General features: G+C 58.6%; 51 protein-coding genes, 1 tRNA gene and 1 pseudogene (1 of these 53 running past the window's edge). 29 read left to right on the top strand and 24 right to left on the bottom strand.

Annotated features, from left to right (window positions below):
• Positions 1-389, top strand: the 3' portion of a protein-coding gene (locus QKB66_RS00265) for a hypothetical protein (RefSeq protein ID WP_070455974.1). 403 nt of this gene lie to the left of the window's left edge; 389 of the gene's 792 nt are visible here — the last part of the coding sequence; its start codon lies beyond the left edge, outside the window; the stop codon is at positions 387-389.
• Positions 390-472: 83 nt separating this feature from the next.
• Positions 473-1192: a TetR/AcrR family transcriptional regulator gene (locus tag QKB66_RS00260; RefSeq protein WP_248091114.1), complete on the top strand. Its 720-nt coding sequence runs from the start codon at positions 473-475 to the stop codon at positions 1190-1192.
• A 35-nt stretch (positions 1193-1227) separates the two neighbouring features.
• Here QKB66_RS00260 and QKB66_RS00255 read toward each other — a convergent pair whose 3' ends face one another.
• From QKB66_RS00255 to QKB66_RS00245, 3 genes are all read right to left on the bottom strand, one after another.
• Positions 1228-1842 (bottom strand): hypothetical protein, encoded by a 615-nt coding sequence (locus tag QKB66_RS00255; RefSeq protein ID WP_248091117.1) that lies wholly within the window; start codon positions 1840-1842, stop codon positions 1228-1230.
• 72 nt (positions 1843-1914) lie between these two features.
• Positions 1915-2586: a DNA-binding response regulator gene (locus QKB66_RS00250; RefSeq protein ID WP_248091120.1), complete on the bottom strand. Its 672-nt coding sequence runs from the start codon at positions 2584-2586 to the stop codon at positions 1915-1917.
• A 79-nt stretch (positions 2587-2665) separates the two neighbouring features.
• A complete protein-coding gene (locus QKB66_RS00245) occupies positions 2666-3946 on the bottom strand; it encodes a serine/threonine-protein kinase (RefSeq protein WP_414252437.1) in 1281 nt (426 codons plus the stop codon).
• A 176-nt stretch (positions 3947-4122) separates the two neighbouring features.
• On the opposite strand from QKB66_RS00245, the gene QKB66_RS00240 reads away from it, so the two are divergent.
• Entirely contained in the window at positions 4123-4914 is a 792-nt protein-coding gene (locus QKB66_RS00240) for a hypothetical protein (protein ID WP_414252436.1), read from the top strand.
• Here QKB66_RS00240 and QKB66_RS00235 read toward each other — a convergent pair.
• Both QKB66_RS00235 and QKB66_RS00230 read right to left on the bottom strand, forming a co-directional pair.
• Complete coding sequence (locus QKB66_RS00235) at positions 4911-5741, bottom strand: hypothetical protein (RefSeq protein WP_414252435.1); 831 nt, start codon at positions 5739-5741, stop codon at positions 4911-4913. The two genes, QKB66_RS00240 and QKB66_RS00235, sit on opposite strands and share 4 nt — an antisense overlap.
• Before the next feature lie 131 nt (positions 5742-5872).
• Positions 5873-6652, bottom strand: coding sequence for a hypothetical protein (locus QKB66_RS00230; RefSeq protein ID WP_248091133.1), 780 nt, complete (start codon positions 6650-6652; stop codon positions 5873-5875).
• Positions 6653-6887: 235 nt separating this feature from the next.
• Here QKB66_RS00230 and QKB66_RS00225 point away from each other — a divergent pair, with 235 nt between their 5' ends.
• Positions 6888-7289, top strand: a complete 402-nt coding sequence (locus tag QKB66_RS00225; protein ID WP_248091136.1) for a hypothetical protein — start codon at positions 6888-6890, stop codon at positions 7287-7289.
• A 42-nt stretch (positions 7290-7331) separates the two neighbouring features.
• Here QKB66_RS00225 and purH read toward each other — a convergent pair whose 3' ends face one another.
• The 3 genes from purH to QKB66_RS00210 are packed head-to-tail and all read right to left on the bottom strand — an operon-like array spanning position 7332 to position 11239.
• Entirely contained in the window at positions 7332-8867 is a 1536-nt protein-coding gene (purH, locus tag QKB66_RS00220) for a bifunctional phosphoribosylaminoimidazolecarboxamide formyltransferase/IMP cyclohydrolase (protein WP_248091137.1), read from the bottom strand.
• Positions 8868-8894: 27 nt separating this feature from the next.
• A complete protein-coding gene (purN, locus tag QKB66_RS00215; RefSeq protein ID WP_096336340.1) occupies positions 8895-9524 on the bottom strand; it encodes a phosphoribosylglycinamide formyltransferase in 630 nt (209 codons plus the stop codon).
• An 11-nt stretch (positions 9525-9535) separates the two neighbouring features.
• On the bottom strand, positions 9536-11239 hold the full coding sequence (locus tag QKB66_RS00210; RefSeq protein ID WP_248091139.1) for a DUF6350 family protein: 1704 nt from the start codon (positions 11237-11239) through the stop codon (positions 9536-9538).
• Positions 11240-11695: 456 nt separating this feature from the next.
• Here QKB66_RS00210 and QKB66_RS00205 point away from each other — a divergent pair, with 456 nt between their 5' ends.
• From QKB66_RS00205 to QKB66_RS00185, 5 genes are all read left to right on the top strand, one after another.
• Positions 11696-12466 (top strand): M23 family metallopeptidase, encoded by a 771-nt coding sequence (locus QKB66_RS00205; RefSeq protein WP_414252434.1) that lies wholly within the window; start codon positions 11696-11698, stop codon positions 12464-12466.
• Between the two features lie 244 nt (positions 12467-12710).
• Entirely contained in the window at positions 12711-13241 is a 531-nt protein-coding gene (locus QKB66_RS00200) for a PadR family transcriptional regulator (protein ID WP_345791622.1), read from the top strand.
• 3 nt (positions 13242-13244) lie between these two features.
• A complete protein-coding gene (locus tag QKB66_RS00195; RefSeq protein WP_061921232.1) occupies positions 13245-13949 on the top strand; it encodes an ABC transporter ATP-binding protein in 705 nt (234 codons plus the stop codon).
• Positions 13950-13952: 3 nt separating this feature from the next.
• The gene (locus tag QKB66_RS00190) at positions 13953-16631 is read left to right on the top strand and encodes an ABC transporter permease (RefSeq protein WP_414252433.1); all 2679 of its coding nucleotides are present in this window, start codon (positions 13953-13955) and stop codon (positions 16629-16631) included.
• 415 nt (positions 16632-17046) lie between these two features.
• Positions 17047-17811: a M23 family metallopeptidase gene (locus QKB66_RS00185; protein ID WP_414252432.1), complete on the top strand. Its 765-nt coding sequence runs from the start codon at positions 17047-17049 to the stop codon at positions 17809-17811.
• 19 nt (positions 17812-17830) lie between these two features.
• Here QKB66_RS00185 and pcrA read toward each other — a convergent pair whose 3' ends face one another.
• Positions 17831-20446 carry a DNA helicase PcrA gene (gene pcrA, locus QKB66_RS00180; RefSeq protein ID WP_414252431.1) on the bottom strand — a complete coding sequence of 872 codons (2616 nt, stop codon included), beginning with the start codon at positions 20444-20446 and terminating at the stop codon, positions 17831-17833.
• 119 nt (positions 20447-20565) lie between these two features.
• Here pcrA and QKB66_RS00175 point away from each other — a divergent pair, with 119 nt between their 5' ends.
• The 3 genes from QKB66_RS00175 (at position 20566) to pgi (ending at position 24036) form a co-directional block, all read left to right on the top strand.
• Complete coding sequence (locus QKB66_RS00175; RefSeq protein ID WP_061921220.1) at positions 20566-20925, top strand: chorismate mutase; 360 nt, start codon at positions 20566-20568, stop codon at positions 20923-20925.
• Between the two features lie 51 nt (positions 20926-20976).
• A complete protein-coding gene (locus QKB66_RS00170; RefSeq protein WP_248091151.1) occupies positions 20977-22323 on the top strand; it encodes a Na+/H+ antiporter family protein in 1347 nt (448 codons plus the stop codon).
• 81 nt (positions 22324-22404) lie between these two features.
• Complete coding sequence (pgi, locus tag QKB66_RS00165; protein WP_284841887.1) at positions 22405-24036, top strand: glucose-6-phosphate isomerase; 1632 nt, start codon at positions 22405-22407, stop codon at positions 24034-24036.
• Between the two features lie 33 nt (positions 24037-24069).
• Here the strand turns inward: pgi and QKB66_RS00160 are convergent, their stop codons facing one another.
• Positions 24070-24915: a DNA-formamidopyrimidine glycosylase family protein gene (locus QKB66_RS00160; protein WP_061921212.1), complete on the bottom strand. Its 846-nt coding sequence runs from the start codon at positions 24913-24915 to the stop codon at positions 24070-24072.
• Between the two features lie 115 nt (positions 24916-25030).
• A complete protein-coding gene (locus QKB66_RS00155) occupies positions 25031-29923 on the bottom strand; it encodes an ATP-dependent helicase (protein ID WP_414252430.1) in 4893 nt (1630 codons plus the stop codon).
• Between the two features lie 34 nt (positions 29924-29957).
• On the opposite strand from QKB66_RS00155, the gene QKB66_RS00150 reads away from it, so the two are divergent.
• The 6 genes from QKB66_RS00150 to QKB66_RS00125 all read left to right on the top strand — a co-directional run bounded on the left by QKB66_RS00150 (position 29958) and on the right by QKB66_RS00125 (position 33158).
• Entirely contained in the window at positions 29958-30716 is a 759-nt protein-coding gene (locus QKB66_RS00150; protein ID WP_414252429.1) for a 3'(2'),5'-bisphosphate nucleotidase CysQ, read from the top strand.
• Positions 30717-30760: 44 nt separating this feature from the next.
• Complete coding sequence (locus QKB66_RS00145) at positions 30761-31567, top strand: thymidylate synthase (RefSeq protein ID WP_414252428.1); 807 nt, start codon at positions 30761-30763, stop codon at positions 31565-31567.
• Positions 31567-32109: a dihydrofolate reductase gene (locus QKB66_RS00140; protein WP_414252427.1), complete on the top strand. Its 543-nt coding sequence runs from the start codon at positions 31567-31569 to the stop codon at positions 32107-32109. The genes QKB66_RS00145 and QKB66_RS00140 overlap by 1 nt, the downstream gene beginning before the upstream one ends.
• Positions 32110-32397, top strand: coding sequence for a glutaredoxin domain-containing protein (locus QKB66_RS00135; protein ID WP_339019201.1), 288 nt, complete (start codon positions 32110-32112; stop codon positions 32395-32397). It abuts the gene before it with no gap.
• 117 nt (positions 32398-32514) lie between these two features.
• Positions 32515-32587, top strand: a tRNA-Arg gene (locus tag QKB66_RS00130).
• 364 nt (positions 32588-32951) lie between these two features.
• On the top strand, positions 32952-33158 hold the full coding sequence (locus QKB66_RS00125; protein ID WP_414252426.1) for a hypothetical protein: 207 nt from the start codon (positions 32952-32954) through the stop codon (positions 33156-33158).
• A gap of 315 nt (positions 33159-33473) precedes the next feature.
• On the opposite strand, the gene QKB66_RS00120 is transcribed toward QKB66_RS00125, so the two are convergent.
• Positions 33474-33689 (bottom strand): hypothetical protein, encoded by a 216-nt coding sequence (locus QKB66_RS00120; protein WP_414252425.1) that lies wholly within the window; start codon positions 33687-33689, stop codon positions 33474-33476.
• Between the two features lie 322 nt (positions 33690-34011).
• On the opposite strand from QKB66_RS00120, the gene QKB66_RS00115 reads away from it, so the two are divergent.
• Positions 34012-35019, top strand: coding sequence for a DUF1906 domain-containing protein (locus tag QKB66_RS00115; RefSeq protein ID WP_414252424.1), 1008 nt, complete (start codon positions 34012-34014; stop codon positions 35017-35019).
• On the opposite strand, the gene QKB66_RS00110 is transcribed toward QKB66_RS00115, so the two are convergent.
• The 6 genes and pseudogenes from QKB66_RS00110 to QKB66_RS00085 form a co-directional block, all read right to left on the bottom strand.
• The gene (locus QKB66_RS00110; protein ID WP_414252423.1) at positions 34997-36115 is read right to left on the bottom strand and encodes a hypothetical protein; all 1119 of its coding nucleotides are present in this window, start codon (positions 36113-36115) and stop codon (positions 34997-34999) included. The two genes, QKB66_RS00115 and QKB66_RS00110, sit on opposite strands and share 23 nt — an antisense overlap.
• Before the next feature lie 31 nt (positions 36116-36146).
• A pseudogene (locus QKB66_RS00105) lies at positions 36147-37798 on the bottom strand (cation acetate symporter).
• 3 nt (positions 37799-37801) lie between these two features.
• Positions 37802-38146 (bottom strand): DUF485 domain-containing protein, encoded by a 345-nt coding sequence (locus QKB66_RS00100; RefSeq protein WP_070432591.1) that lies wholly within the window; start codon positions 38144-38146, stop codon positions 37802-37804.
• Between the two features lie 334 nt (positions 38147-38480).
• A complete protein-coding gene (locus QKB66_RS00095) occupies positions 38481-39323 on the bottom strand; it encodes an aldo/keto reductase (protein ID WP_070432592.1) in 843 nt (280 codons plus the stop codon).
• Positions 39324-39449: 126 nt separating this feature from the next.
• On the bottom strand, positions 39450-39806 hold the full coding sequence (locus tag QKB66_RS00090) for an FKBP-type peptidyl-prolyl cis-trans isomerase (RefSeq protein WP_061921152.1): 357 nt from the start codon (positions 39804-39806) through the stop codon (positions 39450-39452).
• A gap of 213 nt (positions 39807-40019) precedes the next feature.
• Positions 40020-41315, bottom strand: a complete 1296-nt coding sequence (locus tag QKB66_RS00085) for a citrate synthase (RefSeq protein WP_082778565.1) — start codon at positions 41313-41315, stop codon at positions 40020-40022.
• Between the two features lie 154 nt (positions 41316-41469).
• On the opposite strand from QKB66_RS00085, the gene serC reads away from it, so the two are divergent.
• The 3 genes from serC (at position 41470) to QKB66_RS00070 (ending at position 44955) form a co-directional block, all read left to right on the top strand.
• On the top strand, positions 41470-42600 hold the full coding sequence (serC, locus tag QKB66_RS00080) for a phosphoserine transaminase (protein ID WP_414252422.1): 1131 nt from the start codon (positions 41470-41472) through the stop codon (positions 42598-42600).
• Positions 42601-42810: 210 nt separating this feature from the next.
• Entirely contained in the window at positions 42811-44079 is a 1269-nt protein-coding gene (gene sepH, locus QKB66_RS00075) for a septation protein SepH (protein ID WP_414252421.1), read from the top strand.
• A gap of 48 nt (positions 44080-44127) precedes the next feature.
• Positions 44128-44955 carry a DUF6928 family protein gene (locus QKB66_RS00070; protein ID WP_239240718.1) on the top strand — a complete coding sequence of 276 codons (828 nt, stop codon included), beginning with the start codon at positions 44128-44130 and terminating at the stop codon, positions 44953-44955.
• On the opposite strand, the gene QKB66_RS00065 is transcribed toward QKB66_RS00070, so the two are convergent.
• From QKB66_RS00065 to QKB66_RS00055, 3 genes are all read right to left on the bottom strand, one after another.
• The gene (locus QKB66_RS00065; RefSeq protein ID WP_414252420.1) at positions 44916-45728 is read right to left on the bottom strand and encodes a TrmH family RNA methyltransferase; all 813 of its coding nucleotides are present in this window, start codon (positions 45726-45728) and stop codon (positions 44916-44918) included. The genes QKB66_RS00070 and QKB66_RS00065 overlap by 40 nt on opposite strands.
• A gap of 5 nt (positions 45729-45733) precedes the next feature.
• Positions 45734-47137, bottom strand: coding sequence for an NCS2 family permease (locus tag QKB66_RS00060; protein WP_061921141.1), 1404 nt, complete (start codon positions 47135-47137; stop codon positions 45734-45736).
• 96 nt (positions 47138-47233) lie between these two features.
• The gene (locus QKB66_RS00055; RefSeq protein WP_061921139.1) at positions 47234-47884 is read right to left on the bottom strand and encodes a DUF3027 domain-containing protein; all 651 of its coding nucleotides are present in this window, start codon (positions 47882-47884) and stop codon (positions 47234-47236) included.
• Positions 47885-47922: 38 nt separating this feature from the next.
• On the opposite strand from QKB66_RS00055, the gene QKB66_RS00050 reads away from it, so the two are divergent.
• Positions 47923-48762 carry a glutaminyl-peptide cyclotransferase gene (locus QKB66_RS00050; RefSeq protein WP_311518817.1) on the top strand — a complete coding sequence of 280 codons (840 nt, stop codon included), beginning with the start codon at positions 47923-47925 and terminating at the stop codon, positions 48760-48762.
• Between the two features lie 11 nt (positions 48763-48773).
• Positions 48774-49379, top strand: a complete 606-nt coding sequence (locus tag QKB66_RS00045) for a DUF2771 domain-containing protein (RefSeq protein WP_414252419.1) — start codon at positions 48774-48776, stop codon at positions 49377-49379.
• 82 nt (positions 49380-49461) lie between these two features.
• On the opposite strand, the gene QKB66_RS00040 is transcribed toward QKB66_RS00045, so the two are convergent.
• The gene (locus QKB66_RS00040) at positions 49462-49842 is read right to left on the bottom strand and encodes a cold-shock protein (RefSeq protein ID WP_061921135.1); all 381 of its coding nucleotides are present in this window, start codon (positions 49840-49842) and stop codon (positions 49462-49464) included.
• 373 nt (positions 49843-50215) lie between these two features.
• Between QKB66_RS00040 and QKB66_RS00035 the strand changes: the two genes are divergently transcribed.
• Positions 50216-50842: a resuscitation-promoting factor Rpf1 domain-containing protein gene (locus QKB66_RS00035; protein WP_248091202.1), complete on the top strand. Its 627-nt coding sequence runs from the start codon at positions 50216-50218 to the stop codon at positions 50840-50842.
• A 197-nt stretch (positions 50843-51039) separates the two neighbouring features.
• On the opposite strand, the gene QKB66_RS00030 is transcribed toward QKB66_RS00035, so the two are convergent.
• A complete protein-coding gene (locus QKB66_RS00030; protein ID WP_061921131.1) occupies positions 51040-51225 on the bottom strand; it encodes a hypothetical protein in 186 nt (61 codons plus the stop codon).
• Between the two features lie 66 nt (positions 51226-51291).
• On the opposite strand from QKB66_RS00030, the gene QKB66_RS00025 reads away from it, so the two are divergent.
• The 4 genes from QKB66_RS00025 (at position 51292) to QKB66_RS00010 (ending at position 56846) form a co-directional block, all read left to right on the top strand.
• Positions 51292-53376, top strand: coding sequence for a helicase-associated domain-containing protein (locus QKB66_RS00025; RefSeq protein WP_414252418.1), 2085 nt, complete (start codon positions 51292-51294; stop codon positions 53374-53376).
• A gap of 71 nt (positions 53377-53447) precedes the next feature.
• Positions 53448-55079: a DNA repair helicase XPB gene (locus tag QKB66_RS00020; RefSeq protein WP_248091209.1), complete on the top strand. Its 1632-nt coding sequence runs from the start codon at positions 53448-53450 to the stop codon at positions 55077-55079.
• A gap of 4 nt (positions 55080-55083) precedes the next feature.
• Positions 55084-55722 (top strand): DUF3239 domain-containing protein, encoded by a 639-nt coding sequence (locus tag QKB66_RS00015; RefSeq protein ID WP_061921125.1) that lies wholly within the window; start codon positions 55084-55086, stop codon positions 55720-55722.
• The gene (locus tag QKB66_RS00010; RefSeq protein ID WP_414252417.1) at positions 55722-56846 is read left to right on the top strand and encodes an aminotransferase class I/II-fold pyridoxal phosphate-dependent enzyme; all 1125 of its coding nucleotides are present in this window, start codon (positions 55722-55724) and stop codon (positions 56844-56846) included. The genes QKB66_RS00015 and QKB66_RS00010 overlap by 1 nt, the downstream gene beginning before the upstream one ends.
• On the opposite strand, the gene QKB66_RS00005 is transcribed toward QKB66_RS00010, so the two are convergent.
• Positions 56827-57186 carry a DUF2200 domain-containing protein gene (locus tag QKB66_RS00005; protein ID WP_414252416.1) on the bottom strand — a complete coding sequence of 120 codons (360 nt, stop codon included), beginning with the start codon at positions 57184-57186 and terminating at the stop codon, positions 56827-56829. The genes QKB66_RS00010 and QKB66_RS00005 overlap by 20 nt on opposite strands.
• Positions 57187-57671 lie beyond the last annotated feature (485 nt).

Genomic DNA, 57671 nt, shown 5'->3' with positions numbered 1-57671 from the left:
TGGATTTGCGCCCGCCAGCGCTCAAGGTGGTCGACGGCTTGCCGGATCGCAATGCGCCCGTGGATATCCAGGGTGTCCTGCTCGCCCCCATCGCCGCCATTGCCCGTTGGGCCGCGCCGGCGCCACGTCCTACTCCGGATCGCCTCGCGATCGGCGTTGAGCGTGAGCTTCTCGACGCCGCCGAAGCCGAAGCCTTATCCCTTGCCTGGGGCACCGGCATCGCGTTGGAGTTGCGCCAGTGGCACGCCGGCGTCAACGGACGCGATGGTGTCCTTGCTACTCTCCCACCCCTCGACCGCACCGCTTATGGCTCCGCCTGCCGCACGGTATCCGCAAACTTTGAGTCCATTGATAAACGTCAGAAAGACTGCTCCACGCAGGACAATTAATTAGTTGCTGCGAATATAAACGAGTACACTTAACTGGCTTAATGAATTAAAATTCATTCACACGAAAGGAGGCGTCCTGCCCCATGGCTGGAACTGTTGGTAGGCCGCGCAAGAACAGCCCGCGCCGCCGTGGAACTACCGCCCGTGAAGAGATCCTCGACGCTTCATCAGAGCTTTTCACCACGCAGGGTTTTGCCACCACTTCGACGCACCAGATTGCGGATGCCGTGGGCATTCGCCAGGCGTCTCTGTATTATCATTTCCCCTCCAAGACGGAGATCTTCTTAACCCTCCTTAACTCCACCATCGAGCCTTCCCTCGAGCTCGCCGAGGAACTTGCTGCCTCCGAAGCCACCGCTGAGCAGCGCCTATGGTCCCTCGTCGCGGCGGAATCCCGCCTGTTGCTCACCAGCGGCTGGAACGTTGGCCGCCTCTACCAGTTGCCGGTGGCTAACTCCCCCGAGTTCTCCGAGTACCACGAACAGCGCACTGCTTTGCAGTCTCGTTTCCGCGAAATTGCCGCCTCAATCGTCGGCGAGGATGACCCCCGCATCGAGCTTCCGTTCCACATCGCGCTTTCGGTCATTGAGATGCGCCCGAACGATGGCACCCCGCCTTTCGACGCTTCCCAGTGCGTTCCGGAGACCGCCGCCATGCTTGCCGACGCCGCGCTAGCCGTTCTCGGCGCAAAGGTTCCGGACAACGCGGAAGAGACCACTCTTGAGCTGCTCAAGAACCGCCACGACTCCATCTCCTCTGCCGCCGCTGCTGCCGCGGATCGTAAGAAGAAGTCCAGCAATTAATTAGTGTGTGCAGCGCGGTGCTGCCAAGCAAACACCTATCGCTGCCAATAGTCGTTCCAGGTGACGCTTTCTACGGTCGCGTTGTCTTGGTAGACGCGCAGACCATCGGCATTGACCACGATGGACGAAGGATCGGCATCAACCTGGTAGGTGCCTTCGTGACCTTCGGCGGGCAGCTCCAAGGTGCCGCCGAACATATCGGAGCGGTAGGTAGCACCGCCGGCGTTGCCGCAGACGACAACCTTGCCGTCATCGCTGGTGCCAGCGAGGATGAGGTCCTCGCCCGCGGTGCACGATGCATAGCTGCCGGACCAACCGCGGTCGCTCAAAATACCACCGCTGACGGTGGACTTATCGCGCCCGTGGTCGTAATGCTCTTCCGGGTTAGACGCTGTTTCCGTCACGGTTACTACGGACGGGCTTGGGCTTTCTTTTGTGCTAGGCGCTGCGGAAGTGGTGCTGGCTGTCGAGGTGGTGGTCGATTCCACCGGCTTGAATTCCTGCTGCGCAGTCTGCTCAGTTTTCTCACCGCCCCGCCCAAGCAAGAAGAATGCAGCGGCGGCTGCCACGATTGCGACGAGAATGACGATTCCGACGACGATAGGCACCACGCCGGACTTATCTTTTTGTTGTGGATACGGATAAGTCATAGTGTGCGCCTTCTTTTCTGTGTCGATACGAGAAATGCTCTATGTGCTAGGTGCGCTAGGTCTTCCTAGACCTTAACGATAGCGCTGAACGGCAAAGTGAGCCAAGCAGTTTTTATGAGGCTTATACACCGCTTCGCCGTCTTCCTTAAGGCTTTCAATCAGGCGATCGATCTTCTGGTTGGTCTTCTTCTCGGTCCAGCCAAGCGCCTGCGCCAGCTCGCGAATCGCCGGGATATTAGCATCCGTGGCACCCGGCGCACGGAGGTAGCTAGCCAGTTGGCGCAGCAGTAGCTCCTGCTCGTCATTCGGGACGTGGCGAGTGCGCGTGCGGTCCCCCTCCTCATCCAGCGGGCGCGGGGTGCGGCGAATCATGTCGTTGTTTTGAACGTCGATGTGAATCTCGTACACGCAATCAGGCGTGGTGAAAGTGATGGCGGTCGGCCCCGGTGGGATGGGTGCCAAGCCGCGCGGCCCTATCTCGATGCGCGAATGGGAGCGCACATTGCGCTGGCTGATATAAAGCGGAATATGGCGGCCCACGTTGGCGAGCATCCAGCCTTGGCCAGAGTACCACAGCTGGAATAGCTGACGGTGCAGGTCCAAGTCCTCTGCGCCTACTACAAAGTCACCAGCACGGCCTACTATGAGCTCGTCGCCCGGGCCCATCCGGTGTACCTGCCCGACCAAGTCATTGATCTGAAGCCATGGTCCAGAGTTTGCCGGCGAGCTGGCGTTAGACTGCATAGATAAGATGCTTTCCATGTCGAGGATAGATGGACAGGTTTATTCCGAAAGTCCATACTAATACCTAAAAGCGTGAAAGTTAGCCGGTTACTAGCGCAATTGTGGTGATCGCAATCGTGATGATGATGAGAATCGTCGCCGCAATCATCAAAGCGTTGTTGTTATCCTTCTGCGGCCGCGCAGGCTGCGCCGGCCGAGCAGACCGTACCTGCTGCGGCGATTGCTGCATTGACCTTGCTGAAGGCATGGACGCCCCCGGATTGATTCCTGGGTTGAAGGGCGCATTGATAGGCCCGCCATAAGAAGGCACCGAGCCCATCGCGGGGTTGCCCCAATTCTGCGCACCTCCGGTGAGGTTATGGGCGCTGCCCATACTAAAGCCCATGGCGGGAAGCTGACCGCTTGCCGGATAGTTCGTGGCTTGGTTCTCCGGGATTGCGGATCGCGCATTAAGATCGGCTCCACCGTTTCCGCATGCCTCCAGTGCATCGATGAACTTGCTGGCTTCTGGAAAACGCTTATAAGGAGTGTTATCCAGTGCTCGTTCCATCACTGCGTCAATCTGCTGAGTGGCCATTGCCGCCTGTGGATCAAGCCGTGCCACGATAGCCGGGGTGCCCATCGCCGGGACTATACGCTTGGTGCGCCAGGCAGACTCCGGCATCATCTCTTTGAGGTGATACATGGTCAGCATCTCAAACGCGATGAGTGCTAGCGCATAGTTATCACCTGAAAAGGATGCTTCCTGGCCGCTGTAATCACGCGAATTGCTCTCTGGTGAAGAGTAGTTTTCAGTTCCGATTACGTTGCCTACGGCGGTCAAACGCGACTGTCCCTCCGAGATAGCGATTCCGAAGTCGCTCAGAACGCTATAACCTCTATCGGTGGGCCGGCGGCGTAGCAAGATATTGGCCGGTTTTACATCCCGGTGAATCCACCCATCGGGGCGCATCGAATGCATTTGGTCCAGTGCTTTGGCCACGGGGCGCAAGTACTTGACGACGTCGCTGATGCTAAAACCCGGCTCATTACTCTGGCGACGTTCACGGATGAGCTCTTCCAACGTGCCGCCTTCGAAAAGCTCCATCTCGAAGCCGAGATTGCCCTCGTTATCGGCCAGCTTCTTATTTATGTGCGTGACATAGGAGCTATGGATGGCCGCCAGCGCCTTCATTTCATTGTGGAAGCGCTTGAGCCCTTCTTCGTTGTGCAGCTCCGGCAACACCGTCTTGATTGCAACGTTGCGCCCTAAATCGACATCGGTGCCCGCGAAGACGGTTCCCATGCCGCCGCCACCGATGCGCCGGACGTTTGCATATCCTTGGCGCTCCAGCCACATAACTACACGGGAATCATTCACGCGTATATTTCACCACACCCGATGTAAATGCAGATCTTCAGAATCGCCCTATCTACCCCGCTTATGGGGTAGCATAACCGCTCGTAGAAGGCAGCTACTATTTGTAACTACTCGGCAACTTTTAGGTTGCTTCCTGTTTTTATTTCCTATCGCCGATTTCTTTGCCGAAGGATGCAATGACCAACCCTAACCAAGGCCCAAATCACTACCCTTCGCTGCCCACGAATATGTACTCGAGCACGCAGTCGCAATCCCCATTTGGCGAGCAGAATCCCTATACCGACCCAAATGGCCGCTACCAGTCGACGCAGCCGATGGGATTTACAGCGCCCGCCGCGCAGCCCTCGCGAAACTGGGTTCCGATCCTGTGCATCTTGGCAGTCATCCTGGCCATGCTGATTGGCGGCGGCGTGGTCTGGGCGGACAAGAAGAGCGACGAGGCTCAGCAGCCACCTGTCGCTCCGGCACCGCCGTCGACGGAGGTTACGGAAGAACCCGCCACGACCACGGAAGAAACCGAGTCTGATCCAACGCCTACCCAGGATTCTTCTTCCCCGGCGCAGAATAATTCGCCGCGCTATCAGCAAAGGCAGCAGCCGCGCCAGCAAACCCACACCACTACGCAGCGCACGGATTATCCAGCAGGGCTTAGCGCCAATGGCTGGGACGGAATCTCCGGCGCGCAGTGCAACGGCGGCGAAGCCGTGTACGCGGCCAAGAAGTCCGCGCCACAGGCGCACATCGTCATCTGTGACGAAAGCTCCGGCTTGGTCTACCGCGGCAATTGGTCCAGCGGCCCGGCCGTTGGCACTGCCTCAGGTAGCGGCACTTCGTACACCGCTACCTTCAACGATGTCAGCCAGCTGCTGATTAATGGCGGCGAGTTCACAATCATCCCAGACAGCACCTCTTCTGACTACAGCGAGCGAGACACCGGCCAGTTCAACACCGTCTGGAGCGCCAACTAGCAAGCAGCCTTGGGCCACTGGACCTTCGCACCTGCGAGTTCGGTGGCCAAGGCGCTGAGCATTTGTTGTGCCGAGCCATAGGCACCGCTTGGCGACGTCGCGTAAATAGCCACCGCAACCTTCTTACCGTTGAGCTCTACCGTGCCCATCTGCCGTGCTTCATAGGCGCCGTTTGTATCTGGGCCCCAACCGCCCTTAAAAGATGAATTATCGAGGCTGCCTAAGCCATAGCTTTGGGCAGGATCAGAGGCAGCCATAGCAGTGAGCACTCCGCTACCCTGTGCGATACAACCCAGCTGCCCTATAAAGCGCGCTTGATCAGCGACTGTCCATTGGGTCTGCCCGAAGGCGGAAAAGCCCGGACGGGTAACCGTGGGCTGCACTTGCACGTCTAAGCCTGCTTCCGCTAGAACTGCGCTGGCGGCGCTAGCTGCAGACTGCCCGTCGCCTAAGGATTGCCAGAGATTTTCTGCGGCCGCATTATCTGAAAAAGTAATGGCCTGCGAGACCATCGCCGGATCTGCAGAACCAGCGCGTTCCGCGGCAATTGCCACCGGCACCTTCGCGGTAGACCATGCGGCTCGCGGCTCAGAAATACCGGCACGATATACCTCATCCTGACCTGCAACGGCGATTCCGGCTTTCCCGCCGTACTTGCTCTCCACGTCTTCGACGATCTTCTGCAGTGCTTCCTGGACGTTCCCCCTCGCTGCAGCAGGAGCCGGATCCTTGTCAGACTTTCCTTCATCGCCTTTAGCATCCGCATCGGGCACCATCGTCTGCCCGCTCAAAGTGGGGCGCGGGTCCACATCCGTGCTGGTGGTCATGCTAACTTCCGCCCTTTCCTCCACATCACCGATCGTGCAAGCACTTGCGGCCAAAGCCACGCATAGTAGGCCCAGGCCGCACAGGTTCTTTTTCTTCATCTAGTTGGGTCCTCTCTCGCTGCCGGAGCCGATTAAACGATGTAAACAATGGCGTTGTTGCCGCCGGTGCAGGTGACATATTCGCCGTTGTCACGGCAATCCATCGTGTAGTTGATGCCAGTAACCGGGCTATATGCGGTTATGACCGCGTTATATTCCTTGGTGTCTAGGAAATGCTCTACGTATGCGTCGCGGACGGCGCGGGCGAACTCAGGAGAGGTCATCGTGGAATCACGGTAGACGTTGTTCAGGTCTCCGCCCGCAGCACCAGACATAGCTGCGTCGTTTGCGGCCACCGCACCAGCCGGAAGCGAGGGATACGCTGGGCGTTCCGGAGCCTTGGTCGATTCTTCGGTTGTTGGCGCCTCGGTGGTTGCTTCTGCAGAGGTTGTCAGCATCGGGCTGGTGTTCTTCTCATCGCTGCCGCCCTTAAGAAGGAAAAAAGCCAAAGCAGCGCAGAGCGCGATGACGGCAAGCACAATAAGAGCAATGATTGCCCACTTCGTACCGCTCGAGCGCTCTTCTTGGTACACCGGCGCCGCCTGGCTGTAATCCGCAGGACCATACTGCTGACCGTATCCGCCTTGCGCATGGTACGGCGCGGAGTCACCAGCAAATGGTGAACCCATGTTGGACTGCTCGTATTGCCCATAGTCCTGCGGCGGGTACCCCTGCTGTGAGTAGCCTTGCGGGAATTGCTGTTGTGGTTGATCCGCCGCGTCCTGTCCGCCTGACTGTTTTGCCCAAGGGTTGGTATTGGGTGCTTCGTTTGCGCCTTGGTAGGGGCCAAAGCCGTTGTTTTCGCCAGACAAAACGGTCTCCTATATGCAGGGATATGGTTATTACTTAGATTTCTGATTATGGCACACGCATGCCCTTCGACCAGCTAATTTTTGTGCAGAACTCACCCGAAGTAGGCGGATCTGGGGAAATTTCCTTGGTAGTGGGCGAAGTAGCCAAAACTTCGGTTACATTGTCACTATTGCTATCCCTGCTTATGTGATTCGCCACTGTCTTTGTTGAGGAAAGGCCGTTTTAGAAATCCCTATGACGAACTATCCAGGTTTTGGCTCGCAGCCTAATAACTCGCGGCCTAATTCATCGCCCCAGTTTGGCTCCCCGCAGTTTTCTGCGCCACAATCATCGCCGCAATTTGGTTCCGGATCTTTTGCCCCCGGTACGAACCCCGCGCACCCGGCATCGGCTACGCAACCTAATAACTTCGGCGCGCAAATGCCAGCGCACAACGGCAAAGGATTGATTAGCGGCGCAATCATCGGTCTGATTGCCGCCTTCCTCTTCCTCGCCATTGTCTTAGGCGCCGCGGCATATTTCCTGCTGCCAAAAGACATTCCAGACGCCCCAGCAGACACGGTGTCAACGCCAACCTCGACGCCAGCCTCAACTGCGCCAACGACCATGAGCGACGTTCCATCCGAAAACGTCTAAAGGGGCCCAGCAACCATAAGTTGCCAGGCCCCCTTAAGCGAATTAGTGGAAGAAGTGGCGGGTGCCGGTGAAGTACATGGTCACGCCGGCCTGCTTGGCGGCCTCGATGACCTCTTCGTCACGAATGGAGCCGCCCGGCTGGACGACGGCCTTGACGCCAGCGTCGAGGAGAACCTCCAGGCCATCAGCAAACGGGAAGAAGGCATCCGAAGCAGCGAAAGCACCCGCGGTGCGGTTCGCGCCGTCGGCAAGCGTGTTAGCGCGCTCGACCGCCAGCTTCGCGGAGTCAACGCGGTTGACCTGGCCCATGCCCACGCCCACAGCGGCGTTGTCCTTGGTCAGCAGGATGGCGTTGGACTTAACTGAGCGCACTGCGCGCCATGCGAACTCGAGCTCAGCTAGGTCGGCGTCGGACAGCGCCTCGCCCGACACCAGCTGCCAGTTCTCCGGCTTATCACCCTCGGCCTGGTAAGTATCCGGCTCCTGGCGCAGAACGCCACCGGAGATGTGCTTAATTTCCTCTGCCGGAGCCTCGTGCTCGGCAACGAGGATGCGGAGGTTCTTCTTGGTCTTAAGGATCTCAACCGCGCCTTCTTCGTAAGAAGGAGCAACGATGACCTCGGTGAAGATGTCCTTGACCTGCTCGGCCATCTCGACGGAGACCTCGCGGTTGACGGCGATGACGCCGCCGAATGCGGAGAGCGGATCGCACGCATGCGCGGCGCGGTGTGCCGCAGCGATGGACTCATCAGACACGGCGATACCGCACGGGTTGGCGTGCTTGATGATGGCAACGCACGGACGCTCGTGATCCCATGCGGCGCGCCACGCGGCGTCAGCGTCCTGGTAGTTGTTGTAGGACATCTCCTTGCCGTTCAGCTGCTGCGCGTTAGCCAGGCCCTTGCCGGAGCCATCGCGGGTAACGGTCGCGGACTGGTGGGAGTTCTCGCCGTAGCGCAAGGCGGTGGTAGCGCCTTCGCCGCCGAGCTGATCGACGAACCACTGGGAAACAGCGGCATCGTAATCAGCGGTGTGCAGGAATGCATCGCGTGCCAGGCCACGGCGCTCCTCCAAGGTGAAGCCGCCCTTCTTTGCAGCCTCTGCGACGTCGCCGTAACGCGCCGGATCGACGACGATGGCAACGGATGGGTGATTCTTCGCTGCCGCACGAACCATGGATGGGCCTCCGATGTCGATCTGCTCAACGCAGCCATCGAAGTCCGCGCCGGAAGCAACGGTCTCACGGAATGGGTACAGGTTCACTACGACCAGCTGGAATGCCTCCACACCGAGCTCTTCTAGCTGAGAGATGTGATCCGACTTGCGGGTATCCGCCAAGATGCCAGCGTGAACCTTCGGGTGCAGGGTCTTCACGCGGCCTTCGAGGCACTCCGGGAAGCCAGTGAGCTTTTCCACTGGGGTGACGTTGATGCCAAGGTCTGCAATCTTGGCGGCGGTGGAACCGGTGGACACAATCTCAACGCCGGCAGCGTCGAGGGAGCGGGCGAGATCCTCGAGCCCAGTCTTGTCATAGACGCTAATCAGCGCGCGCTTGATCTGCTTACGGTCATCGCTCATGGTGCGGAGAAAGCCTTCCTAAAAGTCTTAGAGCTGAATCGAAATGGTTGCGTTGGCATCCTGCGCTACCTGAACCGCGCGCAAGACTTTAACGATGAGTTGGCGCTCGACCACCTTGATGCGCTCGTGCAGCGACGCCTCATCATCATCCTGCCGAACCAAGACTGGCTCCTGGGCAATGATGCGACCGGTATCTACACCGGCATCAACAAAGTGGACGGTTGAACCTGTGACCTTCACTCCGTACTCGAGCGCGTCACGTACACCGTGTGCGCCCTTGAAGGACGGAAGCAAAGCCGGGTGAGTATTGATGGTGCGGCCTTCGAAGCGGGCGAGGAAATCTGCGCCCAGAATCTTCATGAAACCAGCCGAAACAACAACGTCTGGTTGCGCAGCTTCTACTGCGGCAACCAGACGTTTATTCCATTCGGCGCGGTCTGCACCCATCTTTACTACTTCTGCTTCAATACCAGCGGCTTTCGCGCGCTCTACCCCCTGACAAGGAACGTCAGCGACGACCTTGACCACACGATAGTTCTCATCCTGCGCATCGATGATGGCTTGCAGGAGTGAGCCGGTTCCGGAGACCAGAACGACGATTTCAATCGGACGGGAGGTGCGGACGGTTTCGCCTTGTGGCTGATGCTGTGAAGTCACGGGACATAAGCCTAGTCCTTGTGAGGCTCCTGCGGGAATTCTTCGACAATTTCGCCGTCGATGACTTCCGCTTCTACCCCAGAATCGGCGGGCTTTGCCGTTTCTTCCGCTGCTTCTTCGGCTGCTTCTTCGGCCGATTCGTTTGCCTTTTCTACAGCTGTTTCATCAGCCTCATCATCTTCTGGAGCGTCTGCGACCGACTCCTCTTCAGGGGCACCCATTGATTCTTCCGGCACAGACTCCTCTTCGGCCGATTCCTCACCCGTGGCATTTTCACTTGCAGCATCCGGTTTAATCGATTCCGCCACGGCACCTTCGGAAGTGTTTGGCGCAGTTTCTTCAGCTTCAGCGTCTTCCACTTCAGCTTCTTCTGCTTCGGCGTCTGCAAATGCAGCGTCCGCCGCAGCTTCCTCAGCCTTGTCGGATTCTGCGGCGGCTGCTGCCGAGGCGTTGCGGGATGCATGCCAGGCACCGATTGCGAAGGCACAGGCAAAGCCCAATGCGATTGCCGCAAACCATAACGCCACGAGACCCGTTGCGGTCCACACGTTTAGGCCCGTTGTGCCATAGATGCCAAGCACGCCGGAAACGAAGTAGCTCAAAAGCAGGGTAAAGAAAGCAACAAAGGCACTCGCAGCGACCGCAAAGAAAAAGTTCACGTGGCGGCGTGCGCGCCAGACCACATAGATGGCCGAGGCGATCGGAACAACGAGAAGGCCTACCGCCCAAGGCGCAATGGAAGAAGGAACTACGCCCACGATTGGCAGCGGCGGCAAGGAAACCATGTGGATGCTAAACAGGCTGATGCTGCTTTCCGGGCCGAACTGGAATTCAGAACCAGACAGAATGCCGCCTGTACCGATAACTGCGTTTGGGATATACAGAGCGCTAATCAGGTAGAGCAGGAATCCACCCAAGCCATCGATGCTCGGGTACGCATTCATCATCTCGCTCTGACGGGACCAGCCCACAATGGCAACGATGAGGCACACTACTGCCGAGGCTGCAAAAAGCACACCGAGGTAACGCAGCGCTACTTGCGCGGCGTCGACAAGCATGCGCGGCATACCGAAACGTTTGACCAATGCCTTCCACAAGCGCGAACCCATGCCACCGGCCAGCGCCGACAGATGTAGCAGAAGCATGCGCGGCAAGACCACGAAGAAATTAGGCGGCGAGACATCAAATACCTTGCCGGCGTCCCACAACATCAGCCACGCGATGATCGAGAGAAGCAGCGGTACACCGACAACACAGCCTAAGAGGACCAAAAGATCTTTGATACTGACCTTATGCTTGATCGCCTGACGGATCCGGCGCCCGACAATAAAGGCTAAGACACCTGCCGGCAGCAACGGCAAAACGGAAAGCTCAATTCCGCCTGCCGAAATCGGCGCGAGGTTAAATACCATCCACGCTTCGGCAACGATCGTGGGCAGCCATGCCAAAGGCGAGCTTGTTAAAAGCAGCGCCGCCAATGCCACTGCAAGCACCACCAACACCACAACGGCGTTAGGGATTGCCACCGTCCACAGCATTCGGCGGATGCGCCCGGCCAAAGTGGTAGGCGCGGTAGCTCGACGGGCGCGCGCCTGGGAGCCGACCTTGTTGGCCACGCGTGCAGCTGGTTTGGATGAGCCGGCGCCACCTCGCCCGCGCACTTGCGCGCGCGAACGGGAAGCCGACCGCGTTTGAGGGCTGGTGTTTTTGTTCATCGCGTCCACTTTGCCATGGCCCATCGTCCATTTTGGGTTGGCGCGACGATAACAAGCTGAATTGGCGGCACTTCGCACTAACCTTAAGGTACTAGCTCAGGCGCACAACAGCGCTATATTTACTGTATGAAACAGAAAGCGACTATTAACGCTACCGTGATGACCGTGCACTCTGAGCAAACATGCACCGCCTATACTGGCCAATTACGCTTATCGCTAGCTCTACCTAAAGTGTGACACAAACCCTTTCAGGCCCTGTCCAGCTAATTTCACCGAAAAGGTCGAAAAATTTCCATAACGGCTTGCTGTTATTATTTCGAGACGCTACTGTTACATCTCGTTGGTAACAGGAAGGTCACAATCCAGTAACCAACCGCCCAAAGACGTAACGCTTACTTTTTTGGTTTCTAGTGCAGGTGCGGTTGGCGGATTGTGAAGACAATGGAAGAAGAAATCATGCGAAGCAAGACTCAGCGGAACGCCGGCCGTCACCGCCAGATCGCCACCTCGCAGACTGCGAAAGGTCGTCTAGCACTGGTGACCGTCGCTGCAGGAGCTGTCTCCACCGCAGGTGTCGGTGGCGCAGCAGCTGCCAACCTTCAGGCAGACAATGCCGGCATGAAGGCGCAGACCGTCGACTACAACCTTGCTACCGAGTCTGACGCCCTGCAGGACGTTCAGAATGGCGCCCAGGCTGCCGCTGAGGAAGCTGCCGCCGCTACCCCACAGATCCTGAACGTTGCCGAGGCAAAGCCGGTAGCAGATCTTTCCGCTCAGCTGGATAAGGCAATTCAGGCATCTGAGGCACGTGCTGCTGCCGATGAAGCATCCCGCGCACCATCCGTCGTCCGCCCAGCCGAGGGCACTTTCACCTCCGGATTCGGACCACGATGGGGTTCCTTCCACTCTGGCATCGACATCGCTAACGCTGTCGGTACCCCAATCCTCGCCGCTATGGACGGCACCGTCATCGATTCCGGCCCAGCTTCCGGTTTCGGCCAGTGGATCCGCATCAAGCACGATGACGGCTCCATGACCGTCTACGGCCACATGCAGACCTTGGACGTTGCAGTTGGCGAGCGCGTGCACGCCGGCCAGAAGATTGCCGGCATGGGTTCAATGGGCTTTTCCACCGGTTCCCACCTGCACTTCGAGATTCACCCAGCAGGCCAAGGCGCAGTTGACCCAATCTCTTGGTTCGCAGCCCGCGGAATCAACATCTCCTAAAGCACTAGCCTTTAAAATTCCTTCTTCCCACCCTCCTTCTCACCTGGTTTAAGCGGTAACAGGACTTCGCTTCCTGTTGCCGCTTTCGTGGTTTTGGCCACCCACCCTTGCCGCCGCATTACTTACCCAGTAAGCTACGCTATAGGTTACCCGGTAATCAATGATTACTATCGGCTTGACCGGCAACTTTCCAAAATCTATATCCATCCCCCTGGCAGGAAATATGTCCATTAAACATTCTCTCTTGTCGCTCCTTAGCGCTGAGCCAGCTACCGCCAGCATGCTGCAAAGCCACTTCGCGGAAGCGCTGGATGGACTATGGCCACTCAACATCGGCCAAGTTGCACAAACGCTAAAACGACTCGAAAGAGACAACTTCATCGAGGAGCACGGCACAGCCGTAGGCCCCACGGGCAGGCATGCCACGACCTATCGCATCACTACACAAGGCCGTGCGGAGCTTGCGGACTGGTGGACGCGGGGCGTCGCCAAGCATGCGCTCGAAAGAGATGAACTCGTCCTCAAGGTAGCGCTCGCTGCCCAACGCAGCGACGTCGATGCCATTGAAATTCTGGATGCCCAGCGCTTTGCCACCCTGAAGCAGCTTCGGCTTCTAAACCAGCAGGCCGCCGAATTACCTGAAACCCGCAGCGCCACGCGGCTGGCCCTCGAACGCGAAATCTTTGACCTTGAAGCACTGCTGCGGTGGCTCGACCGGGCTGAGGCTCTAAATCCCCACACCTCCGCTTCTACTTCCAATCAACCAAAGGAATAGACCATGCATAACAGCGAAGAAACCACCCACCCATTACCACTTGAGCTTCATAATGTCTCCCGCGAGTTCGGCTCTGGCGCGCGCCAAGTTATCGCACTTAAGGAGGCAAACCTGCAGCTTCATCCCGGCAAGCTCATCGCCATCATGGGCCCTTCTGGTTCCGGCAAGTCCACGTTGCTCAACGTCGCTGGGCTCCTGCTGCCACCGACCTCTGGACGCGTGCTTGTCAACGGCGAGGATGCTGCGGGGCTGTCCAAATCTGCTGCCGCTCAGTTGCGCCGCCGGAACCTAGGTTTCGTCTTCCAGGACTTCAGCTTGGTGCCCACCCTCAGCATCGGTGAGAACGTCACCCTACCCCTTGAATTAGATGGCGTTAGCCCTAAGAAGTGCCGCGAGGCCGCTGAAATTGCGCTTGCGGAAGTAGGCCTGGAAAATGTCGCTGACCGCTTCCCTGAGGAAATCTCAGGCGGTCAGGCGCAAAGGGCCGCAATCGCCCGTGCACTCATTGGCCCGCGCCAGGTATTGCTCGCGGATGAGCCGACCGGCGCGCTCGATACCGCCACCAGCGAAGAAGTCATGAAGGTGCTGCGCTCTCGCATCGACGCTGGCGCCGCCGGGCTTCTCGTTACCCATGAGCCACGTTTCGCCGCATGGGCCGACTCCGTTGTAATGATGCGCGATGGCGTCCTCAGCGGAAAGGAGCATTAGTCAATGTCTGCTCTTTTAGCCGCCGCCCGCCCCACCTATCGCGACATGTTGGCCCATCGCTGGCGCAGCCTAGCCGGGGTGGCATTGGTTGCACTTCCCGTCGCCGTTTTGGTGTGCCTGGGCATACTGGGCGTCAATGGCGATAGGTTCCACAACGTATTTTCAAGCAATCCGCGCACGATTGGCGTGGCGGCTTCAGAAGATACAAAAGCGGTGCACCTGGAACCTGCAGCGGGTTTTGCTTCCCACGCAGAAGAAATCTTGCCTGGTGACCTGCGCCCCTCCCCGATTTTTGGGCCCGTCACCGTGGGAGTTCAGCACGATTCAAAACACTCCAATATCCAGATCACCCAATTCGACAGTGCTCTACCGCCCACTAAAGCACAACCCCTCATCGATTCCGCGCACCCCGACGAGGGAACGCTCATCTTGTCCTATGCAGATGCGCGTTCATTAGGAGTACACAAAGGTGATGTTGTCAGCATAAGTTCCCCTACCCCTGGCGGCTTATCGGAGGCAAAGGTCGCGGGCATCATCCCCGGCGGTAGGAGCTATGCCACGGCACCAGTCCTTACGAACACGGAGTTCTTGGCCCAGCACCCGGAGCAAGCTACGTGGGCCATCGTGGGCGATACCGTGCTCAACCAAAATGACATCGCACGGGTGCAGTCGGCAGGCTTTAGCATTTACGACAAATCTTTATCTGAAGCAACGATAATCGATAGCGGCGTCCACCTAAATTTTGAAGCCTTCTTAAGCTTCATCGCCATCGCCAGTTCTTTTGCTTTTGCGGTTACGCTGCTCCTTGCACTTATCGCGCCAGTGTTTAGCTTCGCTTTGCGCCGGAATACACGCATGTACGCACTCATGGCAGCACAGGGCGCACAACCAAAGCACATCGCTACAGCCGTATTAGCCTATGGCTTCTTCACAGGCCTGCTCGGCGCCACGAGCGGCGCAGTGCTCGGACTCGCAGGCAGCTATGCCATCGGGGCACTGCGTTTTCCTGGAGTAAAGCTCGATGTTCCACTGCTTTATCCACTTGCGCTCTGGGCTATCGCAATTGTTGCTTCCACGGCCGCCGCTCTGGTGCCCGCTTGGCTCGCCGCCCGCCAGGCGCTTGCACCCTCCCTCCACGGCGGCATGCCGGATCGAAGCCTCAACTGGCGCAAGGAAATGGCATACGGCCCTGTCGCATTGCCCGTTATCCTCATCGCGCTGCTTACCCCATTCGGTAAGTCAATCTATTCACTGCTCATCCTGCTGGCTTTCCTCGCCACAGCCGCAAGCGTTCCCGCGCTGGTATATGCCACCGCACGCGTATGCAGTCACCACGGCCTCGCTTTGCGGATTGCCAGCCGCGATCTCATGCGACGTGGATTCCATACGGTCCCAACCGCTATCGCGCTCATCGCCGTAACCTTAGCTGCGGCCGCGGGTTCCGTAGGCGTTCGCAGTGACGAAGCATGGTGGGACAAGGTGGACACGGTAGTAAATCCCTCCACCTCAGCAATAGTCAGAAACACGGATTATCAAAAGAACTTGGGCGCACCGGCCAACAAAGTGGAACAGCGAGCCATCGATAGTGCGCTTGCACTGCAGCCTGGCAAGCCCCTTGAGACTTTTGGATATACCGATTGGAATTCCACCTCTATTCCTGGTTCTTCCATTCCAAATATTGCTCTCGAGATGGAATATGACTACACCTGCGAGCAGACTTCCTACAACGACTCTGTCGAGCAGGCTACCTTCATTGACAAAGATGGCCGCAGGACCGATGAGTCTGGAGAAGCACGGCAGAATTGTCTGCATGACATGATGACGTGGTTCCCGTCTAGCGCCTTCACTCGCTATGGCCGCACGCTAGAAGCAACGCCCGAAACGCTCGACCTCTGGAACTTCGACAGCGATGCTGACCGCCAAGCGGCGGCAGATACACTCCGTAAGGGCGGAGTCGTCTTGACTCATAACAGTCACCTCGATGGGCGCGACCATGCCGAGTTCACCGCTGTTCGGACCCCACAGGGCCAAACCGAACCGCGCGAAGAGGTTAGCGCTACGCTGCCTGCGGTCGAGGCGCTTCCCGCGTTGGGCCGCGATCTCAGGTTGGTTAGCCCTGCGGCGGCAAAGAAGCTAAAGATCTCCTCCTCCCGAATCGGCACGGCGATTGTCTTCGATAAGACTTTGGAGCGCAGCCAACAGAAGGAAATTGAAGAAGCCGTAGAAAACGCTACCGGCGGCGAATACGAGATTTCCTTCACAAAGACCACGAGCAAGGCAAAGGAATACGCCCCTGCCATTGCCCTATGGAGCATCGGCTTCATCTTGTTAGTGCTCATCATCGCCAACTCCGCGGCAGCGCTACGCCGCAGCGGAAAGCTCTTTGAGTCTTTGGGTGCAGAACCTTCCCTCATGCCGAAGGTCGCCGCTTGGCGCACGTGGTTGGTTGGCATCCTTGGAATGGTGCTCGGTTTCATCGTCGGCGAGATTATTGGAATCATCATGATTCGTGTGCCGCGTCCAGGCAGGCCCGAAGCAAACGAGCTGTTCTATCAGGGAGATCTCTACAGCATGGACTGGTGGCAACTTGCGGGCGTGTTCATAGTGCCTTTGCTTGGTGCGGGCGCTTCCTGGCTAGTACACCAGCGCTTAAGTGCAGTCGAGGCTGAACAAAACGATTAGCCCAAGAGCCACATCAGCAAATCGTCCCGAATGCAAGGCCTGTACCGAGTCTAGGCACAGGCCTTGTCGCAGCTCAGGAGGGGCTTTTACTGAATGAATCCTGGCAGCCCCATAACGTCACCCCCAATATCCACCCCCACAACCTAAACCCATACTTCACAGTCGTAACTATTTTCACATTAGTAACATGTGTAACATGCTGGCATGTTCGAATAATTTTCGAACATTTCCTGTCTTTACCTGCAATTTTCACAATTGCAACAGTACGAAAAGCTCGATAACTTTATCTCGTTGCCATAAACGGCCTCGATATTCCGGATTGAACTTTTTCGGCGTGTCGAAACGCGTCCGTTTGGCACTACAGGCTTAACCGAGCCACCCCGAACATGCTCCGTCATGAAAAGGACTTGAAGTTATGAAGCGCAATTCCCGCGCACGCAAGATTGTGGCGCTCACGGCCCTATCCTTGAGCACTGCACTTGCCACCACCATGGGCGCTACCGCCTCTGCCGCGCAGCCGGCAGCTAGCGTAGACGTCTCTGATGGCTCGTCACAGCCAGAAGTATCTACTAATGCAGATAACGCAACGCTTATCGACGCCTTCGTCGGGCTGACCAAGTCCACGGCCGGCGTACTCGCGGGCGCTGCTACCCCAGAGGTATCGAATGAGGGCGGGGCGCTGAACATCGTTCTCGACCCTTCGAGTGTTCCAGGGCTTGCCGAGGCTTTCGCGCCTTCCGGCAATCACTCCGGACTGAAGCCAACGAAGAGCCAGGACTCCGCGGGCAACACCGTGGTGTTCCCTACTTCCGGCACTCTTACTTCCGGCTTCGGCCCGCGCTGGGGCGCCTTCCACAGCGGAATCGACATTGCTAATCCGATTGGCACGCCGATTTACTCCATCATGGACGGTGAAGTTATCTCCTCTGGTCCGGCTCAAGGCTTTGGCCACTGGATCCGCATCCAGCACGATGATGGAACCATCTCCGTCTATGGCCATATGCCGGGCGACCAACTGCTTGTCAACGTCGGAGACCGCGTGAGCGCAGGTCAGCAGATCTCCGTCATCGGCAACGAGGGTCAGTCCACCGGCCCGCACCTCCACTTCGAGGTGCACCCGGGCGGCGGCGCAGCCGTGGACCCGGTCGATTGGTTCGCTCAGCGTGGCATCAACATCTAAGCGAATCGCCTAAAAGCGCTTAAAGCTTTTCCATCGGCACACCGCCGATGAGCATCAAGCGCACTTTGCCGGCGCTTCCGAAGTCCACCGTCACCGTGGCGCGTGGACCGGAGCCGGAGGCATCGATGACCGTTCCCAGGCCGTACTTGGCGTGGTTGACGCGGTCTCCCACAACTAAATTCAGCTGGTTGTTCTTAGGCATCGAGCTGGCAGGAGCAGGCTTACGCGTGCGTTGCGAAGGGGAAGACGTAGCGCGCGGGGAGGTCCTGCCCCAGCCGGACCAATCGGAGCCATAGGAGCGGCCATATTGGTAGGAATCATCTCCGCCCCATGCGCTAGACAGCGAGCTGTCTGGTTCTTCACGGCGCCAGTCGATGAGGTCTTCGGGGACCTCGGCGAGGAAGCGACTGGCCGGATTCGTCATCGGGTTACCCCAGGACGAGCGAAGAATTGCGCGGGTAAGATAGAGCTGCTCGCGAGCGCGTGTGATGCCCACATAAGCCAAGCGGCGTTCCTCACTGAGCTCTTTTGGATCCCCTAAAGAGCGCATGTGCGGGAATTGGCCATCTTCCCAGCCTGTGAGGAAGACGACTGGGAATTCCAAGCCCTTGGCAGTGTGCAAGGTCATCAGCGTGACCACGCCAGTTTCGTTGTCAGGGATTTGGTCTGCGTCAGCTACCAAAGACACCTTCTCTAGGAAAGCCTGGAGCGAGCCGGGTAGGGCCTCCCCCTCGGCGAGCTCCGGGCTTAAATCTTCTACAGCGTCGGCTCCGGTAAACGCCATCTGATTAGCCGCCTCGGAGCTAAATTCTCGGGCAACGGAAACCAACTCGTTGAGGTTATCCAGCCGCGCGCCATCCTGCGGATCATTCGAGTTCTCCAACTCCGCACGGTATCCAGTTGCATCGAGCACGGCACTGAGCAGATCACCAAGATCCGGCTGATGAGTAACCTCGTTAATCATGCTCGGAATCTGAGCGCGGATGCCTTCCATCATCTCGTTGAACTTCGACACTGCATTAACGGCTCGTGTGCCCATGCCCGCAATGTTGCCCGCGGCGGCATCGTACAGGGCCTTTCCAAAGCTCACTCCCAGGTTCTCTGCATGCAGCGCGATCTGGGATTGTGCTTTATCACCGATGGCGCGCTTTGGAACGTTGATAATGCGGCGCAGGCTCACTGTGTCATCCGGATTATCAATGATGCGCAGATAAGCCACCATGTCACGGATTTCGCGGCGTTCATAGAAGCGAGTGCCGCCCACAACCTTGTACGGGATTCCGGAGCGAACAAAGATATCTTCCAACGCACGCGAGGCATTGTTCGTGCGGTACATGATCGCCATATCGGAATAGGCGCGGCCCTTATCTGCCAGAGAGTCGATCTCAGAAGCAATAAAACGGGCCTCATCATGCTCGTTATCGGCGACATAGCCGACGATCTTCGCGCCTTCGCCGTGCGCAGTCCACAGGTTCTTCTCACGGCGGCCCTCGTTCTTCGCGATGAGAGCGTTCGCCGCGTTCAGAATGGTCTGAGTGGAGCGATAGTTCTGCTCCAACAAAATGGTGTGCGCCTGCGGATAGTCACGCTCGAATTCCTGAATGTTGCGGATCGTAGCGCCACGGAAGGCATAAATGGACTGATCTGAGTCACCCACCACGCACAATTCTGGTGCATCGGGGCCTAGCTCTCCCCTACCCACCAATGCAGAAACCAGCGCATACTGCGCATGGTTGGTGTCCTGATACTCATCAATAAGAACGTGCTTGAAGCGGCGACGATAGAAATCCACCACCTGTGGGTGCTGATGGAAAATACGCACTACCTCACCGATGAGGTCATCGAAGTCCACGGAGTTAGCTGCACGCAGGCGGCGCTGATATTCATCGAAGACGCGTGCAACCGTAATCTCGAAAGGATTCTTGGTCTTTTCTGCTTCTGCCAAAGCGTCAGCCGGCGAGACCAGCTCATTTTTGTGATTCGAAATCTGATTGGCCAGCACGCGGGCGGTGTACTTCTTTAGATCCAACTGCATGTCTTTGGCGATCATGGTCAAAAGGCGGCGTGCATCATCACCGTCATAAATAGTGAAGCTGGTGTTCAGTCCTGGCACCAGCTGCGCGTTTTGGCGCAGGATACGCACGCAGATGGAGTGGAAGGTAGAAACCCACATGCGCTCGGCCACTGGCCCCACCAGCTGGCCCACGCGCTCTTTCATCTCCGTGGCGGCCTTGTTGGTAAAGGTAATAGCCAAAACCTCCCACGGAGCCACCCCACGATTGCGCATGAGATAAGCAATGCGGCGGGTAAGCACAGCAGTCTTACCAGAGCCCGCACCCGCCACAATCAGCAGCGGCGAACCAGCGTGCGTTACCGCCTCAAGCTGCTGCGGGTTCAGGCCCTCAGTAAGCGGATCGGGGTCCACAGCGCCAGGCGCGCCAGCTGGGTTCGATGCAGCACCAGCAGCAGGCCCCCTCGAAGTAGGAGCCCCAAAGCCACCCGACTGTGGCTGCGGCGCGGCAGGCCGAGCGGGCCCACCGAAACCGCCGAAGCCGCCAAAAAGATCCGGCTGGCTGTTGGCAGAATTTTTTCCATCTGGGCGTGGAGCTGGGGAGAATTCAGACGCATTACTCATAGTGCCTACCAACCTACTAGCACCACCGGACATCCCCTCATAACACGCCTTATGCAGGGGAATTCGAATTTATCTGCTGCAGTTTCCTTTTTGGTTTCTAAGTGGCAGAATCTTGGGCTATGTCCTCTGCGAACAACCCGACTGAAAACTCCGCACACGCCAATAGCCTCGATACCAACGTTGTGGACAACGGCATGGAGATCCGCATGCCCTCCGGCACCGATGATCCCTTGAGCGATGCGGAGATTCAGAACTATCGCAAGGAAATCAACCGCTTGGATCGCGTTATCCTCGACGCTGCGAAGCGCCGCACGGAAATCTCCCAGACCATCGGGCGCACGCGCATGAACGCCGGCGGCACCAAGCTGGTGCACACCCGCGAGATTGCCATTCTCAACCAATTTCGCGACGAGCTCGGTGAGGAAGGCCCAGCCATCGCCTCTGCACTGCTGCGCATGGGCCGCGGAAAACTCGGCTAAACCTTTCAATAAATTTCATTTTTCTGGATAAAATACAGTAATCTCTTCGCCATGAATGCAGTTCTTGTCGCGGTCATCGTCATGCTCGTCCTCGCGCTTTTGCGTGTGCATGTTGTTGTCGCACTATTCCTTGGCGCGCTGACGGGCGGCCTGCTTTCCGGCATGGGACTCGACGCCACCATGGTCGCTTTCCAGGAGGGCCTCGGTGGCGGTGCCAAAATTGCCTTGAGCTATGCATTGCTGGGTGCCTTTGCCATGGCGGTCGCCGCGGCGGGCGTGCCGCAGCTGCTCGCCAACGCCTTGATTCGGCGGATCGGCGGGGACGGGGCGTCGCCAAGCGCAGCACAAGCCACCAAGTGGATCTTGGTCGCCGGCCTCATCGCTATGGCTGTGATGAGCCAGAACGTCATCCCCGTGCACATCGCGTTCATCCCGCTTATCGTGCCGCCACTGCTCAAGGTCATGAATGCCCTGCGCATCGACCGACGTCTGATTACCTGCTGCCTTACTTTCGGCCTGGTCACCACCTACATGTTCCTACCGGTAGGTTTCGGCTCCATCTTTTTGAATGACATTTTGTTATTCAACATCGGCCAAGCAGGCCTTAATACCGAAAGCATTTCCATCATGCATGTCATGGGAATTCCTGCCCTTGGTATGCTCTCTGGCCTGCTGATTGCCATGTTCTTCAGCTACCGCAAACCCCGCGATTACGCCGATACCCCGCTCAGCAATGAAGAGCCAACCGAAGAAGCCCCGTCGCGTTACAAGATTTGGGTCTGCGTTGTCGCCATCATCGCCACCTTCGGCGTGCAGATTGCGATGCAGGCGATGGATTTCGAATCCGATGGTCTTATGGTCGGCGCCCTGACAGGACTTGGCATCATGTTGGTCACCGGCGCCATCGATTGGCGCAAAGCAGACGATGTTTTCTCCGATGGCATGCGCATGATGGCGCTCATCGGTTTCATCATGATTACTGCCCAGGGCTTTGCCTCTGTCATGACAGCCACAGGTCAGGTCGAGGAGCTGGTGAATGCAACCAGCGATATCTTCGGCAGCAACAAGATGATGGCCGCCGCGGTCATGCTCATCGTGGGACTTGTCGTGACGATGGGCATCGGTTCTTCCTTCTCCACGCTTCCCATCATCTCCGTCATCTATGTTCCGCTGTGCATGTCACTGGGCTTTAGCCCCGCCGCGACGGTGGCCATCGTCGGCACCGCAGGCGCGCTTGGCGACGCCGGCTCCCCCGCCTCCGATTCCACCCTCGGCCCCACAGCGGGCCTAGGCGCAGACGGCCAGCACGATCACATCCGCGATTCGGTCATCCCGACCTTCCTGCACTTTAATATCCCGCTTCTCATCGCCGGCTGGATTGCAGCAATGGTCCTGTAGCTAACGGCAAAATGCTCCCGCGTGGACTACGGTGGTATCCGTAATTTTTAGTGTCTGACTAAAGCCAGAAAGGCCCTTGTAATGGACATCACCACCCAGCCCCAGTGGGACGCACTTGAGCAGCTCTTTGCGGAGAAGAAAGACCTCAATCTACGTGAGCTCTTCGCCGCTGACCCGCAGCGTGCAGCTCGCTTAGCTTTCGACGCTGCGGGGCTGCATGTCGATCTTTCCAAGAACCTGGTCGATGACGATGTCCTCACGGCATTGGTAGAACTTGCACGGGCTGCAGACGTAGAAGCCCGCCGCGATGCCATGTTCGACGGCGAACACATCAACAACACTGAGGACCGCGCCGTATTGCACACCGCCCTGCGTCAGCCGGCAGATGCGCAGCTTAGCGTGGATGGACAAGACGCAGTAGCTGACGTTCACGAAGTTTTGGGCCGTATGCGTGCCTTTTCTGATTCCCTGCGCGATGGCAGCTGGCTGGGGCATACGGGTAAGAAGATCCGTACCGTGGTCAACATCGGTATCGGCGGCTCCGACTTGGGCCCAGCCATGGCTTCGAAGGCGCTGCGCAGCTACGAAGACGCCGGCATCAAGGCACTTTTTGTCTCCAACGTTGACCCGGCTGACATGGCTGCGGCGCTGGACCAGGTAGAAGCTGAGGAGACTCTGTTCATCATTGCTTCTAAGACCTTTACCACCCAGGAGACCCTGACCAATGCGCACGCGGCGCGCGCGTGGCTCATCAATAAGTTGGGTGATGAGGCGGCAGTGGCCAAGCACTTCGTTGCTGTATCGACCAACGCCGAGAAGGTCTCCGAGTTCGGCATCGACACTGCGAACATGTTCGGCTTCTGGAACTGGGTGGGCGGCCGCTACTCCATGGATTCCGCCATCGGCCTGTCCCTGATGTGCACCATCGGCGCGGAAAACTTCATGGACATGCTTGCCGGTTTCCATGCGATGGACGAGCACTTCCGCACCGCGGAGCTTGCGCAGAACCTACCGGTCCTGATGGGCATGCTCGGCGTGTGGTACTCCGACTTCCACGGCGCACAGACCCATGCGGTCCTGCCTTATTCTGAGGATCTAGGCCGCTTCCCTGCTTATCTACAGCAGCTGACCATGGAGTCCAACGGCAAGTCCGTTCGCCACGACGGCACCGCGGTTTCCACCGGCACTGGGGAAATCTACTGGGGCGAGCCGGGCACCAACGGCCAACACGCTTTCTTCCAGCTCATCCACCAGGGCACTCGCCTTATCCCGGCGGACTTCATCGGTTTTGCTCGCCCGCAGCAGGACTTCCCTACTGCCGACGGCACCGGCTCCATGCACGATCTGCTGATGGGTAACTTCTTTGCTCAGACCAAGGTTCTGGCATTCGGCAAGACTGCCGAGGAAATCACGGCGGAAGGCGTTGCCCCTGAGCTGGTTCCTCACAAGGTCATGCCGGGCAACCGTCCGACCACTACCATCATGGCGGAGCAGCTGACCCCGGCTGTGTTGGGCGCGCTCATCGCACTCTACGAGCACATCGTGTTCACTCAGGGCGTTATCTGGGATATCAACTCTTTCGACCAGTGGGGCGTGGAGCTGGGCAAGCAGCAGGCTAATGACTTGGCGCCGGCAGTCTCCGGCAAGGAGGAAGCAAACTCTGGCGATGCTTCCACCGATGAGCTCATTGGTTGGTACCGCTCCAACCGTTAAGCGCCTAGCGCTTAACGGTTGGAGCGAAGCCAATTAAGCCCCGGCCCGGGAATAGGGCTGGCAATGCGGGCACCACCAGATGATGCGCTCCAGCTCGCCTTCTTCCCCGCCGGCGTCAACGCCGCCGAGCGTCGACTTGGCAATTGGCGTGCCACACCGCCTGCACTTGGCGTTATTTCTGCCGAAGACGTAGGTGGTCTCCCCGGCGCGCCGCACACCCGTGGTCACGCGCACTGGGGAGTTGCGGTTGGCCCACATGATGCGCCGCGATATCTCCAGAATCCGCGGCACATCCACTTGGGCCACGCGAAGGGCCGGGTGCACGCCCGCGATGAAGCAGGCCTCCGCCCTGTATTCGTTGCCGATTCCGGCCACGTTTTTCTGATCCAGCAGCGCCGCCCCAATGGTACGGGTGGGCTGGCTTAAGATTCGCCGCGCGGCTTCGTCCGCGCCCTCAGACTCCCACTGCTCGCTCAAGATATCTGGGCCCAAATGCGAAATCCGCTCGTTGTACAAGGAGGCAGGATAGGCCTCGACCATGCCCAGCCAGTGACCCACCAGCTCAATATCGCGCGGGCTACTAGCGAGCTGCAGCACCACCCGTGCGCTATGGCCCGGCTTGCGCCATCTATCGCCCTTGTAGTGAATGGCCCACTGGCCTTCCATCTTCAGATGGGTGTGCAGCACCAAGCTTTCTGCATCGGGCCGCGCGAACTGCATGAAAAGATGCTTTCCATAAGGCCACACACGAGAAACTGTGCTGCCCTCCAAATGCACGGTGGCATACCGAGGCACCCTAAGCGACGCCCCGGTGACCTCACGGCCGGTCATAAACTGCAGCTTATTGGACAACTGCAGGACGGAATCACCTTCTGGCATGCGACCAGTCTAACTAGATGACAAAACCAGCTCGTTAAAGATGAGGTACCCGGTAGCCGCTGAGGCCCGTGGCACATGGATTTACCATCCTGGTTTTAGCGTTTGAGTTCGGTTTCTAGCGGCGGCTGCCCCGCGGACGAAATCCACCCGGCGCGCCACGGCCTGGTTCGGGAGGATCGTCAAAGCTTAAATCCGGTAGCTCCGCCAGAGCTTCCGAAACGCTTCGGCCGCGGCGTGGCTCCATGGGCTTTTGCCAGGGGTCGCTGCGGTTGTCTTCGATGCGGCGGGACGTGCGCGGCGGCGCAGACTTGGCCGAGATCCGCACGCCACGGGGACTGATGCCTGCGCCGAGGCCTCGCAAACGAGTGGCGATTGCCGATTCGAATGCGGGCGCTCCGTTGATTTTCTCAATCACCAGCGGGCTCAAGCGCCCTGCGGCGATGAGCTCCGTGAGACCTTCAAGCACTTTGCCAAGCACTTCATCAGCATCGATGTCTTCAGGCAGGGCGTCCAAGAAAGTTGTCAGCGTCTTTCCACCGCGGGTTAGATGCGCCACGCAGAGGCCGTCCATCAGCACCACTAGGGCACCGGCGCTACGGGTGGGGCCGTGGCCGCTGTCCGCGCCATCGCGCTGCGGCCAAGCAAGGGCTGCACCATACGGGTTGGCGGGATCCGTCGCGGCGAGCACGTAGGTATTAATTTCCGCAGTGCTCGCAGTGCCAGATGGCCAGCCCGTCACGTCGGGAGAATCGTTCATGCCACGCAAGCGATCGATGACCGCGGGAGTAGAAAACTGCGCCGCGCCAAGCCCTTCAATCACATAGCCGCGCATCGCCTTGCCAGATTCCTCAAAGCCAGAGAGCACTTTATAGGCCAGCGCGAAGCCGCCGAGCACATCCTCGGCCACCACGGAACCCCGAGTGAGCACGCCATAGCGGTCAAGCCAAGCCTCACCGTGCGCTACGGAGCGGCTCGTCGCGTCGACGCCTTGGCCTGACACGGAAGCAGCCCAACGGCCGGCCACGTCGGGGGCGGTTGCGGCCCCGCCGAGGCCCTGCGTTTGGGCAAAGGACGTGCGTCCCATGCGCAGCCGGGAACGGGTGGGGCGTCGCTTAGCGCGGTGCGCAGTTGCTCCCGAGCGCGAGCCGGCCGCGGCAATGTGCGTGCGGATTGGCGCAAAGGAATCGGGACTAACCAGGCCCATTTCTACCAGCTGCCACAGCGCTTCGCGCAGCTCCTCGGCAGTGCCAGGCACCTGCGCCGCGATATCGTTAAACAGGTAGCTACCGCCACCGCGCAGGACCTCCAGCGCCGCTAATTGCAGCATGCTCAACCCTTGCTCGTCAGGGTCAACCTGCGGCGCCAACTGCGCCGCGTAGTCCACCGGCAGCAACATGATCCACGGGTCATTCGTGCCAGCCTTGCCAGCGCCGACGATGAGCACCTCGCCATTAGAGGTCAGTTCATCGAGCATCGTCGGCGAGTAATCGCCCACACGCGCCGACAGAATCAGCGACTCCCACGCAGAGGCTGGCAGACGCACGCCGGCGAGCTGTTCAATCACACTGTAGACGCCATCCGCCCCGCGTAGCGCAGGCCGCTTGCCCACGGGCGCTACCTGCTGCCAATCGGGCAAGAAGCGTCCGAAAGCGGCGGCGCTAACAGGCTCCGTTGCAGCGCGTGCCGCAGCCAGCGAGCGCGAGCGAATGGTGCGCAAGACCTCCGCAGCGCAGTACTCGGTCTCCTCGATTCCTTGGCGGTAGCGGCCTTCCACCACGCTATCGAGACTCGCCAGCGCGGTGTGTGCCGCCGAGGCCGAAAGGCCAAAGGCCGCCTGCACATCCCCCAGCACGAAAGGCCCGCGGGTGCGTGCCCAACGCGAGACCAGCTGTTGCAAGGCATCGGTGATGGTGGACTGTTGCGCGGCAACACCAGGCGGGACGGGCACGCCAAGTCCGTCGCGAAGCAGCGGGGCGTCAAGGGGCTGTGCGAAGTGCTCGCGTCCTGCAATGCGCACCCGCATCACGCGGGCGCCCAGAGAATCGATTGCGCTCAGCGGCACCGAGGCATGCTCCGCCATCTCTTCCACCGGAATCGGCCCCAGCACCCGCAGCAGGTCTGCGACTTCCTCCGTCGTACGCGCCCGACGCTCCGCAGCGGTGCGCTGCAGCTGGGCATGCACCTGCTCGATGACCTCCGGATCTAAAAGCTCCCGCAGCTCTACCGTGCCCAAAAGCTTGGCCAGAAGCGCCGGATCAAGCGCTAGGGCCGCCGCCCGCTTTTCTGCCAGCGGAGAATCACCCTCGTACATGAAGGCGCCGGTGTAGTTAAACAGCAGAGTAGAGGCAAAAGGCGAAGGCTGCTCTGTGGTCACCTCCGCGATGCGAATGCGGCGCAAAGCCAGCTCGCGCATGGTTTCCGTCAACGCCGGCAGATCATAGACATCCTGCAGGACTTCGCGGACCGTCTCCAGGATGATGGGAAAGGAAGGGTACTTCCGCGCGACGTCGAGAAGCTGTTCTGCCCGCTGACGCTGCTGCCACAGCGGCGCGCGCTTGCCGGGATTGCGGCGCGGCAGCAACAGCGCACGCGCGGCACACTCACGAAAACGCGAGGCAAAGAGCGCGGAACCGCCCACCTGCTCGGCCACGATGTCCGAAATTTCATCGGCGTCGAAAAGAAAAAGCGCAGCATCCGGCTCCTTTTCCCCCTCGGGCAAGCGCAGGACGATACCGTCGTCGCCAGCCACTGCCTGCGCGTCCATGCCGGTCAGCTCCGCCACCCGCTGCCCCACCGCAAGCGCCCAGGCGGCATTCACACCCCGGCCGAACGGCGTGTGCAACACCACGCGCCAATCCCCGAGTTCGTCCTTAAAACGCTCGAGAACCAAGGTCTTCTCATCCGGAATAACACCCGTAGCCTCATGCTGTTCCTGCAGATAGGCCACGATGTTATCCACCGCATGCCCATCTGCGCCCTGGATGCTCTCTGGAGAAAGGTGCACCTGCCGGCGATAAGCACCCAAGGCCTTGCCTAGCTCATAGGGACGTCCTGCCTGGTCACCATTCCAGAAAGGCAACCGGCCAGTGTGCCCCGGCGCAGGGGTGACAATCACCTGATCGCGCGTGATTTCCTCAATGCGCCAGCTAGTAGCACCCAAGGTAAAGATATCGCCCACGCGGGATTCATAGACCATCTCCTCGTCGAGCTCACCCACGCGCCGGGGCGCGGCATTTTCTGCCCCCGCAGGCAGAAAGACGCCAAACATTCCGCGGTCCGGAATCGTGCCGCCGTTGGTAACAGCCACGCGCTGCGCACCGGGGCGCGGGCTCAGCCGGCCAGTGATGCGGTCGAAGACCACGCGGGGTTTGAGCTCCGCGAAGTCCGTGGAGGGATAGACGCCGGAGACCAGGTCGATGACGGAATCGAATACCTCCCTGGCCAAATCGCGATAGGGCCACGCGCGGCGCACCATGGCGTACCAGGCATCCACGTCTAGGCCACCCGCGTTATCTGGGGAGGTAACCGGAGCAACCTCGGCGACGGCGACAGCTGCCACGGTCTGCTGTGCCAACACGTCTAACGGGTTCTGCGGGGAGTGCATCTCCTCGATGAGGCCCTCGCGCATACGCGCCACGGTAAGAGTGGATTGCACAAGGTCAGCGCGGTGCTTCGGATAGAAAGAACCCTGCGATACAGCGCCCACGGAGTGCCCGGCGCGGCCCACGCGCTGCAGACCAGAGGCTACCGAAGGCGGTGATTCCACCTGCACCACTAGATCGACCGCGCCCATGTCGATGCCCAGCTCTAGCGAGCTGGTGGCCACCACTGCTCGCAGTGTGCCTTCCTTGAGCATCGTTTCAGTCAATGTGCGCTCGTCCTTCGACACCGAGCCGTGGTGTGCGCGAGCGATGACGGCAGGTGCCTTGCCGGCGACGTCGACTTGCTTCATCAGCTGCGCTGGGTCCCGGCGGGTAGCAGGCGACAAGCTTTCCGGATCATGCTCCATGGCATAAAGCTCATTGAGCCGGGAGGTCAGGCGCTCCGCGGTACGCCGCGAGTTCACGAACACGAGGGTGGAGCGGTGCTCCATGATTTCGCCGTAGAGGTCTTCTTCAATAAATGGCCAAATAGATTTCGCGGTGGGCAATGCCGAATCAGCCACCGCCGCGGGGCCAGTAATGCCCAGTGGATCATCCACTGTCATCTCACCGATAGTGGAGCCTTGCTCTGGGGTGGGAAGATCCGACATGTCTTCCACGGGCACGTGGACATCAAGCTGCCAGCGTTTTTCAGCCGACGGTGCCACGATTTCCACGGGCCTGTCGCCGCCCAAAAAATTCGACACTGCAGAAAGCGGGCGCACCGTTGCCGATAGCCCGATGCGCTGGAACTCCCCCGCCACGGCCGCCAGCCGCTCGAGCGTGAGCGCCAGGTGTACGCCACGCTTGGTGCCGGCCAGGGCGTGGATTTCATCAATGATGACGGTATCGACGGTAGATAGGATGCCCGCGGCCTTCGAGGTCAGCATCAAATAAGCCGACTCCGGAGTGGTGATGAGGATATCCGGCGGGCGGCGTACCTGCCGGGAGCGTTCTGCAGAAGGTGTATCCCCGGAGCGTACGCCGACGGTGATGTCGGGGGTGTCAAGTCCTAATCGTTCTGCTGCACGAGCGATGCCGTTCAGCGGAGCACGCAGGTTATTTTCCACGTCCACGCCAAGCGCCTTCAGCGGGGAGATATACAAAACCTTGACGCCTGAGGTGCCGCCCTTTACCGGCTGTCCTACGGGCAGTGCAGTTTGGCCTTCCTTTTCCACGAGGGAATTTAAGGCCCATAAAAACGCCGCCAGGGTTTTACCGGAGCCGGTGGGGGCGACCACGAGCGCATGGTTGCCGGATGAGATCTGCTCCCATGCCTCGCGCTGTACGGGCGTGGGCGCTGCGAAAACGTCCTCGAACCATTGCCGGACTTGGGGCCGGAAGCGGGTTAGGACGTTTTTGTTCATGCCTTACTCTATCGCGCGCGGTAATCTAGCATGCATGACCGTCGAGATTTCTGATTCCCGCCTGACCAATTCACTAGCCAACGGCTGCGGTGAGATCCTCAAAGGTGTGCGCAACGGTGGCCTGCTGCGCGGCCTCGCGCTTGGCGACGCCGGCGATGAAGCCGCACAAGAATGGATCACCCGGGTAATTTCGCAACACCGCCGCGAAGACGGCCTGCTTTCCGAGGAAGCAGCAGACGATCTCAGCCGTTTGAAGAAGGAACGCGTGTGGATCGTCGATCCCCTCGATGGCACCAAGGAGTTTGCCACCGGCCGCCAAGACTGGGCTGTCCACATCGCACTCGTGGTCAACGGCATGCCACAGCATGCGGCCGTGGCCATGCCGGATTTGGGCGTGACCTTCCGCTCCTCCGATGCGCGCGCCGTTACCGGCCCGCTGTCCAAGAAGTTTGTGGTCTCCCGCAACCGTCCGCCCCAGGTGGCTTCCCACATTGGGGAGAAGATGGGATTTGAAACCGTCGGCATCGGTTCTGCCGGTGCCAAGGCAATGCACGTTCTGCTCGGTGACTTTGACGGCTATATCCACTCAGGCGGCCAGTACGAGTGGGACCAGGCTGCGCCGGTGGGCGTTGCCATGGCGGCGGGCCTGCACTGTTCCCGTTTGGATGGCTCCCCAATTCGTTTCAACAACGAGGACACCTTCATCCCAGACCTGCTCATCTGCCGGCCGGAACTCGCCGATGAAATCCTGGAGCACGCTGCTGCCTATGCCGAAGAAAACGGCGGCTTTTAAGCGTTCCTCAACTTTTAGGCGTTTCAGCAAAAAGGCTTCTACACTTGAGAACCATGATCCAGACCCCATATGAGGACCTCCTCCGCAAAGTTTTGAAAGAAGGCGCGGACAAAGGTGACCGCACCGGGACCGGCACGCGCTCAATTTTCGGTGCGCAGTTGCGCTATAACTTGGCGGAGTCTTTCCCGCTGCTGACCACCAAGAAGGTCTACTTCCACGGTGTTATCGGCGAGCTGCTGTGGTTCCTCAAGGGCGATTCCAACGTGAAGTGGCTGCAGGACAACAACGTCCGTATCTGGAATGAGTGGGCTGACGCCGATGGCGAGCTGGGCCCTGTCTACGGCGTCCAGTGGCGCTCGTGGCCTACCCCGGATGGCACACATGTTGACCAGATCCAGCAGGCTCTGGACACACTGCAAAATAATCCGGATTCTCGTCGCAACCTGGTCTCCGCCTGGAATGTGGCAGAACTAGACAAGATGGCGCTTATGCCCTGCCACCTGCTATTCCAACTTTATGTGGCAGACGGCAAGCTCTCCCTGCAGGTCTATCAGCGTTCGGCGGACATGTTCCTGGGCGTGCCTTTCAACCTGGCTTCCTATGCTGCGCTGGCCCACATGTTTGCGCAACAGGCTGGACTGGAGGTCAGCGAGCTCATCTGGACTGGCGGCGACTGCCACATCTACAACGACCACCTGGAGCAGGTCAAAGAGCAACTCTCCCGCGAACCACGCCCCTACCCGCAGCTCAAGCTGCACAAGGCTGACTCGTTGTTCGACTACACCTTCGACGATTTCGAGGTCGTAGGCTACGACCCACACCCCACCATCAAAGCGCAGGTTTCCGTCTAATGCTGGGTGCTATTTGGGCGCAGTCCTTGGACGGCATCATTGGCGATGGCTCGGTCATGCCATGGCACGTACCAGAGGACCTCAAGCACTTTAAGGAGGTCACGCTGGGCTCGCCCGTGGTGATGGGCCGACGCACATGGGAATCGCTAAACCCAAAGTTTCGCCCGCTGCCAGGCCGCGATAACTTTGTTCTCTCCCGCAAGGAGCCGGGCCAATGGTCCGCTGGGGCGAGCACAACCAGCAACCTCAACGACGTAACTTCCGCGCTTTCCGACGCCTGGATCATCGGCGGCGGCCAGCTATACGCCTCAACCTTGGATGAGGTCGACGTCATCGAAATTACGTTGATGGGCGTTAACATCGGGGATGTCTACGGTGATGACGCAGTCTATGCCCCCGCAGTTCCGGAGACTTTCGGCTTGGCGGCTAGCACTGATTGGCTCACTTCTGAAAAGGGCCACCTGACCATTCCGGGGCAGCCTCCGAGTGAGCTGCCGATTAAATACCGCTTTTTAACTTATGAACGAAAGGACGCCGCTTAAATGACCGTCACAACTCCCGAAACCACTGAGCATGTCACGATCTTCTATGCCGACTGGTGCCCGTTTTGCGCGAAGCTGCTCAAGGCACTGAACCGCACGGAGACGCCATACGCGCTTGTCGACGTCGAGGCCGAAGGCACTGAGGACATAAACGAGTGGATCAAGTCCGTCAACGACGGCAACCGCATCGTGCCAACCGTGCTCTACTCCGATGGCACCTCCGTTACCAACCCAGCAGCCTCCGCCGTACGCAAGAAGCTCGCTGAGCTCGACGGCTCCGCCGAATAGTGCGAATAGCTCGAGTAGCTGCCGCCTCCAGCACACAAACGCCGAAGTTAAACATCCGATTTAACGCAGCCACATACCGTGCTGGTAACCTAATTGCGTTGCTTTAAAGCAACCCCCGCCCCAGTAGCTCAGGGGATAGAGCACGGCTCTCCTAAAGCCGGTGTCGGTGGTTCGAATCCACTCTGGGGCACCGTGTGAAGTCTCGAGACATCGTTCCGGTCGGTGTCTCGAGTTTTTCGCTTTCACTTGCCCAATTATTAGGTGAGTCTGTTGGATTTTGGTTGTAGTAGATCTTGTCGTCCGTCAGTATGTAGGCGGCGATATGAAGTGCCCCGTCGAGACCAAGGCGCTGGGTGGACGAACCACTAACCGTGTCGGTGAAGATGCGGAAGACTTTTTCTTTCTTTAATGCTGCGGTCTGCCGGTTTTGTTTCGTTATCCAGGAACCTACCCCAGCGGACAGCGGGTTAAATGCGTCGAATGCAATTCCCGAACTGTCCATCTAGGGTGTAGACTACCTCGCCAGTGATAAATACATTTCTTCAACAAGGACTATGTCTTTACAAAACCCCGTCGGCCCATCTCCCAAATCTGAGTACATTGATGCAGATCAGCTTGCAGCCGAATGGAACCCAGACGAGTTTCCGCTGGTTGATTTGAATGACCCAGTTTCTCTAGAGGGCATTTCAGAAACTGTGCTTCTTCAGCTGCAACAAGAACAAGCTAATCGAGATTCATCCACCCCTCTGGAAAACCAGTGATACTAGTAGCCGTTCCCGCCTTGGCGGCAGGACTCATTTGGGGCCTAATTACAGGAATTATTTTTACCTTAATAAACCACCGTCGCTACTTTAGGGAAAATGAAAAGACGCTGGACTCCAAAGTGAAGCTTGGCGCTTTTAGTTTATTCTGTTCCATTGTTTTCTTTATATGGATTAGACCGGGAGGGTTTGAAAACTACCTATTAAGCGCAGCGCTTGTATCTCTCACTTTCGGCGTGGGAACATTCATTTCAGCAAAAACTATAATGTCAATATGGGGTCCGGAAAAATTTCCACGACCGGGCAATGATTAACTCATTTCTTAACGTTTGGGGTCGAGTTCTGATGCGAAAAAGCCGAAGCCGCTTTTAGTAGCTCATTGGTGACCCGCAATTCCTGATTCTCACGGCGCAGCTTAGCGACCTCTGCGACAAGGTCTTCAGGCAGCGGCTCAGCAACGTGTCCTTCGCGACGAGCGGCCTGCGTCCATTGCCGGGCCGGATGCCACGAGACACCCAACTTCGGTGCCACGATCTTGCACGTTTCCTACATGGAAGTACCCTCGGCCAAAATGCGATCCTCAACAAGGCGGACCACACGGTCCTTGGCACCCTGGTCAAATCTCCTTGGTATGTTCGAAGATTTTCTACAGAACAAATCCTAGGGCACTACGCTTTTACCTACTTAGCAACCCGGCGCGATTATTTCCCACTCGCCTTCTTAGCGCGTGCATCCACACTTTCTTTGCCCAGCTGATACGGTACAACTGTTAACTAGTGAGATTGATGTGGCAAATGTTGTCTGGCGCTGCATCCTTCCTCAGTCGCCCCTCCCCTTGCTAGGAGTTTTAGAAATGACCGCATCTTTTACTCGCCGCACGCTCTTTAAGGCCGGCGCCGCTGCTGCCGCGGCCGGAATCGTTGGCTCGCAAGTGAGCGTCGCGCAGGCAGCCGGCCCAGGCCCAGTCCTTGGCACCATCATCGACTTCGCAGTCGGTGTTCCTTCCGCCGCAGGCATCAAGCGCGCAGGCCACCTCGGCGCCATCCGTTACGTTTCCAAGCGTCGCCCGGGCACCGAGTCCTGGATGACGGGCAAGCCAGTCACCTTGCAGGAGACCAAGGCTAACGCCGCGCAGGGCTTGGCGACGGCCTCCATCTACCAGTTTGGCCGTGCCGAAACCGCCGATTGGAAGCAAGGTGCCGCAGGTGCAGCCATCCACGCCCCGCAGGCTATTGCCCTGCACAGGGCAGCAGGCGGACCGACCAATCGCCCGATTTACATCGCGATTGACGATAACCCGACCCGCGCCCAGTACGACCAACAGATCAAGCCTTACCTACAGGCTTTTAGCCGCCTGCTTTCTGCCGCGGGCTACCAGACCGGCGTATACGGCAACTACAACACCATCGAGTGGTGCGTGCGCGATGGAATCGGCTCCTTCTACTGGATGCACGATTGGGGCTCGAACGGCAAGATCCACCCGCGCACCACGATTCACCAGCTGCCGGGCAACATGCAGCGCACCATCGACGGCGTGACCGTGGACATCAACGAGGTCTACGCCCGCGACTGGGGTCAGTGGATGCCGGGTCAGAAGGCCCCGAAGGCACCTGCTGCACCAGCCAAGCCTTCCGCACCGAAGCCGGCCGCACCGACACAGCCGGGCAACATCCCGGGTATCTCCCCGCAGTCTTCTGATGCGATGGGTGCGCTTAGCTCCCAGCTAGAGCACACGGTGCCGGGCATGCGCCTGCCGCGAGTAAACCAGAACGGCATCTCCTACGGCGGCTCTTCCGTCTCCCAGGACCAAATCAAGGGAGCCATCGACCTAGCTTCTACTATTCAGAACGCTTTGAAGTAGCGCTTTCAGATTGAGCCGACGAGGTCGGCTCTTTCTTTTTGTCCTTCTTTTTCTTGTCGTTCTTCTTGCCGGCGTCGGTAGGCTCCTTGCTCTTAACCCCACGCTTGGCCTTGCCACCGTCTTTGCTCTGGTCCTTATCAGAGCCCTTCTTCTCAGACTTCGGCAGAGTCGAGGTCACGGTGATGGTCGTCTTGGAGGCAGGCGCAGAAGACTTCGAAGGACTTACAGGAGCAACGCTCTCACCGTTGAGCGCCTTTTGGTAGCGATCAGTACCCTTACGCAGGTTGCTGCCCGTTACCTCGTCTTTCACAAAGTCCGTGAGATCATCGGCGCTGCCATAGGTGGTAGCTGCAACAACGAAGTTCTTGCCAAAGGAAACCGAAGAGTGCAGCGTCTTATCATTTGACCAGCCCCACTTGGTGCCCACTACATTTTGCAGTTTCGCCGTGCCGTAGTCCTGCTCGTATCCGTCTTCCGAGATGGGATCGGCGTGGGCCATCGCCACCAGGACCGGGTGGGTGGGGTTATCTTCCTTCAGCTGCACCACGAAGCGCACCACGTCATACATGGAAGTCACCGAGGTTCCCCATTGCTCACCGGCCTTCGTGGCCTGCAATCCATATTCCTTTGCCACGGAGTCAATGGAATTCGGGTACTTCTCAAAGAGTTCTTCTGCGCTTGTATCTGAGGAGCTGGCGATCATGTCTAAGGCTTCGTATTTATCCTCGAAGCTTCCCTTTTCGAGCACGTAGGTTGCGATATACAGCTTGATAAGGCTCAATGCCGGGCGCGGCTCATGCTCATTTGCCGTTGCCATACGCATTCCATCGCCGATGCGGTAGTAGCTCAGCTGCTGGTCTTCATTACCCGCGAGGAACTGACTGACGTAATCGGGGACGTCGGAAAGCGCAGGATCCCCCAGTTCATGCCGAAGGTCGGACGCAGACGCATTGCTTGCCGACGCCGAGGTGGCCTTACTATCGTGCTGCTGCGACGGTGTACATGCGCACAACAGGCCGCCGGCGAGTGAAAACGCGGCGAGGGCGGTACCGACCTTCATCGGCACCGCCTTCGTTTTAGACAAAGAATCGAGCACGCATTAGATAATACTCAGAACTCTGTCAGGTTTAGTGGTTGACTGGGGCCTCCACGCCAACGCCGGTCAGAGACCGTACCTCCATCTCTGCGGACAGATCCTCAAAGTCATCCGGCGGGGTCAGGATGGAAACCAACCAGCCTGCGATGAATGCCAGCGGAATGGAAACCAGGCCCGGATTCGACAGTGGGAACAGCGCCCAATCCGCGTTCGGGAACATCGAGGTCTCAGAACCGGATACTGCCGGGGAGAAGAAGATGAGCAGCAGGCAGGAGATGACGCCGGTGTACATGGACGCCACCGCACCGGCCGTGTTGAAGCGACGCCAGTAAAGCGAGTACAGGATAGTCGGAAGGTTTGCAGAAGCCGCGACGGCGAAGGCGAGAGAGACCAAGAACGCGACGTTTTGAGTCATGGCCAGAATGCCCAGGATGATGGCGGCGATGCCGAGGACTACGACCGTAACTTGCGAGACACGGACTTGCTCCGACTCGGTGGACTCTCCCTTACGGATAACCGCGTGGTAGATATCGTGCGCGATGGATGCAGACGCGGTAATCGCCAGACCTGCAACTACTGCCAGCACCGTGGCGAATGCAACCGCCGAGATGACAGCCATGAATACCGAGCCGCCGAGTTCTAGCGCCAGAAGCGGCGCTGCGGCATTGGCCCCGCCCGGCGCGGCCAGGATGCGGTCTGGGCCTACGAGTGCCGCGGCACCGTAGCCCAGGATGAGGGTCATCAGGTAGAAAGCGCCGATGATGACGATGGCCCAGGTCACGGAACGGCGCGCCTCAGTTGCAGTCGGAACCGTGTAGAAGCGCATGAGCACGTGCGGCAGGCCGCCAACGCCGAGCACCAGAGCGATACCGAGGGAAACGAAGTCCAGCTTGGTGGTCAAAGTCTTTCCATACTTTAAGCCCGGTTCCATGATTTGAGAAGCTTCGTAGCCCTTCTCTTGGAGGTAATCCGAGCCCGCATGCATATCGACGGCGTCGGAGAACAAGGTGCTAAAGCCGCCCTTCACCGCAATGAAGGTCATGATGCACATCGCCACGACGTCGGTGACCAAGAGGACCGCCTTGATCATCTGCACATAAGTAGTGCCCTTCATACCGCCCACCAGAACGTAGACGATCATCAAAACACCCACGATGCCAACCACGACCGCCTGCCAGGTGAAGTCATGGATATCCAAAAGCACCGACACCAGGGAGCCTGCGCCGGCCATCTGCGCAATCAGGTAGAACAGCGAGACAAAAAGCGTAGAGATGGACGCCGCCACGCGTACCGGGCGCTGCTTCAAACGGAAGGACAACACGTCTGCCATGGTGAAGCGACCAACGTTACGCATCGGCTCGGCAACCAGCATCAACGCCACCAGCCAGGCCACGAAGAAGCCGACAGAATACAAGAATCCGTCATATCCGTTGAGAGCGACCGCGCCGACGATACCGAGGAAGGACGCGGCAGAAAGGTAGTCGCCGGAAATGGCCAAACCGTTCTGGCGGCCAGAGAAGGTGCCACCACCGGTGTAGAAGTCCGAGGCCTTCTTCGTGGTCTTTCCTGCCCTTAAAACCACCCACATGGTGATGACAAGAAACGCACCAAAACGGCGATGTTGAGCACCGGGTTTCCGGAGCCTTCTTGCGCTGCCTCAGCAGCTAGGTTGAAGGTCAGCATAATCTATCCCTCCAATGCCTCACGAATAGCTGCTGAACGCGGCTCAATTTTCTTGTTGGCGTACTTGACGTAGATCCACGTAATCGCGAACGTGGTGACAAATTGGGCGAGCCCGAATACGAGCCCCACGTTCCACCCACCGCCAATTTCGGTGCCCATGAATCCAGGCACAAAGACGGCAGCCAACACGTAGATGACGTACCACAGGAAGAAGGCAATGGTCATCGGGAAAGTGAAGTTACGATATGCACCGCGTAACTGCTTAAACTGCGGGCTATCGCGCATCTCGATGAAGTCCTGCGCTGTCGGTTCGCGGCGCTCGAGCATCGAGGTAGGTGCGCTAGTCATGTCGCTCTCCTTGGGTTCTCAAGATTCCACACGAAAGTGATTAATGAACCACACGAGATAGAGATAGTGTGATGAATCACGTTTCGCCTTACGAGTAAGTTACCCAATTCACATTGCGAGGTTGTAAAGCTTGCCAATCGATTTTTGATTAGCAAGCCTTAGCTACCCCCTAACCCCATTGCTTACTGCACTTTTTAAAGCGTGAAAAGTACCCCCATATCTTTCAACGCTCGAGTTTGCAAACATTGCGAAAGGCCATATGTCAAGAAAAGGCGGCAGAGAACAATGCCGTTCCCTGCCGCCTCTAGGCCGTTTTCCGGGCCGCCTTTAGCGTTTAGCCCGGAAACTCACGCGGGTCCTTGTACAAGCGCCCAGCCGCGCCGTTATCGAGGGCGTCGATTGCCGCAATGTCATCGTGGCTAAGCTCCAGCTGCGCGGCCGCCAAGTTCTCCTCTAGGCGCTCACGCTTGGTGGATTTCGGGATTACGGAAATCCCCTTGGCTAGAAGATAGGCGATTGCTACCTGTCCCGGGGTTGCCTCAAGGCGCTGCGCCACATTCTTGATCTCCGCATTGTTAAGGACCTCTCCCCTCGCCAGCGGCGACCATGCCTCTGTAACAATGCCATGTTCATCATGGAATTCTTGCAACTCCGGCTGGGTAAATCCCGGATGCAGCTCCACCTGGTTCAACACTGGAACGATACCCGTTCGCGCGATGATCTCCTGCAGCGTTTCCTCGTAGAAGTTAGCCACGCCGATGGAAGCGATCTGTCCCATGCCCTGCAGACGAGCCATCTCCTCAAAGGTCTCCACATAGAGTCCAGCCTGTGGCCACGGCCAGTGGATCAGGTAGAGGTCTAGGTAGTCCAGCTGCAGCTTCTTCAGCGATTCAGTAAATGCTGCGTCTACCCCCTTCGCCCCGTGGCTATCATGCCAGACCTTGGAGGTGATGAAGAGTTCATCACGGGTGACGTCACCGGCGCGCATCGCATCATTTAGGGCCTGGCCTAGCTCTGCCTCGTTCTCATACAAGGTTGCAGTATCGAAATGGCGGTAGCCGAGCTCGATGGCTTCACGCACCGCCGTGATACATTCCTGACCCGTCATCTTGTAGGTGCCCAGACCAAGCTGTGGCATCTCGCGATCATCATTAAAAGAGATAAATGGGACACTCATGGTTCCATTGTGCACGAGTTTCGCCACGCGCGACGCCGAAAATTCAAGTTCTTGCCCCCACAAAAAGAAACCCCACCTTCTGCCCAAGCAATTCGGGCAAAAGGTGGAGCCAAAAAGAAACGTTATTTACGCACGCAGCAGGTCGATAACGAAGACCAAGGTGCGTCCAGCAAGTGGATGCGCTCCGCCAGCTGGGCCGTATGCCTTCTCCGGAGGGATGATGAGCTTGCGACGGCCGCCCACCTTCATGCCCGGGATACCTTCCTGCCAACCTGCAATGAGGCCAGTCAGCGGAAACTCGATGGACTGTCCGCGACCCCAGGAAGAGTCGAATTCCTGGTTGTCCTCATACGAGACGCCCACGTAGTGAACCTCAACAAAGCCACCCGGCTGTGCCTCTGCGCCGTCGCCGACGATGATGTCCTCGATAACTAGCTCAGTCGGGGCCGGCTCAGTATGAGCCTCAATTACGGGCTTATCCATTGGGGAAAATCCTCCTTGGGAAACGTTTGTGATATCGATTCGGCGCCTAGTTGTCTCGCTTTTAGGCCGAGAACTAGGCCTGCACGAACGGCGAAAGCCGAATCGCAGTGTGCCCAGTATAAGGGTTCATCTGCGATTCGGCTTTATTTGGCCTACGCAATGACTTGATTTGTCATCATTTCGTGACTAAAGCCTTGCAATTCAAAGGGCCTATTATGCACGCTCAGCGCGCGGGGAAACGGTGCGCAAGGTCTCGCCGGTGTAGATCTGACGCGGACGGTTGATCTTGGTGTTCAGCTCCAGCTGCTCGCGGTACTGAGCGATCCAACCCGGAAGGCGGCCGATGGCAAACAGGACGGTGAAGAAGTCCGTTGGGAAGCCCATGGCGCGGTAGATAAGGCCGGTGTAGAAGTCGACGTTCGGGTACAGCTTGCGGGAAACGAAGTACTCGTCCTCCAGAGCGATCTTCTCGAGCTCCATTGCTAGATCCAGCATTGGGTCGCCGCCCAAGTGCTCGAGGATCTCGTGTGCGGTCTCCTTGACGATGGCTGCGCGTGGGTCGTAGTTCTTGTACACGCGGTGGCCGAAGCCCATCAGACGGACGCCCTTTTCCTTGTTCTTCACGCGGTTCATGAAGTCGGTTGCGTCGCCGCCGTTGTTCTTCTGGATTTCATCGAGCATCTCGAGAACGGCTTGGTTTGCGCCACCGTGCAGCGGGCCGGACAGAGCGTTGATGCCGCCAGCGATAGCAACGAAGAGGTTTGCCTGTGCGGAACCGATCATGCGGACGGTGGAGGTGGAGCAGTTCTGCTCGTGGTCTGCGTGCAGGATGAGCAGCTTGTCCAGAGCCTTCGCGACGACTGGATCGACGTTGTACTCCTCGGTTGGGTAACCGAACATCATGCGCAGGAAGTTCTCGCGTGCGTTCAGGTTGTTGTCCGGGTACATGTAAGGCTTGCCCTGGGACGCGCGGTAAGCGTATGCAGCCAGCATCGGAACCTTAGCCAGCAGGCGGACGGTTGCCTTGTCCAACTGCTCCTCATCTAGTGGGTTGAGCTGATCCTGGTAATAGGTGGAGAGAATGTTAACGGAGGATGCCAGAACCGCCATCGGGTGCGCATTGCGCGGGAAGATGTTGAACTGCGCCTTGAAGTCCTCATCCAGCAGGGTGTGGTGGCGAATTTCATCGTTAAAAGCGCTCAGCTGCTCCTGGTTTGGCAGCTCGCCCTTGATAAGGAGGTAGGAAACCTCGTTGAAGGTGGCGTTGTTTGCCAGATCCGCGATGTCGTAGCCGCGGTGGCGCAGGATGCCTTCCTCACCGTTAATGAAGGTGATCTTGGACTCGGTGGAGCCGGTAGCGGCGTAGCCGGGGTCAAAGGTTACGAGGCCAGTCTCATTGCGAAGCTTGCCAATATCAAAGCCAGAGTCACCTTCGGTGGACTGCTTGATATCCATCTCGTACTCGCCACCTGGGTAGTGGAGAACAACCTTGTTGTCTTCAGAAGCCACTTGTTGATCCTTTCTCAACACTTAAAACACCGGCTCCAAACCGGCATTACGTTTTAAATCTCTTCACACTTTATCAAAATTTGTGACGCTGCCAACATCCTAAACTTTTAACGTTTACCAATAGGATGACCGAAATTAGGTTAGACTGTGCCCCATGCTCCACACAGAACCAACTTTACCTGCAGATCTACTCCCTACGGACGGTCGCTTCGGATGCGGCCCTTCCAAGGTACGCCCCGCCCAAATTGAGGCAATTACTGCGGGGGCTAAATCCATAATCGGCACTTCTCATCGCCAGCCCGCCGTGAAAAACGTGGTGGGTTCGATTCGTGAGGGATTGCGAGAACTATTCAAGCTTCCAGACGGCTATGAGATTATCCTTTCGGCCGGCGGCGCCACCGCCTTTTGGGACGCCGCGACGTTCGGCCTCATCGAAAATAAGTCCGCGCATTTGACCTACGGAGAGTTCTCTTCGAAGTTTGCCAAGGCAAGTATTGGTGCACCGTGGCTCACAGCGCCCATCGTTTACGACTTCCCCGCCGGCACCGCTCCCGACCCGCGCACGGTGGATTTCGGCGATGCGGACGTTGTGGCGTGGGCACACAATGAGACCTCGACGGGCGCGATGGTTGAGGTGCTGCGCCCACAGCCAAATAATCCGGAGCAACTCGTTGTCATCGATGCGACGTCGGGCGCTGGCGGATTGCCCGTCACGATGGACGAGGCTGACGTCTACTATTTCTCGCCGCAGAAGTGCTTCGCATCCGAAGGTGGGCTCTGGCTCGCGGCGGTCTCCCCTGCTACGATCGAACGCATCGCAAAGCTTAATGCTGCACAACGTTATATCCCGGCTTTCCTGAACCTGCAGACCGCCGTGGATAACTCGCGCAAGAACCAGACCTATAACACTCCAGCCGTGTCTACTCTTCTGATGCTGGAAAATCAGGTCCGCTGGATGAACGACAACGGCGGGCTCGACGGTATGGTTACGCGCACCACCGCTTCCTCCACCATTGTTTATGACTGGGCCGCATCGCGAAAAGAGGCCAAGCCTTTCGTCGCCGAGCCCGCTGGCCGCTCGTTAGTCGTGGCAACCATCGACTTTGACGAGACCGTGGATGCTACGGCCTTAGCCAAGGCCTTGCGAGCGAACGGCATCGTGGATGTCGAGCCTTATCGCAAGCTGGGGCGCAACCAACTGCGAATTGGTATGTTCCCCGCGATTGAGCCAGACGACGTCGCCAAGCTCACACAAGCAATCGACTACCTTCTGGATAGGCGCTAAGAGCAACTGACAGGGCTTTTCCAGCCAACATGCCCCGCGTTCTTCATAAGGCGCGGGGCTTTTCTGGGTTAAAGTGGATTTCATCACACGCGCCCCGTTGGGGTGTGGATCGATTGCACTAGTCGCAATGCCTAGATGCGGTTTTAAATAAACTGTCAGTATCCAAATCCGTTGTCCGAATCCGTCGACAAGCAAAAGGAGCGCCCCTCAATGCGCGAGCTCTTCCTCGCAAAAAGCGACTCAACCACTACTTCTTTGGTCATGGAAACCGAAGAAGGCGAAGAGTTTTTCCTGGCCGTCACCGACGATCTCCGCGAGATTCTAGGCGCACCTAAGCCAGAGGATGACGCATGGGGCAAGGTCTCCAAGCTCCCGTTCGCGGCGGAAGCAGATGACTCTACGGATACTGCAGATTCTGTGAATTCTGTAGCATCCAGCGACGCAGACTCGGCTGCAAGCACCGCCTCCTCTGGCGAACACGAACAGCGCGACGCGGAAGCAAAGAAGGATGACGACGAGGCATCCACCGCGGCTGAGTCCTCTGACTCCACTGCGCCTGCTGCGCCACAACTGACCACAACCACTCCGGCACCTATTTCGCAGCCGCGCTCTGGCATGCGTGACCACGGCGACTCCCGCCCGCACGCAATCAGCCTGCGCCCGGCGGAAATTCAGGCCCGCATCCGCGCTGGCGCATCTGCCGCAGAGATCGCCGAGGAAATTGGCGCCCCCGAATCCCGCATCGAGCCTTTCGCACACCCGGTGCTGCTGGAGCGCGCCCGCATTGCCGACGTCGCCAAGCAGGCCCACCCCATCCGCGAAGACGGCCCGGCCAAGCTGACTCTCTGGGAGATTCTCGCCACGGCCTTTGCCGCACGCGGCCACTCCCTCTCGGAGTCGACCTGGGATGCCTACCGCCATCAGGGCGAACCGTGGATCCTTCGCATCACGTGGAAGGCCGGCCTTTCTGAGAACGAGGCGGAGTGGACCTTTAAGCAGTCCATGTCCTCCCCGGCTACCGTGGAGGCCCGCAACTCCGTTGCCGCCGATCTCACCGACCCTGACTTCGTACAGCCAGTGCGTTCCCTGACCTCCGTCGGCCGCGGCGAGCGCTATGACAAAGCCATAGACGGCGAGACGCCGAGCGCAGTCACCAACATCACCGACTTCACTGCACCGACGGTCGTACCGGATCCGCAACCTGCTGATGTCGAAGCGGACTCCGCCAATACAGACTCCGGCGCTACCGGCGCGGCCCGCCCTGCTGGCGCCGCTGAAACACAGGCTTCTGCATCAGAGACCTCCTCTGCTACCGAGTCTGCGGCAGATAAGCCAAAGGCAGAAGGCAACGACGAGGAGTTCCTGCAGAACCCTTCGCCGGAGCCAAAGCCAAAGAGCCGCCGTCGCCGCGCTACGACCCCGCACTGGGAAGATGTCCTACTCGGAGTGCGTTCTAACGCCAAGCGTCCGCGCGAGTGAACGCGAGTGGATTGACAGCCAAGAAAAGTAATTAAGCGAGTTTTTACCGTGAACCCTAAACCTGTTCTCACTCTCTGGTACGTCACTGTCGAAGATCCCGCTGCTGTGCTGCGGGAGGAGCCAAAGGCCGATCGCGGCTTTGGCCGGAAATTCTTGGCACAACTCAATCCCAACCTGCCCGTAACCCCCATCGGGCAATTTCCTCTCAATCGCTCTGCCCAGGCTGGCGATAGCGAGTACTACATCGGCGGATACCCTGGCGTTACCGTGGTTCAGACGGTCATCGAGGAAGAATCCATGGTTCTCTCGCGCCTTCCAGAGCAACTCTTGAAGGCGGTTCCCGCGCTCGAAATCTATGCCTTCGTCTCGCAGGAAAGCACCGGCTATGCCGGTTTTGCGCACTGGACGGCCGGTGAGCTCAAGCGCTGCCTGTGCGGTACGCGCTTTAACCTGCAGGAAGACTCCGGCCTACCAGAGCCCTTTGAGGCGCCGTTCTGGGCCGGCGAAAAATACGATCCGGTCGGCGGTATCTCTCTGCCTTTCGAACCACAGGGCATCACCGAAGCAGCGCAGTCTTATTGGCTCGGCGTGGAAGTAAATGACCAAGGCCCGGATCTCGACGTCGTGGGTTATGCCACCGACGGACGGCCCGAGCCCAAGGTCGCGCCAAAGAAGCCGGAGCGCAGCCTCGGCACCATCGCCTCTGCTTCCGTGTCCAAGCTCGGCTTCAACGACTACGACGATTACGAGGCCCACGACCAAGAACCAGAGTCCACTGGCGAGGAAATCCTCGAAACCGCCAAACGCCTCGGCGGGCTAATCGGCAGCTACGTGCGTCAAACCTCGAAGTCAATTCGGGAGCGCTGGCGCTCATAAAAAGCGATGGCTGCTGAGGTAGCCACGTTGAGCGAATCTGTACCTGGGGCCATCGGTATGCGTGCGCGCACATCGGTGGCCTTCATCGCATGTTCGGTAAGGCCGGGGCCTTCTGCGCCCACGAGCAGAGCAGCCTTAGTTGCGCCCCTGAGCGCGTCTGCCAGGTGTACAGCCTCTGGGTGCGGGGTCAAGGAAACGAGGCGGAAGTCGGCGTCGCGAAGCGCCTGCAGGGAACGCTGCCACGTAGTGTATCCGCCGTTCAGATGGGCAAAAGGCAAACGCAGCACATGGCCCATGGAAACGCGCACCGAGCGACGATAGAGCGGGTCTGCTGCGCCCGAGCCCAACAGCACGGCGTCAACGTCCATGCCCGCCGCGTTGCGGAAGATGGCGCCGATATTTTCGTGGTCACCCACGCCCTCAAGCACCACCACGGTGCTTGCCGTCTTCAAGATCTCGTCCAAGCTCGGCTCTGGCGCGCGGTCTGCGGCAGCCACCAGCCCACGGTGCATATCAAAGCCGGCGACGGCCGCGAGAGTTTCTCGCGAGACCTCGTACATCGGGCAACCTGGATCCCCATACTTTTCCACGTAGGCATCCAGCTTTGCGCCAAAACCTACGACACAGCGCAGCGGGAAACGCGAGTCAGCCAGGCGGGAGACCACCAGATGACCTTCGGCAATGACAAGACCCTCGCCTTTCTTGTCCGACTTATTCAAGTCACGGACGTCATCAAGGCGAGGGTCTAAAGGGTCAGTAATTACTTCACGCATGCACGCTAGCTTAGCGCGTTGGTCAGCGGAGCCATGCCGAAGTAGACCACGAAGAGCGCGGCGATGAGCCACATGAGCCAGTGCACCTGCTTTGCCTTACCGGCAAACGCAGACATCAGGGCGAAGGCGATGAAACCCACGCCGATGCCGTTTGCAATGGAGTAGGTAAACGGCATGACCACGATGGTGAGGAAGGCCGGGATGGCAACTTCCATCTTGGTCCATTCGATGTCCTTGAGCTGGCTTGCCATCATTACGCCGACGATGACCAGAACCGGAGCGGCCGCTTCGATAGGAACGATCTCATAGAGCGGAGTCAAAAACATCGCGAGCAGGAAGATGACACCCGTGGTGATGTTGGCCAGGCCGGTCTTCGCGCCGTCACCAATGCCGGCTGCGGAATCCGCAAAGACGGTGTTGGAGGAAACCGAGCCCAGACCGCCGGCGATGGCGCCGGCGCCTTCTACCACCAGTGCGGTGCGCATGTCTGGCAGGTTGTCATTCTCATCGACCAGCCCTGCCTGCTTGCCCAGTCCATTCATAGTGCCCATGGCGTCGAAGAAGTTCGTCAGCAGCAGGGTGAAGATAAGCAGCACGGTAGCCACGACGCCGAGCTTGGTAAAAGCACCCACGAGGCTGACCTCGCCCACGATGGATAGATCCGGCAGGCCGCCCAAGGAACCAGGAATCTCTGGTGTTGCCATACCCCAGTCCTCAGAGCCGAAGATGGCCTGCAGGATCATTGCGATGACAGTGGTGATGACGATGCCCAGGAACAGGCCGCCGCGGACCTTGCGGATAACCATGAAGGAACAAAGCAAAAGGCCTAGGACGAAGACGAAAGCCGGCCAGGTGGAAATAGAGCCATTGATGCCAAGGCCCACCGGAACCGTGGTGTGCGCTGCATCGGGGACACGCGTTACAAAACCGCCATCGACAAAGCCGATGATGGCGATGAACATGCCGATGCCCACACCCATCGCAGCCTTCATCGAGGCCGGAATGGCATCGAAGACCGCTTGACGGAAGCCCGAGATGGCGAGCAAAACAATGATGATGCCTTCGAGTACCACCAGGCCCATGGCGTCTTTCCACTCCAAGCCTTTGGTGGAGACCATGGTGACGGCAACAAAGGTATTCATACCCAGGCCCGCCGCCATGGCGAATGGATAGCGCGCAATCGCGCCGAAGGCAATGGTCATGATGCCGGCGATTAACGCGGTAGCTGCGGCGACCTGCGGAATGCCCAAGGTATGGCCCGCAACATCGGGCGAGGTGCCGAGGATGAGCGGGTTGAGAAGAATGATGTAGGCCATCGCGAAGAACGAGACCACGCCGGCGCGAACCTCAGTTCCGATTGTGGAACCGCGTTCAGAGATTTTGAAATAACGATCGAGAGCAGCGTTCATCGCTTTGAGACAGCCCCTTTACCTAGTGCCAGGAGGATTGAGTTTTACTGGCCTTAGTAAAGTATTTGCGACTCCAGAAAGCAAACCACGAAAGCGCTAGTAGATAGGTTTTTCGTCATCAAAAGCGGTTTCGGTCACGGATCCTTCTTCCCGGATTTTTGTCTCCGAATGCGCGCCGCATCCGTAACTTGCGTGCACTACACGGCCATCGGCCGAAAATTCGTTAGCGCACACACCAAAGTTATCCATCAGCTCCAAATAGAAAGCACAGGTCTTACACTGCAGCGGCGCTTGCGCGGCCATCTCGGTATTAGGGCCAAAGGAGCCAGTGCGCCACCTCTTTTTCGCCTCGTCTAAGCCTTTTACGGAAAGCTTGCCGTCTTCCAAGCGTTCGTCGTAAGGCGCAGGCGGCATCAGATCGCCCGGGCCCAAATCTCCCGGACGCACGCGCTCGTTATACGGCACCCACTCCGGGGCTTGCAGTGCCTGTTGCCCCGGCACCAGCGCTACCTCGTTAACGGTGATAAAACGCGAGCCCTCCGCGCAGGCCACAACCGCTTGCCATTCCCAGCCTGGGTAGCCTGGCATATCTGCTTCAAAGCGATGGGTTGCGACGTTACGGCCTAGCCCTGCGACTCCGCGGTGCTTGCCGACGCCGCCCTCTCCTACTTCTTCCACTGCAGCGCGAGCGATGCGCACGGCGGTCTTGTTAAGAAGTGGGTTCGTTGGCTCATTCTGCTTAGTCACGCACTACATTATCCATGACATCGTGCACAATGACTTCCATGGGTTCTTCTAAATCTTCTCTCGCTTTGACTTCCACCGCCGTTTTAAGCGCGCTTAGCGCAATCGGCCTGCTTACCGGTTGCACCAGTTCAGAGGGCGATTCGCCGGCTCAAGAAGAAACAAACGTGCCACGCGAAGTTGAGCATCTATCCGTTTCCATCAAGGAACACACTGACATGCTCCCCAATTCTTTTACCCAGGGCCTCGAAGTTGATCCCGAGGGCAAGCTGTTGGTGGGAACAGGACTATACGGGCAATCCCGGTTACTGCGCCTGCAACCCGGCGCGAAGGCGCCCGAGCAGGAAGTGTCACTGCCCCCTTCTTTGTTCGGTGAGGGCATCACGCAAACCCAGGATGCGATTTGGCAGTTGACGTGGAAGGCGGGCGAGGCCATCAAGCGGGATCCCGTGACCTTCGAAGAGACCGGCCGCGCTCGCTATGAGGGCGAGGGCTGGGGATTGTGTGCCGCGGGCGAGGATAAATCTGAGCTCATCATGTCTGATGGAAGCAACGAGCTGCGACATCTTGATGCCCAAACTTTCGAAGAAACTGCACCGCGGACCCCCGTTACCCTGGAGGGCCAGTCAGTAGAAGAGATCAATGAGTTGGAATGCGTGGACGGCCAGGTCTTTGCGAATGTGTGGATGAGCGAGGATATTTTGCGCATTGATCCCACAAGCGGCGAGGTCACCGCGGTTATTGATGCTGCGGGACTGAATAAATCTGGGCCGCAAACCCAAAACGATGTACTCAATGGCATCGCCCATATTCCAGGAACGGAAGAATTCTGGATTACTGGTAAGCGGTGGGTTGACTTGTATCGCGTGACCTTCGAGTAGGATTCTTTGCCATGGCAACCCGTAAGGAAGCAAGGAAGAAGTCGCTGCTGCAGCTTTTGGCGCTGATTATCGCCGTGGCAGTCATTGTGGTCTCCGTGGTCTTATTCCAGAATTGGTGGAATAGCCGCCCAGGTCCTGAGCCGCAGGACATCACCGTCAAGGCCAGCGTGGGTGAGAAGAGTCTCGACGTTGCACCTTATATGGTCTGCGAGCTGGGCACCGAATGCCCTGAGGGCGAGGCTCCAAACCTCACCGTGGGCAAGGATGACACCCTGCATCTAGAGATCCCAGAAGAGATCTCCAACCACGAGTGGCGCATCCTTTCCATCTACGATGACCCGGCGGCTAACGACGAGCAGATTCACGGCGCCGGCGATTCTTCTACCGTGGACGTTCCGGGTTCTGTTGACCCCATCAAGGCTTCTACAGGCAAGCGTCCGCGCCTGATGGTGGTCGAGATTTCCTCGCTGATGATTGGCACCGATGACAAGGGCGAGGAGGCGCCGTTTAGCACCGTGTGGTCCCTTTCAACGATGTCTGACAAGGAGCTTGCCGAGGCCACAAAGACCGCTGCACCTGATAAGTCCACCGAGCCGAGCAAGGCTGCTTCCAAATAAACGCAGCCTGTAAAAAGCGCGAGCCCAACTTCTAGATTCCCACAAGGGGAGACGAAGTTGGGCTCGCGCTTTTGCTTGATTTTTAGCTATCCAAATCCTTGGCGATGGCACGCAGGATTTCAGCGACCTGACGGCCAGTCTTGCGCTCTGGGTAGCGCCCCTGCGCCAGCACCGGCTGCACCTGGGTTTCCAGCAGCGTCATTACATCGGAGAGCATGCTCGACAGCTCGTCCGGCTTACGGGAAGGAGTACGGCGGCGCGGCTTGTCCAAGACCTTGACACGCAGTGCCTGTGGACCGCGGCGGCCTGCCGCGAAATCAAAGTCGATCCGCTGGCCTTGGACCAGCTCGTCGACGCCCTCGGGCAGCACGTTGCGGCCGACGTAGACATCCTCATCGCCGGGGTTGCTCACAAAGCCGAAGCCCTTGTCAGCATCAAACCACTTAACTTTGCCGATTGGCACGCCCCTACTCGCTTTCTTACTCGGGAATAAAGAGAATTATTTTAACTCCTATAACACAGCAATTAAAGTTGCTGTCACATAAACAACACACGTTACATCGGTGATCTAATTCACATTTTCGTCGCGACCTGCGAAAATGCGATGAGTTCTCAGCGGAAAGACGCCATACCGAGTCTGTTACGTGACTATTTCGTTATAAACCGTTACTGTTTGGGGAAGGCACTTGGCCGCCAGCGAGGAAGTCTCGCCCCCACACGCAGTCCGGGCTTCCCCGTGGCGGCCGATATTTGTGCAAGACAACTTTAAAGCAATTACTTTTGCCGGACTGAGCACAACATGGGCGCGAGAAATCTAGAGAAGAGGAATACTTTTAATGGGACGCCACTCCGCTAAGAACAACTCGTTCGCTACCAAGTTCGCAGCTTCCACCGTCGCCGTCGGCGCCGCTGCAGCCATCATGGCACCGACCGCATCCGCTGCTCCGGATTCCGATTGGGACCGCCTCGCACAGTGTGAGTCCGGCGGAAACTGGGCAATCAACACCGGCAACGGCTACTACGGCGGTCTGCAGTTCTCCGGCCAGACCTGGTCCGCATTCGGTGGCGGTCAGTACGCTCCGACCGCAAACCAGGCAACTCGTGAGCAGCAGATCGCTGTCGCCGAAAAGATCCTGGCTTCCCAGGGCTGGGGCGCATGGCCTGCTTGCTCCGCTTCCTTGGGCCTGAACTCCGCGCCAACCCCGCGTGATGCCGCACCGGCACCGGCTCCAGCACCGGCTCCAGCACCGGCTCCAGTTCAGCAGGCAGCTGCACAGCCTTCCGACGAGCTGGCTGTTGACGCTCTCTACAAGATGGTCGAGGACACCGCAGCTAAGTACGGGCTGGCTATCCCGGCTGAGTTTGCAAACCAGTACAAGGCAAACCGCCACAACTTCAACGCGTTCTACTCCGCGAACCGCCAGTTCATCGATCCGATCGCTCAGCTCATCGAAAACCTCTAAGGCTTTTCAAACTAAAGCTGCGCAGATTCGCGTTTAAAGCTCCCAGCCCTAGGTGGAACTTTCCAGTTCCTTCTGGCTGGGAGCTTTTGGCTTTCTTAGCGTACGAAAAATGGCCCCACCACAAGGCGGCCGCTGAAGGGCGTGCGGTGGAGCTAGGCCTGCGTTAGGCTAAAGGATTTTCTTCTCAGTAAGAGCTTTTAGCGGTTAACGCGGGTGTATGGGTGCACGTAGTTGAGCTTCTCCGCCGGCATTGGCAGGATCAGATCGTCACCGAACGGGCTGGATGCACCAGCGAACGGCGCGTAGATTTCGGTAATTGCGTGCTCGCGATTTTCATTCTTCGGCCAAGCCGGGGATACGAAGCCATTCTTCTTATTCGACATAAGCCTTATTATTCCAAACCCCGGCCCAAAAAGTAACTCGATAACCCACTAAACTTATTCGCCACCATGACCCCACCTCACAGCACTTCCTCCGCGGCGGTCCAATTCCGCACGTGGCTTGCAGATCTTGACCAAGAGCAGCTTTCGACGCTGCTTGGCTATCGCAGCGATGTGCTCTCACCGCTACCCCCGGGAATCGCCCCGTTGGCAACGCGCCTTAGCCTGACCACTTCCCTAGCGCGCGCACTCGCGCAGTGCGATGCCGAGTTGCTTGCTACTGCCGAGGACATCGCTTTGCGGGGCGGCGAACTGGAACCCGTAGAAATTTTGGCCCCAGAGCCAACCGCACGGCTGCTCGAGCGAGGCCTTGCATTCGAAGTGGAAGCACAGGGCGTATGCCTTGCCCCAGGGCTCATGCAGGCGCTTCCCACCGGGTGGTCGCTACTACATCAGAGCACCACCGACCCCGAGGAGATCGCAGCACTGCCCGAGGATGAGGCACGGATTCTGCAAACCCTGGCCGCCTCTGGCGGAGTGGGCGCTACTCGCGACGCAGCACCCGATGCTGATCCCACGCGCCCAATCCCCCGCCTTTTGACCAAGGGCATTCTCACCCGCGTCGATTCCCGCACCGTGCGCCTGCCGCGCGCCGCCCGTCGCGCGCTGGCGGGACACAGCCCCGAGCTCATTCCGCTGCGCCCAAGCGGCCGTGCCGGCACCCCGCCACTAGAGAAGAAGGCGGGGGAAGCAGGCGCCGCCGCTGGACTGCAAGTAGTTCGCGAGCTGGAAAGGCTCATCGATCTTGTCGGTGCTCGACCCATCGAGCTTTTGAAAGACAAGACTGTAGGCGTTCGCCCGCAGGCCCAACTCGCCAAGGAACTCGGCATCCCAGAGCCGGAGCTGCGCCGCCTGGTTTGCCTCGGCTTTTCCGCTCGTCTCCTAAGCCGCGGCGAACCGAAGGGCTTGGAGGGCAACTTCTTAGCGCCTACCCAAGGCGCACAGGAATGGCTAGATGCCGGCCTGTCTGAGAAGTGGAGCCTGCTCCTCGATGCCTGGCAGTCCTCTACCTGGCAACCTTGGGCCGAAGGCCGCCTGCTTTCCGCCGAGAGCGTCTCTGAGCATTTGGCCCGCCACCGCCGCACGGTAATGGACATCTATGCCCACGCCTCCGTCCCACTTAGCAAAGAGGAGTTTTCCGAAGAGCTGCGCTTCCGCGCCCCGCTTTTTACAACGCACACTAAGTCCTCCACCATCGATGCCCTCGTTGCCGAAGCTGAATGGATCGGAGCCATTGCGCTAGGCCAAGCCACCCAGGTGCTGCTGGATCCTGCGGCCACGCATACCCTTACCCCGGAAGAAGTGAACTACTTCATCATCCAGGGCGATCTCACGGTCTTGGTTCCCGGACCGCTAGAGGCCAGCGCGCATCGCCGGTTGGGAGATCTCGCGGACTTGGAATCACCAGGCCTAGCCAGCGTCTACCGTATTAGCGAGTCCACGCTGCGCCGCGGCTTGGACGTAGGCATGACGGCGCAAGAGATCACCGACTTCTTCGCCGCCCACAGCGAGGTGCCTCAGACCCTCGAGTTTCTCATCCGCGACGTCGATAGGCGCCACGGCACGCTGCGCTCCGGCCCTGCGCTGGCGTACCTCCGCAGTGAAGATCCCGCCCTTCTCGAAATGGCGGTGCGGGCGGTGCCAGAACTGCGCCGCATCGCTCCTACCGTCGCAATATCGCAAGTGCGCGTCGGTGAGCTGCTGGAGAAACTGCGCGCCCACGGACTTGCTCCCGCCGGCGAAGATGAAACAGGTGCTTCCTTGAATATGGCGCTCGAGCCCTATGCACTACCTACTCCGGCACCTCGCAAGGCTGGCCCTACTCGCCCGGATCCGACGAGCGTCGCAAAGGCTCTGCTTGATACCGAAGCACCCGCGCCCACCGCAGCGGACGAATCCAGCCTCGACGTTCTTCACGCTGCTGCCCGCGGCGGGCGCCCCGTCAAGATCACCTATGCGGATAAGAACGGCAATTCTAAGTCCAGGACCGTAAAGCCGCTGTCCGTCGCCGGAGGTCAGGTCGATGCCACCGGCACCGATGGTTCCACCATCCGCTTCCCTTTGCACCGCATCACTGCCGTGGAACTCGCTTAGCGCCAGCAGGGCGATCGGGGCTATACTTTTGGCTTTCTACCATTGGCGAGCCTGCACAAAGGAGCAAGTAGATGCCCGGACCGCTCATCGTACAATCCGACAAGACGGTGCTCTTGGAGGTCGACCACGAAGACGCTGCCGCAGCCCGCATCGCGCTTTCGCCCTTTGCAGAACTGGAGCGCGCGCCAGAGCACGTTCACACTTATCGCATCACACCGCTGGCGCTGTGGAACGCCCGCGCCGCGGGCCACGACGCCGAGCAGGTGGTCGACGTGCTCGAGCGTTATTCGCGTTTCCCGGTTCCGCAGGCGCTGCTTATCGACGTCGCGGAGACCATGTCGCGCTACGGCCGCGTGCGCCTCCACTCGCATCCGGCGCATGGCCTCATCTTGGAATCTGCCGAGGTTCCGATCCTCGAAGAACTCGCGCGACACAAGAAGGTCAGCCAGCTGCTGGGCGCTCGCATCGACGGCAACACCTTCGCCGTGCCGCCTTCGCAGCGCGGCCGCCTCAAGCAGGAGCTGCTCAAGGCCAACTGGCCGGCCGAGGATCTTGCCGGTTACGTCGACGGCGAGTCCCACCCCATCTCTTTGGTGGAGGAAGGCTGGGCGCTGCGCGATTACCAATCCTATGCCGCAGAATCCTTCTGGTCCGGCGGCTCCGGCGTGGTCGTGCTGCCCTGTGGCGCTGGCAAGACCATCGTGGGCGCGGCGGCGATGGCCAAGGCCCAAGCCACCACGTTGATCCTGGTTACCAATACAGTGGCCGGACGCCAGTGGCGCAACGAGCTGCTGCGGCGTACCTCGTTGACCGAGAACGAGGTTGGCGAATACTCCGGTGAAAAGAAGGAGATCAAACCGATCACAATCGCCACCTATCAGGTGGTAACCCGCAAGACGAAGGGCGAATACCGCGCCCTTGAGCTCTTTGACTCCCGCGACTGGGGTCTAATCATCTACGACGAGGTCCACCTGCTTCCTGCTCCCGTGTTCCGCATGACTTCGGATCTCCAATCGCGCCGCCGCTTGGGCCTTACCGCCACGCTCATCCGCGAGGACGGGATGGAGGGAGACGTCTTCTCCCTCATCGGCCCCAAGCGCTACGACGCCCCGTGGAAGGAACTCGAAGCCGCCGGCTACATCGCCACGGCGGAGTGCATCGAGGTACGCGTTGACATGGACGCCGAGGAGCGGATGCTCTATGCCACGGCGCAGGCGCGGGATCGCTACCGAATCGCGGCGTCGTCAAGCGCAAAGCACCGTGCCGTGGATAAGATTTTGGCCAAGCATGCTGGCCAGCAAGCACTCATCATTGGCGGTTACGTAGAGCAACTGGAAGAACTCGGCTCGCACTTGGGCGCGCCAGTAATCGACGGCAAGACCTCGAACTCCAAGCGGGAAAAGCTCTTCCAAGCTTTCCGCGACGGCGAGGTACAAACACTCGTGGTCTCCAAGGTGGCAAACTTTTCCATTGATCTTCCCGAAGCTGCCCTAGCTATTCAGGTCTCCGGCACCTTCGGCTCGCGGCAGGAAGAAGCCCAGCGCCTAGGACGCCTCTTGCGCCCAAAGGAAGACGGTAAGGAAGCAAAGTTTTACACCCTCGTCACCCGTGATTCCGTGGATGCGGACTATGCGCTCCACCGCCAGCGCTTCTTGGCGGAACAGGGATACGCGTACCGTCTCGTCAACGAAGTAGACTTATGACCTGATGAAGATTTTCAAGTTTCAGGTCGACGAGACCTACGCCAAGAAGAACAATGAACTCCTGCGCGATTCCGCGCGCCTGCGCAACTCCGGCCTCATCATGGGCTTGCTGCTCATCATCGGTGCCGCTGCGGTCTACATGACTGTGGATGCGGACTGGGGATTTACCATTGGCCTCGGTATGTTGCTCTTCGGCATCCTCGTGGCCATCGTGGGCGTTGCAGCCGCGCGCCAGGTTGGCACCGCACAGCACCTCTATGATTCCTACCCGCTGGCACCAGCAGTGGTAGCTGAGGTCAACGAACGTGACATGGTGCTGATGGCGCTAGTGAACACCAACGTTGATCCCGGGCTTCCGCCGCGTTGGGCAGCTTGCCTGCGCACCGTTACTTCCGTGCCAGGTGTCAAGCGCACTGTGGGCACAAAGCTGCCGGTTGCCGCAGTTTCCGGTCACCGCAACAACAGCGATAAAGAACACTGGCAGCAGGTCACCCCGATGCCCATTGCATGGGGCACGCCGGACGCTGAGGTCGTCACCATGGCGCGTAAGGCAATCCCGGAAGACCAGTGGCAAAAGCTCGACCGTGCCCGCAAGCGCCTCAATGATGTGAAGGCCACCCGTTACGATCTTTTGGTGCTCTAATGACGGTTAAACGTCTGCAGCAATTTGGCGAGACCATCTTCGCCACCATGACCCAGCTGGCAATCGATAATGACGCCATCAATCTGGGACAAGGCTTCCCGGACTCTGATGGGCCAGAGCGCATGCTGGAGATCGCGCAGGAGCAGATTGCGACGGGAAATAATCAATACGCTCCCCTGCGCGGGCGCCCTGAGCTTATCGACGCCTTGGCACACCACTACTGCGTTGCACGCAAGGCCATCGTGGTCACCGCGGGCGCAACGGAGGCCATCACCGCGACCGTGCTTGGACTCGTGGAGCCGGGCCAAGAGGTCATTGTGCTGGAGCCTTACTACGACGCATATGCCGCCGCCATTGCGCTTGCCGACGCCACCCGTGTCCCCGTCCCGCTCAAGCCTTCCGGAGAAAGCTGGGACCTCGACGTCGATTCTGTGCGCGCCGCTGTGACGGATAAGACCGCGATGGTGATCGTCAATTCTCCGCATAACCCCACCGGTTCAGTATTTAGCCGCGCAGCACTAGAGGGCCTCCGCGATATCTGCGTGGAGCATGACTTACTCGTGCTTTCCGACGAGGTCTACGAGGACCTTACCTTCGGCTCTGCCACGCACGTGGACATCCAGCGCATCCCGGGCATGGAAACCCGTACGGTCAAGGTCGGCTCGGCGGCTAAGTCCTTCAACGCCACCGGCTGGAAGACCGGCTGGGCCATTGCCCACCCAGAGCTCCTCGATGGCGTCATCAGAGCAAAGCAGTTCATGACCTTTGTATCTGCCACGCCTTTCCAAGCCGCAGTGGCCCACGCGCTGGTATATGAGCGGGGCTGGCAGAAGGCCATGGTGGAAGAGCTGGCCGAATGCCGCGACATCCTAGTTGATGGCCTAAGTAAGGCCGGCTACCAAGTCCACGAGACGCAAGGCACTTACTATTTAGTCGCCGACGTGAGCTCCTCTGGCATGGACGGAGTTGAATTCTGTACAAAGCTCCCCGAGACACACGGGGTTGCTGCCATCCCGCTTGCTGCCTTTGCCGATAACCCCGAACCATGGCGCTACAAAGTCCGTTTCGCGTTCTGTAAGCGCCCTGAGGTAATCAAAGAGGCAGTTAAGCGTCTGAGCGCTTGATCTTCTCCAAGGCCTTACCCTTCGCCAGTTCGTCAATTAGCTTGTCGAGCTGGCGAATTTTTTGCATCACTGGGTCCTGCACCTCCTGAACTTTCACGCCGCAGATACTGCCGGTGATAAGAAAGCGATGCGGATTCATCTCTGGTGCTTGCTCGAAGAACTGCTCAACAGTAAGTTCCCCAGCCGCAGCGATGCCTGGGACTTCGTATCCCGTGAACCAGGAAATAACTTCATCTACCTCAGCGCGAGTACGGTCCTTACGTTCCGCCTTGGCGATATAGGCGGAATGGATCTGCTCCCACCGCATGCTAAAAATTCGAGGCTTAGAAGTATCTGACATGGCTTCTATCCTACTGCTGGACCGCAAACATCCTTCTCCAAGGTTCATCAACGCCACGTTGAACTACTCCGCTCCCCCGCTGTGCATAGACCGGAGATACCGGTAAATAGTTGCCTTGCTGAAACAAGCTGCATTCGAACCATCGACGCCATAAAATCTAGCGCTCCCAACGCTTCTCGATGGTTTGAATGCAGATCCCAACGCCTCCATCCGCGCGCGAACTAATCTCTAATTCACTCTGTTTTTAGGCACTGTGACAATTCAGAAGGCTGACCCGTATAGTCCATAAACCACGCGATAATGAACACCGCAGTTGCCTGGGATAGTTCATGTGGTGAACAAAGCTGCATTCGACCCATCGAAGCCGCCGAAACCGGGCGTTGTGGGCCTGTTGGTTGGTTCGAATGCAGGTGCGGTGCCAACCCGGGTGGTTGAGTGCTTTTTGAACTGTTGGGGTTTGTTTGCCAGGTGTGGTGAAAACACAA

Origin of the sequence: Corynebacterium sp. c25Ua_89 (assembly GCF_047459735.1) — a bacterium.
Taxonomy (GTDB): domain Bacteria; phylum Actinomycetota; class Actinomycetes; order Mycobacteriales; family Mycobacteriaceae; genus Corynebacterium; species Corynebacterium simulans.
The sequence above is the reverse complement of the archived record's forward strand: the minus strand, read 5'-3'. Positions and strand labels throughout refer to the sequence as shown.

Bases quoted from the DNA above. Each gene is read 5' to 3' on its own strand.
- QKB66_RS00260 (WP_248091114.1), top strand. From the start codon at position 473: ATGGCTGGAACTGTTGGTAGGCCGCGCAAGAACAGCCCGCGCCGCCGT.
- QKB66_RS00255 (WP_248091117.1), bottom strand. From the start codon at position 1,842: ATGACTTATCCGTATCCACAACAAAAAGATAAGTCCGGCGTGGTGCCT.
- QKB66_RS00250 (WP_248091120.1), bottom strand. From the start codon at position 2,586: ATGCAGTCTAACGCCAGCTCGCCGGCAAACTCTGGACCATGGCTTCAG.
- QKB66_RS00240 (WP_414252436.1), top strand. From the start codon at position 4,123: ATGACCAACCCTAACCAAGGCCCAAATCACTACCCTTCGCTGCCCACG.
- QKB66_RS00235 (WP_414252435.1), bottom strand. From the start codon at position 5,741: ATGACCACCAGCACGGATGTGGACCCGCGCCCCACTTTGAGCGGGCAG.
- QKB66_RS00225 (WP_248091136.1), top strand. From the start codon at position 6,888: ATGACGAACTATCCAGGTTTTGGCTCGCAGCCTAATAACTCGCGGCCT.
- purH (WP_248091137.1), bottom strand. From the start codon at position 8,867: ATGAGCGATGACCGTAAGCAGATCAAGCGCGCGCTGATTAGCGTCTAT.
- QKB66_RS00210 (WP_248091139.1), bottom strand. From the start codon at position 11,239: ATGAACAAAAACACCAGCCCTCAAACGCGGTCGGCTTCCCGTTCGCGC.
- QKB66_RS00205 (WP_414252434.1), top strand. From the start codon at position 11,696: ATGCGAAGCAAGACTCAGCGGAACGCCGGCCGTCACCGCCAGATCGCC.
- QKB66_RS00195 (WP_061921232.1), top strand. From the start codon at position 13,245: ATGCATAACAGCGAAGAAACCACCCACCCATTACCACTTGAGCTTCAT.
- QKB66_RS00190 (WP_414252433.1), top strand. From the start codon at position 13,953: ATGTCTGCTCTTTTAGCCGCCGCCCGCCCCACCTATCGCGACATGTTG.
- QKB66_RS00185 (WP_414252432.1), top strand. From the start codon at position 17,047: ATGAAGCGCAATTCCCGCGCACGCAAGATTGTGGCGCTCACGGCCCTA.
- pcrA (WP_414252431.1), bottom strand. From the start codon at position 20,446: ATGAGTAATGCGTCTGAATTCTCCCCAGCTCCACGCCCAGATGGAAAA.
- QKB66_RS00175 (WP_061921220.1), top strand. From the start codon at position 20,566: ATGTCCTCTGCGAACAACCCGACTGAAAACTCCGCACACGCCAATAGC.
- QKB66_RS00170 (WP_248091151.1), top strand. From the start codon at position 20,977: ATGAATGCAGTTCTTGTCGCGGTCATCGTCATGCTCGTCCTCGCGCTT.
- pgi (WP_284841887.1), top strand. From the start codon at position 22,405: ATGGACATCACCACCCAGCCCCAGTGGGACGCACTTGAGCAGCTCTTT.
- QKB66_RS00160 (WP_061921212.1), bottom strand. From the start codon at position 24,915: ATGCCAGAAGGTGATTCCGTCCTGCAGTTGTCCAATAAGCTGCAGTTT.
- QKB66_RS00155 (WP_414252430.1), bottom strand. From the start codon at position 29,923: ATGAACAAAAACGTCCTAACCCGCTTCCGGCCCCAAGTCCGGCAATGG.
- QKB66_RS00150 (WP_414252429.1), top strand. From the start codon at position 29,958: ATGACCGTCGAGATTTCTGATTCCCGCCTGACCAATTCACTAGCCAAC.
- QKB66_RS00140 (WP_414252427.1), top strand. From the start codon at position 31,567: ATGCTGGGTGCTATTTGGGCGCAGTCCTTGGACGGCATCATTGGCGAT.
- QKB66_RS00135 (WP_339019201.1), top strand. From the start codon at position 32,110: ATGACCGTCACAACTCCCGAAACCACTGAGCATGTCACGATCTTCTAT.
- QKB66_RS00125 (WP_414252426.1), top strand. From the start codon at position 32,952: ATGTCTTTACAAAACCCCGTCGGCCCATCTCCCAAATCTGAGTACATT.
- QKB66_RS00115 (WP_414252424.1), top strand. From the start codon at position 34,012: ATGACCGCATCTTTTACTCGCCGCACGCTCTTTAAGGCCGGCGCCGCT.
- QKB66_RS00100 (WP_070432591.1), bottom strand. From the start codon at position 38,146: ATGACTAGCGCACCTACCTCGATGCTCGAGCGCCGCGAACCGACAGCG.
- QKB66_RS00095 (WP_070432592.1), bottom strand. From the start codon at position 39,323: ATGAGTGTCCCATTTATCTCTTTTAATGATGATCGCGAGATGCCACAG.
- QKB66_RS00090 (WP_061921152.1), bottom strand. From the start codon at position 39,806: ATGGATAAGCCCGTAATTGAGGCTCATACTGAGCCGGCCCCGACTGAG.
- serC (WP_414252422.1), top strand. From the start codon at position 41,470: ATGCTCCACACAGAACCAACTTTACCTGCAGATCTACTCCCTACGGAC.
- sepH (WP_414252421.1), top strand. From the start codon at position 42,811: ATGCGCGAGCTCTTCCTCGCAAAAAGCGACTCAACCACTACTTCTTTG.
- QKB66_RS00065 (WP_414252420.1), bottom strand. From the start codon at position 45,728: ATGCGTGAAGTAATTACTGACCCTTTAGACCCTCGCCTTGATGACGTC.
- QKB66_RS00060 (WP_061921141.1), bottom strand. From the start codon at position 47,137: ATGAACGCTGCTCTCGATCGTTATTTCAAAATCTCTGAACGCGGTTCC.
- QKB66_RS00050 (WP_311518817.1), top strand. From the start codon at position 47,923: ATGGGTTCTTCTAAATCTTCTCTCGCTTTGACTTCCACCGCCGTTTTA.
- QKB66_RS00045 (WP_414252419.1), top strand. From the start codon at position 48,774: ATGGCAACCCGTAAGGAAGCAAGGAAGAAGTCGCTGCTGCAGCTTTTG.
- QKB66_RS00035 (WP_248091202.1), top strand. From the start codon at position 50,216: ATGGGACGCCACTCCGCTAAGAACAACTCGTTCGCTACCAAGTTCGCA.
- QKB66_RS00030 (WP_061921131.1), bottom strand. From the start codon at position 51,225: ATGTCGAATAAGAAGAATGGCTTCGTATCCCCGGCTTGGCCGAAGAAT.
- QKB66_RS00025 (WP_414252418.1), top strand. From the start codon at position 51,292: ATGACCCCACCTCACAGCACTTCCTCCGCGGCGGTCCAATTCCGCACG.
- QKB66_RS00020 (WP_248091209.1), top strand. From the start codon at position 53,448: ATGCCCGGACCGCTCATCGTACAATCCGACAAGACGGTGCTCTTGGAG.
- QKB66_RS00015 (WP_061921125.1), top strand. From the start codon at position 55,084: ATGAAGATTTTCAAGTTTCAGGTCGACGAGACCTACGCCAAGAAGAAC.
- QKB66_RS00010 (WP_414252417.1), top strand. From the start codon at position 55,722: ATGACGGTTAAACGTCTGCAGCAATTTGGCGAGACCATCTTCGCCACC.
- QKB66_RS00005 (WP_414252416.1), bottom strand. From the start codon at position 57,186: ATGTCAGATACTTCTAAGCCTCGAATTTTTAGCATGCGGTGGGAGCAG.